This window comes from Kocuria sp. CNJ-770, assembly GCF_001942375.1.
Lineage (GTDB): Bacteria > Actinomycetota > Actinomycetes > Actinomycetales > Micrococcaceae > Kocuria > Kocuria oceani.
The window spans coordinates 142,640-198,088 of record NZ_MKJW01000078.1 but is presented as its reverse complement, the minus strand read 5'-3'; the positions used below and the strand labels follow the sequence as shown (position 1 = coordinate 198,088).

Here is a 55,449-nt window from a genome sequence, read left to right as displayed (position 1 = left end):
CTCGGGCGGGAACAGGCCCGGGAAGAGGGACCCGCCGCCGAGCTGGCGGTACTCCGAGGGGAACCCGGTGATGCGCTGGTTCTCGAGCACGATCTGGGTCAGGCCGCGGAAGACGAGCATGCCCGCGAGGGTGACGATGAAGGCCGGGATGCCGATGTAGGCCACCCAGAACCCCTGCCAGGCCCCCACGAGGGCGCCGACCGCGAGGGACGCCACGAGGGCCACCCACCACGGCAGGCTCCAGTCCCGGATCATGATCCCGGACATGGCACCCACGAACGCGGCCACGGAGCCCACCGAGAGGTCGATGTGGCCGGCCACGATGATCATGACCATCCCGATGGCCAGCAGCAGGATGTAGCTGTTCTGGACGATGATGTTGGAGACGTTGTCCGGCTGGAGCAGGGCTCCGCCCGTGAGCACCTGGAACAGCGTCACGATGACCAGCAGGGCCAGGAAGATGCCGATCTGGCGCAGCCGGCTGGTGAGGAAGCGCCCGGCGTCGGCCACGGTCGAGGGCTTCTTCGGGCCCCTGGTGCTGAGGACCCGGTCCTCGTCGGCGAGGGTGGAAACCATGGTCAGTCCTTCTCCTTGGTCATGTGCTGCATGAGTCGTTCGGGGGTGGCCTCGGCGATGGGGACCTCGGCGGTGATCCGGCCCTCGGCGAGCGTGTAGATGCGGTCGCAGATCCCCAGGAGCTCCGGCAGCTCGGAGGAGATCACGAGGACGGCTTTGCCCTGCGCGGCCAGCTGGTTGATGATCGTGTAGATCTCGTACTTCGCGCCCACGTCGATGCCGCGCGTCGGCTCGTCGAGGATCAGCACGTCCGGGTCGGCAAACATCCACTTGGACAGCACGACCTTCTGCTGGTTGCCGCCGGAGAGCTTGCCGGTGACGGCCGCCACGGACGGCGCCTTGATGTTCATGCTCTTCCGGTAGTCCTGGGCGACCAGCGTCTCGCGGCCGCCGTCCACCCAGCCCGCGGAGGCCAGCTTGGGCAGGGCGGCGGCGGAGATGTTCCGCTTGATGTCGTCGATCAGGTTGAGCCCGTAGCGCTTGCGGTCCTCCGTGGCGTAGGCGATCCCGTGCCGGATGGCCTCCTGGACGGTCCGGCAGGTGATCTCCTGGCCGTTCTTGTACAGGGTCCCGGTGATGCCGGACCCGTAGCTGCGCCCGAAGATGCTCATCGCCAGCTCGGTCCGCCCGGCGCCCATGAGCCCGGCGATCCCGACGATCTCGCCGGCCCGCACGGACAGGTGCGCGTCGTCCACGACCACCCGGGAGTGCTCCTGGGGGTGGTGCACCGTCCAGTGCTCCACGCGCAGCACCTCCTCCCCGATCGCGGGGGTCCGCTCCGGGTACCGGTTGGTGAGCTCGCGGCCGACCATGCCCTTGATGATCCGGTCCTCGGTGACCGAGCCGTCGTGCAGGCTGAGGGTCTCGATGGTCCGGCCGTCGCGCAGGATGGTCACGGAGTCCGCGATCGCCCGGATCTCGTTGAGCTTGTGGCTGATGATGATGCAGGTGATCCCGTCCTCCCGCAGCCCGCGGACGAGGCCGAGCAGGTGCGCGGAGTCCTCGTCGTTGAGCGCGGCGGTGGGCTCGTCGAGGATCAGCAGCTTCACGTCCTTGGACAGCGCCTTGGCGATCTCCACGAGCTGCTGCTTGCCCACCCCGATGTCCCCGGCCCGGGTGACGGGGTTCAGGTCCAGGCCCACGCGCCGGAGCAGCTCGGAGGCCCGGACGTTGGTCTCGTTCCAGTCGATGACCCCGCGGGTGGCGCGCTCGTTGCCCAGGAAGATGTTCTCGGCCACGGACAGGAACGGGGACAGCGCCAGCTCCTGGTGGATGATCACCACGCCGCTGCGCTCGCTGTCCTTGATGTCGCGGAAGGAGACCGTCCGGCCGTCCAGGACGATGTCGCCCTCGTAGGTGCCGTGCGGGTAGACGCCGGAGAGCACCTTCATGAGGGTGGACTTGCCGGCGCCGTTCTCCCCGCAGATCGCATGCACCTCACCGCGGGCGACGGCGAGGTTGACGTCCTGCAGCGCCTTGACGCCGGGGAAGGACTTGCTGATCCGGCGCATCTCGAGCACGTGCTCGCTCATGCGGGTCTCCTTGTCTGGGGCTGGAGTGGTGGCGGGTCGGAGTGGTGGCGGGTCGGGATGGTGGCGGACCCGGCGGGAGAGGAATGCTGCGGCGGGACCGGCCGGGCGGAGGGGCCGCCCGGCCGGTCCGGGTCCCCTACTCGAGCTCGGAGGCCTCGTAGTAGCCGCTGTCCACGAGGACCTCCTGGTAGTTGTCCTTCGTGACGATCTGGGACTCCAGCAGGTAGGCGGGGACGACCTTCACGCCGTTGTCGTAGGTCTCCTCGTCGTTGACCTCCGGCTCCTCGCCCTTCATCAGGGAGTCGACCATCACGACCGCGCGCTCGCCGAGCTCGCGCACGTCCTTGAAGATGGTGGAGTACTGCTCGTCGTTGACGATCGACTTCACGGAGCCCACCTCGGCGTCCTGTCCGGTGACCACCGGAAGCTCGTCCTTGGAGTAGCCGCCGGAGCGCAGCGCGGAGATGATCCCGATCGACAGCCCGTCGTAGGGGGAGAGCACGCCGTCGAGCTGCTCGCCGCCGCCCACGGTGATGAGGTCCTCCATACGGTCCTGGGCGGTGTCCGGCAGCCAGCGCAGGATGGCGGCCTGCTCGAACTCGGTCTGCCCGCTGGGCACGTTGAGGGTGCCGTCGTCCAGGTAGGGCTTGAGGGTGTCCATGGCGCCGTTCCAGAAGAAGGTGGCGTTGTTGTCGTCGGGGCTGCCGGCGAAGAGCTCCACGTTGAACGGGCCCTTCTCCCCGGTCGGCTCGCCGTTCTCGTCGAGGATCCCCAGGCCGGTGAGCAGCGAGGTGCCCTGCTGCACGCCCACCTCGTAGTTGTCGAAGGTCGTGTAGTAGTCCACGGTGTCGGACTCGTTGATGAGCCGGTCGTAGGCGATCACGGGGATGTCCTGGGACTCCGCGGTGTCGAGCACGCTGGTGAGCGTGGTGCCGTCGATCGAGGCGATCACCAGGGCCTTCGCCCCGCCGTTGATCATGTTCTCGATCTGGGAGATCTGGGTGGGGATGTCGTCGTTGGCGTACTGGAGGTCCACCTCGTAGCCGAGCTCCTCGAGCTCCGCCTTGACGTTCTCCCCGTCGGCGATCCAGCGCTCGGACTGCTGGGTGGGCATGGCCACCCCGATCCGGGCGCCTCGTTGGAGCCCTCCTCCGCGCCGGCGCCGCGGCTGCCGCCGCAGGCGCTGAGGCCGAGAACGAGGGTCAGTGCGGTCACCCCGGTGAGGGTCCGCTTCAGGTGGGTCTTCGCGGTCATGGTCGTGCCTTTCGTCGGTCCGGTCCCCGGTGGCCGGAGGTCCGTGCTGGGTCCGTGCTGTGTGCGGTGGTGGAGGTCAGAGCTTCTGCGCCAGGCGATAGTAGGCGGAGTTCCAGCGCACCTCGCGCTGGAACTCGCGCAGGGTGGTGGAGTCGTCGATGAGCAGCAGCTCGGTGCCGGTGATCTCGGCGAAGTCGCGGATCACGTCCGCGCCCACCGCGGTGCTGAGCACCGTGTGGTGGGCGGCCCCGGCGGTGAGCCAGGCCGCGGCCGAGGTCGCGAGGTCCGGCTGCGGGCGCCACACCGCCCGGGCCACCGGCAGGTGCGGCAGCGGGGCGTCCGGGGGCACGACGTCGACGGTGTTGGCCGTGAGCCGGAACCGGTCGCGCATGTCGGACATCGCCACGACCACGCCCGGCCCGGCGTCGGTGTCGAACACCAGGCGCACCGGGTCCTCCTTCCCGCCGATGCCCAGCGGGTGCACCTCGAGGGAGGGCCGGGCCGTGGTGAGGGTCGGGCAGATCTCCAGCATGTGGGCGCCGAGGATCTTCTCCTCGCCGGGGACCAGGTGGTAGGTGTAGTCCTCCATCAGGGAGGCGCCCCCGGGCAGCCCGGCGCCCATCACCTTCGCGGCCCGCACCAGCAGCGCCGTCTTCCAGTCGCCCTCCGCGCCGAAGCCGTAGCCGCGGGCCATGAGCCGCTGCACGGCCAGGCCCGGCAGCTGGCGCAGCCCGCCGAGGTCCTCGAAGTTGGTGGTGAAGGCGCCGAAGCCGCCCTCCTCGAGGAACTGGAACAGCCCGAGCTCCTGCCGGGCCCCGTAGCGCAGGGACTCGTGGCGCTCGCCGCCGCGGCGCAGCTCGGGGGCCACGTCGTAGAGCTCCTCGTACTCGGCGACGAGCTCGTCCACGCGGTCCTCGGCCTGGGCGTCCACCACGGCCACGAGGTCGTTGACCCCCCAGGTGTTCACGGAGACCCCGAACCGCAGCTCGGCCTCCGTCTTGTCGCCCTCGGTGACGGCGACGTTGCGCATGTTGTCCCCGAAGCGGGCGATCCGCAGTCCCTGGACCGCGGCCCGGCCGGCGCAGGCCCGCTGCCAGGCGGCGATCTGACCGGTGACCTCGGAGTTCGAGGCGTGGCCGACCACGGTCTTGCGCGGGACGTCGAGCCGGGTCTGGATGTAGCCGAACTCCCGGTCCCCGTGCGCGGCCTGGTTGAGGTTCATGAAGTCGAAGTCGATCTCGCCCCAGGGCAGCTCGACGTTGATCTGGGTGTGCAGGTGCAGCAGCGGCTTGCGCAGCGTGTCCAGGCCGGTGATCCACATCTTGGCGGGGCTGAAGGTGTGCATCCACGCGATCACGCCGATCACGTTGTCCTCGGCGTTGGCCTCCAGCGCGGTGCGGCGGATCGAGGCGGCGTCCTTGAGGGTGGGCCGCCACACCACGCGCACCGGCAGTCCGGCGTCGTCGAGCATCCCGACGATCGCGCGGGACTGCTCGGCCACCTGGCGGAGCGTCTCCTCGCCGTAGAGGTCCTGGCTGCCGGTGAGGAACCAGACCTCGTAGGGCTCAAGAGTGGTGCTGAGAGGGCTCAAGGGAGTGCGCTCCTGGGGTCGAGGGGGTGGTGGCGGGCTGCTGGCCGTAGACGTTCTGGTACCGGTCGAAGAGGGAGTCCACGTGGCCGGGGTCGATGGGCAGCGGCTCGCCCAGCTGGCGGGACAGGTGCACGGTGCGCGCGACGTCCTCGAGCATGGCGGCGGCCTTGACGGCGTCGCGGGCGTCCTTGCCGATCGTGAAGGGACCGTGGTTGCGCATCAGCACCGCGCGGGAGCGGTGCCCGGAGAGGGTCTCCACGATGCCGCGCCCGATCGAGTCGTCGCCGATGATCGCGAAGGGCCCCACGGGGATCTCCCCGCCGAACTCGTCCGCCATGGCCGTGAGGACGCAGGGGACGGGCTCGCCGCGGGCGGCCCACGCCGTGGCGTAGGGCGAGTGGGTGTGCACCACTCCCCCGACCTCGGGCATGTGCCGGTACACGTAGGCGTGGGCGGCGGTGTCGCTGGAGGGCGAGCGCTCCGCGCCCGGGGTGCCGGGCACGGGCCGGCCGTCGAGGTCGCAGAGGATCTGGTTCTCGGGGCCGAGCTCGTCGTAGCTCACGCCGCTGGGCTTGATGACGAAAAGGTCGGTGCCGGGGACCCGCCCGGACACGTTGCCGGCGGTCCACACCACCAGGCCGTAGCGCACCAGCTCGGCGTGCAGGTCGGCGACCTCCTGCCGGGTGCGGGCCACGCGCTCCTCGAGCTCGGGCGTCAGGGTGTTCATGCGGAGACCTCCTGGGTGGATCGGGCCTGGCGGCGCAGCGCCTTGAGCCGGCGCATGACGTCGTTGCCGCCGCGGCCGAAGTGGTCGTGCAGCGCGGTGTACTCGGCGTACAGCGCGGAGTAGGCCTCGGTGCGGGCCGGGTCCGGGGTGTACGCGCCGTGCTCCAGCCGGCCCATCGCCCCGGCGGCGGTCCGGACGTCGGGATAAGCCCCGGCGGCCACGGCCGCGTGGATCGCGGAGCCGAGGGCGGGGCCCTGGTCGCTGCCGATGACGGAGATCGGCATGCCCAGCACGTCCGCGTAGATCTGCATCAGGAACGCGTTCTTGATCAGGCCGCCGGCCGCCACGAACTCGGTGACGGGGATCCCCGAGGCCGCGAACGTCTCGACGATGGTGCGGGTGCCGAACGCGGTGGCCTCCAGCAGCGCCCGGTAGACCTCGTGGGGGCGGGTGGCGAGGGTGAGCCCCACGAGCAGCCCGGAGAGCTCGTGGTCCACGAGCACCGAGCGGTTGCCGGACTGCCAGTCCAGGGCCACGAGCCCGTGGGCGCCCACCGGCTCCCGGCTCGCCTGCTCGGTGAGCAGCTCGTGCACGCTCAGCCCACGGGCAGCGGCCTCCTCGCGGAGGGTGCCGGGCACGAAGTGGGCGGTGAACCAGCCGAAGATGTCCCCCACCCCGGACTGGCCGGCCTCGTAGCCGTAGAGCCCGTCGATGATCCCGCCGTCCACCACGCCGCACATGCCGGGGACCTCCCGCAGGGTGGCCGAGCTCATGACGTGGCAGGTGGAGGTGCCCATGATCGCGACCATCTGCCCCGGGTCGGTGGCCCGGGCGGCCGGGGCGCAGACGTGGGCGTCGACGTTGCCGACGGCCACCGCGATGCCGGCCGGCAGGCCAGTCCACGCGGCCGCCTCGGCGCTGAGCGTGCCGGCCGCGGCGCCGAGGGCGCCGACGGGGTGGTCGACCTTCTCCTCGGCGAAGCCGGCGAAGTCCGGGTTCAGCGCGGCCAGGAACTCCCGGCCCGGGTACTGCCCGTCCTGCAGGATGCCCTTGTAGCCGGCCGAGCAGGCGTTGCGCACGTAGTTGCCGGTCAGCTGCCACACGATCCAGTCCGCGGCCTCCACCCAGTGGTCCATCCGCTGGTAGAGCTCCGGGTCCTCCTCGAGCAGCTGCAGGCCCTTGGCGAACTCCCACTCGCTGGAGATCAGCCCGCCGTAGCGGGGCAGCCAGCGCTCCCCCCGCCGGGCGGCGAGCTCGTTGATGCGGTCGGCCTGGGGCTGGGCGGCGTGGTGGCGCCACAGCTTCACGTAGGCGTGCGGGCGGTCCGCCAGTCCGGGCAGCTCGTTGAGGGGCGTGCCGTCGGCCACCACGGGGACCATGGTGCACGCGGTGAAGTCGGTGCCGATGCCCACCACGGCGGCGGGGTCCACGCCGGCGGCGCGCACCGCCGCGGGCACCGCCTGCCGCAGCACCTCGACGTAGTCGGCGGGCACCTGCAGGGCCCACTCGGGCGGGAGGGGCGCCCCCGTGGCGGCCAGGACGGTGTCCATCACGCCGTGCCGGTACTCGTGCACGGCGGACCCCAGCTCGGCGCCGTCGTGCACCCGCACGACCACGGCCCGCCCGGAGAGGGTGCCGTAGTCGACGCCGACGACGTACGTGGGGGTGGTGCTGCTCTGGCTCACGGTGGACCTCGTTGTCGCTCGAGCCGTTCCGCCCGGACCCGGCGGTCGGTTGCCGCCGGAGCCGAATGTGAACGGTCACATCTGCATGTCCGGGACAACGTACACCGCCATGGAGTGAGGTGCACCACAGTGTCACATAACGGTTTGGTAACGGACGGATCGGGGGGGGTCAGGCGGGCGGCGGCGCCGTGGAGCGGCGCCGCACGAGCTCGGGCACCACGTCCCCGGCCTGGACAGGGCCGTCGCCGCGCAGCTCCGCCAGGAGCACCGCCACGCAGCGCCGGCCGAGCTCGGGGAAGTCCTGCCGGACGGTCGTCAGCGGCGGCAGAAAGTGCGCCGACTCGGGGACGTCGTCGAAGCCGACCACGCTGATGTCCTCCGGCACGCGCAGCCCGGTCTCCGCAAAGGCGTGCACCAGGCCGAGCGCGATGTGGTCGTTGCCCGAGACCACGCCGGTGAAGTCCCGTCGCTCGCGCAGCACCAGGCCCACGCGGTAGCCGGACTCCGCCGTCCACTCCCCCGCGGTGGCGAGCGCGGGCTCGAGCCCCCAGGCGGCCATCTCCTCGCGGTAGCCCTGGCGCCGGGCGTCGGTCTCGACCCAGCCCTCCGGGCCGGGCACGTGCAGCACCCGCCGGTGGCCCAGCTCGAGCAGGTGCCGGGTGGCCCGCCGGGCGCCGGCCAGCTGGTCCACCGACATCCGGTGGTCCGTGCCGTGCAGGGAGTGCACCGTGACGAAGGGGATCCGGATGGAGAGCTGCTCGATCACCTCCAGGGTGGCCGACTGCGGGGCCAGCAGCACCAGCCCCTCGACCGCGTGGCCCATCAGCCGGTCGAGCGCCGCCTCGATGGAGGCCCGGTCCGCGTGGTCGATGTGCGCGGTGTCCACCACGTAGCCGGCCTCGGTGGCCGCGGTCTGGACCGCCTGCAGGCTCGCCGTGGGCCCGTACTCGGCGCCCGAGGAGACCAGGGCCCCGATGATCCGGGACTCGCTGGTGACCAGGGCCCGCGCGGCCCGGTTGGGCCGGAAGCGCAGCTCCTCCATGGCCTCCAGCACCCGCCGGCGCGTGGAGTCCCGCAGGTTCGGGTGACCGTTGAGCACCCGGGAGACCGTCTGGTGGGAGACCCCGGCCGCCCGTGCCACGTCCCGGATGTTCGGGGCGCGCTGAGGGCGCGCGGCGCGTGCGCCGTCCTCGTCGATCATGGCCGAAACGGTACTCCACGGGTTCGGCCGGGCACATCCGGGACGCCCCCGGCCCCCGGCGGCGGGGCCGGCGCGGCGGGGATGCTTGCGCGCGGAGGCCGCCGCACCGCATGGTTGACCCCGGTGCCACCCGATCGGCGGGGCGCCGTCCCCCGCGGAGGCGGAGGACTCCCACCGAACGCGGAACGGACGACACGACGCATGGAACACCGCACACTGGGCCGAACCGGACGCACCGTCTCCACCGTGGGCCTGGGCACCTGGCAGCTGGGCGCCGACTGGGGCGAGGTCGAGCCGGCCGAGGCCACCGCGGTCCTGGAGGCGGCCGTGGAGTCCGGGGTCGACTTCTTCGACACCGCCGACGTCTACGGCGACGGGCGCAGCGAGCAGACGATCGGGGCGTTCCTGCAGGAGCACCCGGAGCTCGACATCACCGTGGCCACGAAGATGGGCCGGCGCGTGGACCAGGTCCCCGAGAACTACGTCCTGGCCCACTTCCGGCAGTGGGTGGACCGCTCCCGCCGGAACCTGGGCACCGACACCCTCGACCTGGTCCAGCTGCACTGCCCGCCCACCCCGGTCTACAGCGACCAGGAGGTCTACGACGCGCTGGACACCCTCGTGGAGGAGGGGTCGATCCGCCACTACGGCGTCAGCGTGGAGCGCACCGACGAGGCCCTGGCCGCGATCGCGCGCGGGAACACCGCCACGGTGCAGATCATCCTCAACGCCTTCCGGCTCAAGCCACTGGACGCCGTGCTGCCGGCGGCGCGGGAGGCCGGCGTCGGGATCATCGCCCGGGTGCCCCTGGCCTCGGGCCTGCTCTCCGGGAAGTACACGAAGGACACCCGGTTCGCGGAGGACGACCACCGCAACTACAACCGCACCGGCAGCGCCTTCGACGTCGGCGAGACGTTCTCCGGGGTCGACTTCGAGCGCGGCCTCGAGGCGGTCCGGGAGTTCTCCGAGCTGCTGCCGGAGGGCGCCCCCACCGCCCAGGCCGCCCTCGCCTGGGTGATCGCCCAGGAGGGCGTCAGCACGGTGATCCCGGGGGCGCGCAGCGTGGAGCAGGCCCGCGCCAACGCCTCGGCCGCGGACACCGGGTCCCTGGGCCGTGACCTCGACGAGGGGGTCCGCCGGATCTACGACGCCTACTTCCGCGAGAGCGTCCACCCCCGCTGGTGAGCGGGCCCGTCGTCGTGGTGCCCGGCCCCGGGGACGGGCACCACGACGACGCGGCGGGACCGGCTGCGGCCCCGGGATAGCGTGGGCGGATGGGCTGGCACATCGGCACCTCCTCGACGGCGGGTGAGGACGCCGGCGGCGCCGGGGAACGACGGATCGCCGTCCTCCCCTCGGTTCCCGGCCCCGCACGGAGGTCCCGGCGCTATCCCACCGCCTGCGGCTCGGCCGCGAGCTCGGACCGGAGGGCCGCCACGAAGGCGTCGACGTCCCCGGCCGTGGTGTCGAAGCTGCACACCCAGCGCACCTCGCCCGTCGCGGCGTCCCAGTCGTAGAACCGGAAGCGCCGCCGGAGGCGGTCGGCGACGCCGCCGGGCAGGACGGCGAAGACGGCGTTCACCTGGGTCGGCTGGGTGAAGGCGACACCGCGCATCGACCCGTCGGCGATGCCCGCCTCGATGCCGTCGCGCAGGCGCCGGGCCATCGCGTTCGCATGGCCGGCGGTGCGCAGGTACAGGTCCCCGTCCAGGAGCGCCAGCAGCTGGGCCGAGACGAACCGCATCTTCGACGCGAGCTGCATCTGGTGCTTGCGCAGATGGACCAGCCCCTGGGACGCGGCCCGGTTCAGGACCACCACCGCCTCGGCGCCCAGCGCCCCGTTCTTGGTGCCGCCGAGGCTGAGCACGTCGACGCCGGCGTCGGTGGTGAAGGCGCGCAGGGGCAGGCCGAGGGCGGCCGCCGCGTTCGAGAGCCGCGCCCCGTCCAGGTGGACGGACATGCCGTGCGCGTGCGCGTGGTCCGTGACGGCGCGGATCTCGTCCGGCGTGTACAGGGTGCCGAGCTCGGTGGACTGGGTGAGGTGGACCACGAGCGGCTGGGCGCGGTGCTCGTCCCCCCAGCCCCAGGCCTCCGCGGCGATCCGTTCGGGCGTGAGCTTGCCGTCGGCCGCGGGGACGGGCAGCAGCTTGATGCCGGCGGACTTCTCGGGGGCGCCGCCCTCGTCGACGTGGATGTGCGCCGTGTCCACGCAGATCACGGCGCCCCAGCGCGGGAGCATCGACTGGAGGCCGACGACGTTGGCGCCCGTGCCGTTGAACACCGGCCACACCGACGCGCCCTCGCCGAAGTGCCGCACGATCACGTCCTGCAGGCGTGCCGTGTACTCGTCCCCGCCGTAGGCGGCCTGGTGGCCGCCATTGGCCTCGGCCAGGGCGTCGAGCACCTCCGGGTGGACCCCGGAGTAGTTGTCGGAGGCGAATCCCCGCAGCTCCGTGTCGTGCAGCCTCGTCATGGGGTGCGTCGTCCTTCCTGGTCGAGTTCGATCGTGGAGTCGTTCAGTGCCGCGGCCTCGGCGCCCCACAGCCCGGCACAGGCCGTGGCGAGGCGCTCCTCCAGGCCGGCCAGGGCCCGCACCCGGAAGATCACGGCCGCGGCCCGCAGCGGGGTGCCGGCCTCGCGGGCGGACCTCGCGTACCCCTGGGCCACCGCCCGGGTCCACGCCTCGCCGGCGGCCTTGACCGCGGCGTAGTTGGCGCCGCCCGCCAGCGGACGGGCGACCGCGGTCGAGGACACGATCACCAGCCGGCCCGCCGGTGAGGCCCGCAGGTCCTCGTCGAAGGCGCGGCTCAGGTGCCGCAGCGCGGAGAACGAGGCTCGAGCGCCCGGTAGTCGTCCTCCGTCTGCCCGGCGAGCCCGCCGCCGCCGCGCCAGCCGCCGACGAGGTGCAGGAGCCCGTCGATCGGCACACGGTCGTGGCGCAGCCGGCGGGCGAGCGCGAGCACCGCGTACTCGTCCGCGAGGTCCAGCGCGTCCACGCGGGCCCCCAGGGCTGCGAGCGGCGCGAGCTTCTCGGCGCTGCGGCCCGTGGCGACGACGCGGGCCCCGGCGGCGGTCAGGACGCGGGTCGCCGCCAGCCCGGAGGCGCTGGTCGCGCCGGCGATCAGCACGGTGCGGCCGCTCAGGTCTGTCAGGTCGGTCATCGCTCAGCCGTCCGAGGCGCGGATGCCGGTCGTCGAGGCGATGACGGCTCGCATCCTCTTCTCGAGCGCCTCGAAGAACATCGAGAGGGGGAACTCGTCGTCCAGCACCAGGTCCGTGTACCCCTTCGGCGGTCCGGCGAGGACCTCGCGCGGGAGCCCCTGCGCCCACGCCGAGGCGGGGTGCGGGGTGACCACGGAGGCGACGAGCTCGTAGGCCTTCAGCCAGTGCACCGTCTTCGGCCGGTCGATCGACTCCCAGTACAGCCGGTCGATGGCGTCGCCGAGCCCGACCACCGCGTCGGCGACCCGGTCCCAGTCGATGCTGAGCTCGACGTCGCGCCACTGCAGCACGTGCCGGCGGTGGAGCCAGGCGAACAGCAGCTGCCCGCCCAGCCCGTCGTAGTTGCGGACCCGCGACCCGGTGACGGCGAAGCGGAAGATCCTGTCGAAGATCACCGCGTACTGCACGAGCCCGGCGTGCCGGCGGGTCTGCTCCTCGAGCCCGGTGAGCTCCTCGCCGGCCGCCGCGCGCGCCGTGAGCGCGCGCTCGATGGTGAGCGACTCGCGGAACGCCGTGAGGTCGCAGCGCAGCTCCTCCAGGGAGTACAGGAAGAACGGCATCCGCTGCTTGATCATGAAGGGGTCGAACGGCAGGTCGCCGCGCATGTGCGTGCGGTCGTGGATCATGTCCCACATCACGAAGGTCTTCTCGGCCAGGTCCTGGTCGGCGAGCAGCGCCGCGGCCTCGTCGGGCAGGTCCAGCTGGGTGATGCCGGCGGCCGCGGTGACCACACGGCGGTAGCGCGCCGCCTCGCGGTCCTGGAAGATGGCGCCCCAGGTGAACCGCGGGGTCTCCCGCACGGCGACCGTCTCGGGGAACAGCACCGCCGAGTTCGTGTCGTAGCCCGGGGTGAAGTCGATCAGCCGCAGGGACACGAACAGCTCGTTGTCGTAGTCCCCGGCCTCGAGCGCGGCGATGAACTCGGGCCAGATCACCTCGACGATCAGGGCCTCGACGTACCGGTGCGCCGACCCGTTCTGGGTGCACATCGGGAACACGACGAGGTGCCGGAGGCCGTCGACCCGGTGCCGCTGCGGCTGGAACTCGACCAGGGAGTCCAGGAAGTCCGGCGCCCCGAACCCCCCGTCCGCCCAGCGGGCGAAGTCGGCCGGCAGGGCCGTCAGGTACGCCGCGTCGTGCGGGAACAGCGGAGCCAGGTCCGCGACCGACGCCACGATCCGCCCGACGAGCTCGCGCGCCGCCGGGTGGTCGGAGGCCTCCGGAATCGATCCGTCCGCGATCTGCAGCGCCTGCAGGTCCGTGGCCGCCGCTCTGAGCCGCAGCCACGCGGGGTTCGACTCCACGGAGCAGGCGTCCTCCACGACCTCGGGCTCTCCGATGACGGCCGACACGGTCTGCAGTGACGTGGACATGAAAACCCTCCCATCCGGGAAATCGACGGAAATTCTACGGTGACACCGCTCACATGCAGGAAGATTCACACGCACCGGGGGGACTGTCAACCCTCGCGCCCCGAGCAGCTGATACCGTTCGGCCCATGGACGACCCTGTCGACGTACGCCTGGCCACCGAGGTGTCCCACGACCCGCGCGCCACCCTCGCCCAGCTGTCCGAACGGGTCGGCCTCTCCGCCTCGGCCGTGCAGGCTCGCCTGCGCAAGCTCGAGAGCAGCGGTGTGATCGTCGGCTATCAGGCGATCCTCGACCCCGAGGCCGTCGGCAGGCCGCTGTCGGCGTTCATCGAGATCACCCCGCTCGATCCCCGGCAGCCCGACAACGCCCCCGAGCTGCTCCAGCCGCTCACGGCGATCGAGGCCTGCCACTCGGTGGCCGGGGACGCCGCCTACATGCTGTTCGTCCGGGTGGGCTCGCCCAGGGAGCTCGAGGCGCTCGTCAACGAGGTCCGCCACACGGCCTCCGTCAACACCCGCACCACAGTGGTGCTGCAGACCTTCTACGAGCACCGACCGATGCTCCCCGCCGCCGGGGCCTGAGGCCGGCACCGACACCGGCCCCCGCGAGGAGCCCGGACCGACCGGAGGCGCCGCCCGGAACCCGCCCGGACGGCGCCTCGCCCCGCCTCCGCGGCGGGGAGCCCGCACAGATCAGGAGCTCAGGAGATCTGCAGCCCGCCGTTGATGTCGTAGGTCGCCGCGGTGATGTACCCGGCGTCCTCGCCGACGAGGAAGGCGAGCAGTGCGGCCATGTCCCGCACGGTGCCCACGCGGCCCACGAGGATGTCCTCGGCCATGCCCGCCTTCCGCTCCTCGCTCAGCGTGCCGCCCATGATGTCGGTGTCCACGGGGCCGGGGGCGATGCAGTTCACCGTGATCCCGTGCTCGCCCATCTCGCGCGCCACCGCCCGGGTGAAGCCGATGATCGCGGCCTTGGAGGCGCTGTAGGCGGACTTGGAGTAGGTGCCGCCCCCGCGCTGGGCGGAGATCGAGGAAATGCTGACCACGCGGCCCAGCTTCCGCTCGATCATCCCGGCCAGGATCCGCTGGGTCACCAGGAACGTGCCGGTCATGTTGATCGCGAAGACCCGGTCCCAGGTCTCGCGGGTCTCGTCCATGAAGTCGGTGGGCGAGCTGATCCCGGCGCAGTTCACGAGGGCCACGATCGCGGGCAGCTCGGCCTCCACCCGGGCCACGGCCTCGTGCACGGAGGTCTCGTCCGACACGTCGGTGCGCAGCCCGAGCGCCGGCACGCCGTGCCGGTCGGCGATGTCCCGGGCTGCCTCGGCGGCCGCGTCGCCGTCGATGTCCAGGATGGCCACGCTCCAGCCCTGGCTCGCGAGCAGGTCCGCGGTGGCGCGGCCGATGCCCCGCTCGGAGGCGGCGCCGGTGAGCACGGCGGTGCGCTGGGCGGGGAAGGCAGGGGTCTCGGTCATGTCAGTCATCTCCTGTGCTGTGGTGGTCGAGCGGGTCCGGGGTCGGGTGGTCGCGTGCGGGGGCGGCCGGGCGGCCGATGTAGTGCTCGTAGTCCTCGTAGGTCTGGTCCAGGTGCTCCTCCATCGCCGTGCGGGCGGCCGCGGGTTCGCGGGAGGCGATGGCCGCCAGGACCAGCCGGTGGTGCCGGATGGCGTGGCGCTGGACCTCCGGGAAGGCCGAGGTGGCCCGCCGCTCGGTGTAGAGCAGCTGGGAGAGCTGGCCCAGCAGCACGGGCACGAACGGGTTGCCGGAGGCGCGCAGCACGGCGTCGTGGAAGGCCATGTCCGCGGCGGTCACGGCCTCGAGGTCCTGCGCGGCGTGGGCCCGCTCCAGCTCCTGGACGGCGGACTCCATGGCGGCGAGGTCCGCGTCGGTCACGTGCTGGGCGGCCAGCTCCGCCGATCCGGTCTCCACCATGCGCCGGACCTCCAGCAGCCGCAGGGCCACCTGGTTCGAGGCCACGCCGCGGGAGGCCGCCTTCAGGATGGCCTCCAGGCCGGTCCACGCGTCCGGCGGGTTGACGAAGGTCCCGAGCCCGCGACGGACCTGGACGATGTTCTGCGCCTGCAGGGCCTTGAGCGCCTCCCGGACGGTGAGCCGGCTGACCTCCTGCTCCCTCGCGATCTGCGCCTCCGGCGGCAGGGCCTCGTGCGGGGCGATCTCGCCGCGCAGGATGCGCTCGAGCAGCTCCTCCGCGACCGACTCGACCAGCGACTTCCTAGCCATCGGCACGCCACCCCGGCCTGCGAGGGACGGTCCGGCGGCCGGTGGTGCCGTCGCCGAGGACGAACGTTGGAGAAGTCACAGCAGCCCTGCCCCCTTGTCAGATGTCTTATCTGTGATTAGCCTCACATGAACCGTTCCGCCCGTCAATTCCCCGGCACCGGGCACCGCCGCCCGGGCGCCGCGCGTCCTCCACCGTCCGCAAGGAGCTGCATCACCGTGGATCTCCAACTCCTCCTGGCCCTGGTCCTGGGCATCGCCACCATCATCGTCCTGGTGCTGCGCACCCGCCTGGACGCCTTCGTGGCCCTCCTCATCGCCGCGCTCGTCACGGGTCTGGTCGCGGGCCAGCCCGTGCTCGAGATCGTCGACGCCATCACCACCGGATTCGGCAACACCCTGGCCTCCATCGGGATCGTGATCGGCCTCGGGGTGGGCATCGGCAAGATCCTCGAGGTCTCGGGGGCCGCCAACGCCCTGGCGCTGGCCTTCCTGCGCGTCTTCGGCCACGGCCGCGAGCCCTGGGCGATGGGCAGCGTGGGCGCGCTGGTCTCCATCCCGGTGTTCTGCGACTCCGGCTACGTGATCATGAACCCGCTGGCCCGCTCGATCGCCCGGGTGAAGCGCGCCGGCTACGTGACGCTCGCCCTGGCCCTGGGCTGCGGCATGACCCTGACCCACCACCTCGTGCCGCCGACCCCGGGCCCGCTGGCCGTGGCCGGCATCCTCGGGGCGGACCTCGGCACGCTCATCCTGGGCGGCCTGGTCTTCACCGTGCTCCTACTGCCCGTGGTGGTCCTCTACGCGCGCTGGATCGGCCCCCAGCTCGAGCCCCGGGTCGAGGAGCACGTGCGCGAGGCCGTCTACGGCACGGTGGCCACCGCCGGCGTGGGCGGGTCCGCCGCCGCCGGGACGGGCTCCTCGGGCGCCGGCACCTCGGACGCCGGGCTCCGGGACGGGCTGGACGAGGAGGCCCGGCAGCCGGTCACCGCCGATCCCGCCGTCGACCTCGGCGAGCCGCCGGCCGGGGCGAAGCCGCACCGGGTGGGCGCGTTCGTGGCGTCCCTGCCGCTGCTCATCCCCCTGGCCCTGATCATCCTCAACACCGTCACGGGAGCCATCGACCAGAACGCCCAGGGCGTCATCGGCGGCGACGAGTACGAGCCCTCCGCCTGGGCCGTCCCGTTCGCGTTCATCGGCAACCCCGTCGTGGCGCTGATCATCGGCATGGTGCTGGCCCTCTACGTCCTGCTGCCCCGGTGGACGCCGCGCAACAAGGCGCACGGCTGGTTCGCCGAGGCCGCGGCCTCGGCCGGGCTCATCCTGCTCATCACGGGTGCCGGCGGCGCACTGGGCCAGGTGCTGCGCAGCTCCGGGGTGGGCGACGCCCTCGCCGAGGCCATCGCCGCGACCCCGCTGCCGGCCTTCCTGGTGCCGTTCCTGATCGCCACGCTGGTGCGCATCGCCCAGGGGTCCGGGACGGTCGCCATGATCACCGCGGCCTCCGTGTCGGCGCCGCTGGTCGGCACCCTGGGCATCGACCCCGTCGTCGCCGCCCTGGCGTGCACCGCCGGGTCCATGGTCTTCAGCTACTTCAACGACTCCTATTTCTGGGTGGTCACCCGCTTCACAGGTCTGCAGGGCACGGACGCCCTGCGCGGCTGGTCCGGCATCACCACCGCGGTGTGGGCCGGGTCCATCCCGCTGCTGTTCGTGGCGAACCTGATCCTCAGCTGATCCGCACGGACCCCGCAGGGGCGGCGCGCCGGGAGCGCGCCGCCCCGTACGCTGTCCGGAGATCCCCGCCTCCCGTTCCGAAAGGACGCACCGTGCTCACCGACGCTTCACCGGCCACCGCCCGGCGGGCCCGCCGGGGCCTCGGCTTCCTCGGCGTGCTGCTGATCGGGGTGAACCTGCGGGTGGGCTTCGTGACCGTGGGCCCGCTGCTCGAGGAGATCAGCCGCGACCTGGGCATCTCCGCCGGGCAGGCCGGGCTCCTGACCGGCCTGCCGCTGGCCATGTTCGCGCTGTTCTCCCCGGTGGCGCCCGCGGTGGCGGCCCGGACGGGCCTGGACCGGGCGCTGTGGCTGTCCCTGCTGCTGCTCACGGCCGGGATCGTCGGCCGTTCCGCGCCGGTGCCCGGGGCCGTGTGGCTCGGCACCGCCCTGGTGGGCATCGGCATCGCGTTCCTCAACGTGCTGCTGCCCTCGCTGGTGAAGCGGGAGTTCCCGCAGCGGGTGAGCCAGGTGACCGGGCTCTACACCTCGATCCAGGGCGCGGTCGCGGCGGCCGGCTCCGCCCTGGTGGTGCCCATCGCCCACGCCGGGACGGGCGGGTGGCGCCTGGCCCTGGCGGTGTGGGCGGTGCTCGCCGCGCTCGCGCTGCTGCTCCTGCTCCCGTGGCTGCGGCAGCGGCCCGCCGCCGCCGGCCCGCACGGGACGGCAGCGGACCGCTTCCGCTCGCCCTGGCGCTCTGCCCTGGGCTGGCAGGTCACCCTGTTCATGGGCCTGCAGTCGGTGGCATTCTACGTCTACATGGCGTGGCTGCCCAGCATCGAGCGCAGCCACGGCGTCTCGGCGACCACCGCCGGCACGCACATGGCCCTGTTCCTGCTGGTCGGCATGGCGGCCAGCCTCAGCTCCGGGGCGCTGATGCACCGGTTCGGCGACCAGCGGGCCGTGGCGTTCGGCGGGGCCCTGCTGGCGCTGGTCTCCTACGCGGGCCTGGCCGCCGCCCCGGGCCTGGTGCTGCTGTGGGTGGTGCTCGGGGCCGCCGGCTGCGGCAGCCTCATCGTCGTGGCCCTGTCCCTGTTCAGCCTGCGCTCGAGCGGCCATCAGCAGGCCGCGGCGCTGTCCGGGATGGCCCAGTCCGTGGGCTACGGGCTGGCCGCGGTCGGACCCGCCGTCTTCGGCGCCCTGTACGACGCCGGTGGGCGCTGGGAGCCGCCGCTGCTGATCATGGCGGGCCTGATGGTGGTGCTGTGCGGCGTCGCGCTGCTCGTGGGCCGGGACCGCGTCATCGCTCCGCCGGCCTGAGGCGCGGCCGGACAGCGCAGCGCCGCCCGGCCGAGCGGCGGGGCGGCGCTGCGGTCAGGAGCCGGTGCGGCGGATCAGGCCATGTGCGGCCGGGCGAACCACTGCTTGATCGGGGCCTTGAACGCGGTCACGAGCCACAGGACGTTGACCACGACGAAGGCAATCGCAAGGATCAGCGAGACGATGCCGAGGCCTGCGATCGCCATACCGCCGACGAGCAGACCGAGGACAGTCGAGACGACGCTGATGATGCCCAGGACGATGCCCAGAATGCGGGCCCAGTTCTTGCCCTTCTTCAGGAACACGTAGATCAGGGCGTACAGGGCCATCGCGACGACGATCAGCACGATGGAGGTGATGGTCGCGGTGCCCTGGAGCGAGGCGATCTGGTCCGCGGATAGGCCTGACTCCTCGAGCACAGCTGTTTGGTCCCCGGAGAAGCTCGTGAACAGCGAGACGAGCTGGCTGAGCAGGTAGAGCCCCGCCGAGGCGAGGGTCAGGGTCAGCAGCCGGCCGAGCTCGGGCGGGGCCGCGGCGGGCCGGCCGCCGCCGTACTGGTCGCCGCCGGACGCGTTGTAGCTGGGCGGGCCGGAGGGCTGGCCGGGCCGGTCGGGATACGGATTGCTCACAGGGGTCTCCTTCGGTGGTACGGACAGAGCACGCCCTCCCATCCTCCCCGGGAATTCGCGACTGCACCTCCGCCGCGCGGCCGAGGCGTGCCCCCTTTTCTGCGCCGGGCCTCCCCCGGGAGAGGCAGCGCCGCTCAGGCGAGGAGCCGCGCGTAGACCACGTAGTTGTCGTCGAACAGCCCGGTGGCCGGGTCGTAGCCGTCGCAGGTGATCAGCCGCAGTTCCGCCCCCACGGTGTCGCCGTAGACCTCATGGGTGGGAAACGCATTCTTGGCGTACTGCTCCCCGCGCTCGACGGCGAAGACCGCCGTGCTGCCGTCCTCCCGCAGCACCTCGATCCGGTCCCCGGGCACCAGCCCGCGCAGACCGGCGAACACCCCGGGCCCGCCGTCGGTGGCGTTGACGTGGCCCAGCAGCACCGCGGGCCCGCGCTCGCCCGGGGTGGGCGAGCCGGTGTACCAGGACGCGGGTGCGCCGGGATGGGTGGGCGGCACCTCGAGCGAGCCGTCGGCGCGCAGGCCGAGGTGCAGCAGCTCGGAGAAACCGCCCGCCGACGGGATCCGGACCGACACGGGCGCGGAGGCCGCCAGGGCCACCGGACCCGGAGCCGGGACGGGAGCGGCCTCGGCACCGGGCGCCGGCGGTGCCGAGGGTGCGGCGACCGAACTCGGCGACGACCTCACCGGGGGTCCGGCCGGCTCGTCCGCCGGAGCGGCCGGCGAGGAGCGCGGGGAGGAGGTCGCGGACGCCGTCGGCGACGGCGCCGTGGGCTGCGCGGGCGCCTCGGCCGCGCAGCCGCTCAGCAGCAGCAGGAGGAGTGCGGCCGCCGCAGGGGCCAGGCGGCCCCTGCGGCGGCCGGTGGTCGGATCCGTCACGGGGATCGGCTCCCGGTGCGCCGGACGGGCTCGGGCTACGCCCGGGCGGTGCTGCGCCGGCGCACCGCCACCGCGGCTCCGGCGGCCAGTGCGAGGCCGCCGCCGAGGACGAGTCCGCCCGTCCCGGAGCCGTCCTGCACGGCCGCGCCGGTGTCGGCACCGCCCACGGGCACCCCGTCCATCTGGGTGTACGGGTCGATGCCGGGCACCTCGCCGGGCTGGGCGTCGGGGCCGGGACCCGCACCGGGGATCCAGTCGATGATGGTGTGGGTGTACCCGCCCTGGTCGTTCTCCACCGGGATGCGCGTGGGGTCGTAGGTCCAGTCGGCGCTCTCGCACACGACCCCGTCGCCGTCCTCGTCGACGAGGCTCGCGCTGTAGCTGACCGAGCCGACGGGGATGTTGTAGACGCCGTACTGGTTGGCCGTGGCGCAGTCGGTGAAGACCATCGGATCACCCGGCGCGGCCGTCGCCGGTGCCGCCGTCAGCGCCGAGAACCCGAGGGCCATCATCAGGGCCGCACCAGCTGTGTTCTTGTTCATGGAGTCCCCACAATCTCGCAGAGGAAGGGTTTGCAAAGGCATCGTAGGCAGGCGGGGAGTGCGGCGTCACGTGTCAAATCGTGATCCGTTCCCGGGCGCGCCGCGAGCACGCAGATGACGCCGCGGCATCCCCGATGTCCGGCCTGACCGGGCACTGTGTGACGCTCCCCGCGCGTGCATGACGCCCGACCCGCGCCGCCCGCCGCGGCGGCATCCCCCGGCCCGGGGACAGAGGTCCCGGGGCCGGACCCGCTCAGGCCCCGGTGTCGGGACGCTCGTACCCGCCGAGGGTCAGCCGGCTCGCGGCGGCCTCGTCCGCCACGATCGTGGTGCGGCGGTGGAACTGCAGCACCGACGCCGGGCACCGGGCCGCCACCGGCCCCTCCACCGCCGCGGCGACGGCCTGCGCCTTGCGCTCGCCCTGGGCGACCAGGAGCAGCTGCCGGGCCTCCAGGATCGTGCCCAGCCCCTGGGTGAGACAGTGCGTGGGCACGTCGTCGGGAGCGTCGAAGAACCGGGCGTTGTCGGCGCGGGTCTGCGCGGACAGCGCCAGGACCCGGGTGCGGGAGCTCAGCGCCGAGAGGGGTTCGTTGAAGCCGATGTGGCCGTTGGTGCCGATGCCGAGGATCTGCAGGTCGATGCCGCCGGCCGCGGCGATCGTCTGCTCGTAGTCCTGGGCCGCGCCCTCCAGGTCCGCGCGGACGCCGTCCGGCACGTGGATCCGCTCGGCCGGCAGGCCGAAGGGCTCCGCGACCTCCCGCCGCAGGTACGCGGCATAGCTGTGCGGGTCGTGGCCGGGCAGACCGACGTACTCGTCGAGGGCGAAGCACTCGAGGCGGGACAGGTCCAGTCCCTCCTCCCTGCGGCGGCGGGCCAGCTCCCGGTAGATGCCCACGGGCGAGGAGCCCGTGGCCACGCCGAGCACCAGGGCGGGCTGCGCGACGATCCGATCGGCCACGACGCCGGCCGCGTGCGCCGCGACGTCCGCGGGGGTGGGCAGGACGACCACGTCCACTCCGGGCCTCCTTCGCTCGGCGGGACCTCCATTGTCCCCCGGAGGCCGGGCCGTCCGCCGGACGCCCCGCGGGATCAGTCCACGAGCTGGGCGTAGACCACGTAGTTGTCGTCGAACTCGCCGGTGGCGGGGTCGTAGCCGTCGCACGTGATCAGCCGCAGCTCGGGGCCCTCGGTGTTGCCGTAGACGGACAGTGTGGGGAAGGCGTCCTTGGCGTACTGCTCCCCGCGCTCGACGGCGAAGACCGCCGTGCTGCCGTCCTCCCGCAGCACCTCGATCCGGTCCCCGGGCACCAGCCCGCGCAGACCGGCGAACACCCCGGGCCCGCCGTCGGTGGCGTTGACGTGCCCGAGCAGCACGGCAGGCCCCACCTCCCCCGGGGCGGGCGAGCCGGTGTACCAGGCGGCCGGCGCGCCCGGGTCACCCGGGGGGACGTCCAGGGAGCCGTTGTCGCGCAGGCCGAGGTGGAGCAGCTCCGAGTCGGTGCCGGCGGCCGGGATGCGGACCGAGACGGGCGCGGAGACGGCCGTGCCCGCCGGGTCGGCGGCGGGAGTCGGCGTGGCGGACTCCCGCGGCGTCGGGGCTGGGGTCTCCGGGGCCGTCGTGACCGACGGGATCGGTGCGGACGATCGGGCGGCGGACGCGCCGGCGGACGGCGCCTCCTCCGGCTGCGCGGGGCCGGTGCCGGCGCAGCCCGCCAGCAGGAGCACAGCGACCGCCGCGGAGGCCAGGTGGCCCCTGCGGCGGTCGCTGGACGAGCTCTTCACGGACGACAACCTATCCGATCGGCTCGACGTGCCGGGCGGTCTCAGACCCGGGCGGCGCGACGGCGCACCACCACGGCGGCACCGGCGGCCGCGGCCAGGGCCAGGCCGCCGCCGAGGGCGACACCGCCGGCCGGGGACTCGTCCTCGACGACGACACCGGTGTCGGCCGCGCCCGCGGGCACCTGGCCCATCTGGGAGTACTGGTCGGTGGCCCAGGACTCGGGCACCCAGTCGACGATGACCTCGGTCTGAACACCGTCGTCGGTGCCGTCGGCGTCGCAGCCGAAGCCGTCGCGGTCGCGGTCCAGGTGCAGGCCGTAGCGGGGGTCGGAGGCCGGGATGTTGACGGCGCCCACAGCGCGGGCCTCCGTGCAGTTGTCGAACACGCCGTCCGCGACAACCTGCTCTGCCACAGGCGGGACGGGCGTAACAGGAACGTTGGGTGCGCCGGGCGCGAGAAACCCGATGCCCGGACCGTTGGCCTCACATGCCCGACCGTCACCTTCGGAGTCGAGGTCAGGGCTGTACTCGGGCGTGCCCCGAAGGATGATGCCGTAACCGGCGTTCTTGGCCTCGGTGCAGTTCTGGAACACCGGCGCTGCCGTCGCCGGCGCCATGGACAGGCCGGTGAATCCGGCGGCGGCGAGCACGGCCGCTCCTGCTGCGATCTTCTTCATGGGGGTCCCCTTGGATCGTTCCGTTGTTTGCAGACGCATCGTATGAACGACAGGCCACCGTTGTGGGGACACGCCGCCGGCCGTGTCGCGCAACGGCCGAAAAGCCCGGGATTCCGGGCCTCACGCGGTCGCGCCGGCACGAACGCCGGGGTTTCCGACCGGTCGCCGACGCCACAGCGCCTGCCGGATATCCCCCAAGCAGGGGACACGACAACAAAGTCATCTGCCGGGGGACTCGGCCCACGCTCCCCGCATCGGTCCGCCCGGGCCGCGGCGTGGTCCCGGTGGCCGCCCGGGGCGGGCGTCGTTGGGCCTGCGGGCACGAACACGTGCCACAGGGGCTCCGCGCGCGGCGTCCCGGACCGTGCGCGCGATCCGGAGGCCCCCGCGCCCCGGTGGTCACCGTTCCAGGGTCCGCCTCGGCGGCACGCCGTAGACCGCCCGGTAGGCGCCGGCGAACCGCCCCGGGTGGGCGAAGCCCCAGCGCGCGGCGATCTCCCGCACGGTGTCCCCGCGCACGGGGTCGCCGGCGAGCAGGTCGGCGTGGGCGGCGGCCAGCCGGGTGGTGCGCAGATAGGCGGCCGGGGTGAGGCTGCGCGGGTGGTTGGCCCGGAAGGCGCGCACCAGGCTTCGGTGGTGGTGCCGGCGGCGCGGGCGGCGTCCTCGACGGTGACGGGCAGGGAGGCGTGGTCGTCGAAGAAGGCCACCGCGATGCGGTAGACCCGTGTCTGGGCCGCCATGGACAGGGTCCGCTCCTGGCGATCCCCCACCAGGGGGAAGCACTCCAGCATGGCCACGGCCAGGTGGCGGGTCAGCTGCGAGCGCACCAGGGGCTCGGCGAAGGCCGCGGAGTCCACCGTGTCACGGGCCATGCCGGCAAGGTCGGCCCAGTACCGTCCCAGCCGGTCGGTGACCGGCCGTGCGGAGGCGAAGGCCACGGGCGCCTCGGTGCCGTAGACGGTGTCGGCGACTCCCTGCAGCAGCGGACGGGTGAGGTTGATGGTGGTCGCCGCCAGGGCGTCCCCGACGACCAGAATGGGGTGACCGGGACGGAACAGCACCGGGGAGCGGAGGCCGGTGCCGGCCTCCGTACCGGTCGACCACTCGTAGCGGGTCGCGCGGCCGTCGGTGACGCCGAACACCTCGGTGTCTCCCCAGGAGGAGAACGGCCCGTCCAGGCCCAGCCGCACCACCGACAGGTGCTCGTCGCCGTCGTGGCGGTGCCGGTAGCAGAACTCCGGACGGGCAGGGGTGAACGAGAAGGGCACGCGCACCTCGGCGAAAAGGGACGCGACGGCCTCCGGCTCCCTGACCGTGACCTCACGGTGGAACAGTGCGCTCATCGGTGTTCTCCCCGTCGACTCGCTGTGCGCGGATGAGACGTCCGGGCGCTGCCCCCCCCCCCACCGGACCTCCCGCTCCAGTTTACGGCCCCTCCCCCCTGACCGGGACACGACCACGAGAACCCCGAGCCGGTCGCCACGGCCCGCCGCCGCGCTCCGGCCGCGCCCTGGCCCCCTGCGCCCCACGGTGAAGCGGAATAATCTGGACCCATGGGCTCATCAGAGGGATGGTCGGTCCTGACCACCCGTGACCCGGAGGAAGGCCGCGCCGCGCTCCAGCAGGCCTACCGCCGTCTGCGCCTGCCGCGACCGGAGGTGAGCAGATTCGAGCTGTCCCTGGCCGGCACCGCCTACGGGCCGCTGACCGCCCAGCGGCTGCGGCTGATCGGCTGGGACAGCACCGGCGCCAACGACAGCACCGGACTGCTGCGCATCGGCTGCGTGACCCACGGCCGATTCCTGGCCCGTTCCCACCGCACCGAGGTCACCGGGGGGCCCGCTTTCCTCTTCCCCTCCGGCCCCTACGCGGCCCGGTGGAAGGACCTGGGGCTGAACACCCTCACCGTCGAAGCCGCGTTCGTCGAGGACCACGCCCGGGCGCTGATCGGGCGCACCGACTTCCGGCTGGAGTTCACGGGGCACCACCCGCTCACCGAGACCCACCGGAAGTACTGGCAGGCCACGGCCGGGCACGTCGTCGAGCACGTAATGGTCAACCGGGTCGCCGCGGCCAGCCCGCTGCTGCTCGAGCAGAGCCTGCGCGGCCTGGCCACCGCGGTGCTGCAGACCTTTCCCAACAGCTTCCTCGAGCACGGCGAGGACCCGCACCCTTCGGCGCCGGTCCACCCCGCGGCGCTGCGACGGGCGATCGCCTACATCGAGACCCACCTGGCCGAGCCCATCGGCCTGCCCGAGATCGCCGCGGCGGCACGGCCGAGCCCGCGGGGCCTGCAGGCGGCCTTCCGCCGCCACCTCGGCACCACACCCATGGCCTACCTGCGCACGGTCCGGATCGACGCCGCCCGCCGCGATCTGCTCGCCGCCGCCTCGCGCGGGGACACCGTGGCCGCGGTGGCCGCCCGGTGGGGCTTCGCCCACCCGGGCCGCTTCTCCGCCGCCTACCGCGCCCAGTACGGGGAGGCACCCGGGGACACCATGCGCCGCTGACCCGGCCGTCCCGCGCGTGCTCCGACCCGGCGGCCGAGGGCCCGCTTGCCTCGGCGACCCGCGCACCGGCGACCTAGCGAGCCGCGCCGGCGGGACCGAGTTCACGGACCACGTGCGCGACGACGGGGCCGAAGTCCGGTGCAGCCTCCGCCGGGCCGGCCGTCAGCGCGGTCACGTACAGGGCGGCCCAGGCGGCGGCGCGGCGCCACACGTCGGCGTCGTAGTGCCCGGTGCCCTCGGCGACCGCCCGGAACGCGGCGCGCTGCGGAGCGTCGAGGACCAGCCACGCGGCGGCGAGGTCCGAGGCCGGGTCCCCGGCGCAGACGTCGCCGAAGTCGATGAGCCCGGCCAGCCGCCCGGCCCGGTGCACGAGGTTCCAGGGGTGCGGGTCGCCGTGCAGCCAGACCGGCGGCCGGGACCAGGGCGCGGCCCGCACCCCGTCCTCGACGACGCCCCGGAGCCGCTCGGCGGTCCCCCGCCCGAGCGCGGCCGCCGTGGCCGGCCAGGAGACGGGCACGGTGCGGAGCCGCTGGGTGAGGGGGACGCCCCGGTAGGGATTGTGCGGGGCCTCCGGCGGCGCGGGCGCGTGCAGGGCGCTCAGCGCCCGGGCCAGATCGGTGGCGAGCCGGGCGCGGCGGGCCACGGGCAGCAGCGCGACGGCCTCCCCCTCGACCCACCGCGTGAGCAGCCAGGGCCAGGGGTACCCGGCGCCGGGCCGGCCGGCGAACACCGGCACCGGCGCCTCGATCCCGAGGGCGCCCAGCGGAGCGCTCGCGGTGGCCGTCCAGCGCTGCTCGTGCACCAGGCAGGGCACGGCGGCCTGCCGGACGGGCAGGCGCACCGCGTGGGCGGACCCCAGCCGGAACATCGCGTTGTCCCAGCCCTGAGAGGTCGGCACCGGCGGCAGCTCGGCCAGCGCCCGCAGCGCGGCGGGCAGCTGCTCCTGCAGGAGGCGGCGCACCAGCGTCGTCGTCGGACGGAGCTCGGGTGCGGACACGACCTCAGGGTACCGACGGAGGCCCCGGCCCGGGCGGGCCGGGGACGGTCAGGACTGGGCGGGCAGCACGTACCGGCCGGTCTTGTCGGTGGCCAGGGCGAGGGAGGAGATGTACTGCTTCTCCCCGTGCGGGCCGGGCTCGGCGGAGAGCAGCATGTCCGGGCGCTCGAACTCCAGGCCGCTGACGTGGCAGAGGAGCTTGGCGTCGGAGGGGTTGCCGTCGGCGTCGAACATCGGCAGGTCGATGCCGTCGTCGGTGCGCCGCAGGTAGTACTTCCCGCGGGTCGCCACGGCCAGCAGGGGCGGGCAGACCAGCGCCAGGCCGATCGCGAACATGGGCGAGTACGGCTGCACGGCGGCGCCGAACGCCCCGAAGAACACGGCGATCGAGATGCCCGCGGAGAGCAGCATCGAGACGAAGCCGACCGGGTTGACGGCGTAGAGCATGCCGCGGCGGAACTCGGGGGCCTTGGGCGAGAGCTTGAGCAGGTACTTGTTGACGGCGATGTCGGTGGCGACCGTGACCACCCAGGCCATGGCGCAGTTGGCGTAGAAGCCGAGGATCGTGTTGAGGAAGTCGAACATGTTCGCCTCCATCAGCACCAGGGCGATGGCGAGGTTGACCAGGACGAAGACCATGCGGCCCGGGTAGTGCCGGGTGAGGCGGGTGAAGCTGTTGGTCCACGCCAGGGAGCCGGAGTAGGCGTTGGTGACGTTGATCTTCAGCTGCGAGACCACCACGAGGACCAGGGCCAGGGTGAGCGCGAGCCAGGTCGGCATCATCTCCTCGTAGACGCCGAGGAACTGGTGGACGGGCTCGGTGGCGGTGGCGGAGGCGGCCGGGTCGAGCTTGGCCAGCAGCCAGACCGTGATGAACAGGCCGGTGGCCTGCTTGAGGGCGCCGAAGACCACCCAGCCGGGCCCGCCCAGGACCACGGCGGTCCACCACGCGCGGCGGTTGGCGGCGGTCTTGGGCGGCATGAAGCGCAGGTAGTCGATCTGCTCGGCGATCTGCGCCATCAGGGACAGGCACACGCCGGCCGCGAGCATGACCGCGGCCATGCTGACCCCGCCGTCGCCGCTCTCGCCCCGGTAGGCGAAGAAGGTCTCGACCGAGCCGGGGTTGGTGAGCACGAGGAAGGCGAGCGGGAAGACCATGAGCAGCAGCCACAGCGGGGTGGTCCACACCTGGAGCTTGGCCAGGGTGTTCATCCCGTAGATCACCAGGGGGATCACCACGAGCGTGGAGATCGCGTACCCGATCGCCTGCGGGATGCCCAGCACCAGCTCGAGGCCCTGGGCCATGATCGAGCCCTCCAGGGCGAAGAAGATGAAGGTGAACGTCGCGAAGATGATGTTCGTGACCACGGACCCGTAGTAGCCGAAGCCCGAGCCGCGGGTGATCAGGTCCAGGTCGATGTTGTACCGGGCCGCGTAGTAGGCCAGCGGCAGCCCGGTGGTGAAGATGATGACCGCGGCCACGAGGATGCCCAGCAGGGCGTTGGCCGTGCCGTGCGCCATGCCGATGCTGGCGCCGATGGAGAAGTCGGCCAGGTAGGCGATGCCGCCCAGGGCGCTGGTGGCCACCACGCCGGGGCCCCACTTGCGGTAGGAGCGCGGGGCGAAGCGCAGCGTGTAGTCCTCGAGGGACTCCCTGGTCGCCTGGCTGACGTCGCGGTCGGGGGTGCCGGGGGCGTGCGCCCCCGCAGGGGCGGGTGCTCCCGCGGAGGGATCGGCAGGCGGCGGGAGGAGCTTCTCGGACATGGCGGCTTCCTTCGGTCGAGGGGTCTCGCCTGCGAACCTAGGGAGGCCGTGCGGCCGGGCCGTGTCAGCGCTGTTTCACGGCCGTAAATGCGGTGCCCTGCCCGGGCGCCCGGCCCGTCCGCCGCGCGTCGCTGTTGCTCCTGCCCGTTCCCCCGGGCGCATCACATCCCTAGGCTGTGACCATGGCCACACCACGGACCCGCACCCGGCCCACCGTCAACTCCGACATGGGCGAGGGCATCGGCCTGCACCGCTTCGGCAACGACCCGGAGCTGCTGCAGGTGGTGGACCTCGCCAACGTCGCCTGCGGCTTCCACGCCGGGGACCCGGACATCATGTCCGCCACGGTCGCCGCGGCCGTGGCCCACGGCGTGCGGATCGGGGCGCACCCCTCCCTCCCGGACCAGTGGGGCTTCGGCCGCCGCGCCATGGTGCTCACCCCGGAGGAGGTCGAGTCCCTGGTCCGCTACCAGGTGGGCGCCCTCACCGGTTTCCTCCTCCAGCACGGCGCGGAGCTGCACCACCTCAAGCCGCACGGCTCGCTCTACGGCATGGTCGCGAAGGACCCCGCGCTGATGGAGTCCGTGGCCGCGGTCGCCGCCGACTACGGCGTGGCGGTGCTGGGGATGGCCGGCACCGCCCACGAGACGGTGTGCGCCGAGCGCGGCGTGCCGTTCGTGGCCGAGCTCTACGTGGACCTGGACTACAACCCCGAGGGCGGGCTGATCATCCAGCGCACCCCGCACGCCACCGACCCGAACGCCGCCGCCGAGCGGGTGGCGCAGGCCCTGCAGCAGGGCACCGTGCGCGCACAGGACGGCACGGAGCTGCCCATGCGCTTCGAGTCCGTCTGCGTGCACTCCGAGCCCCCGGGGCGCCGGCGGTCGCCCGGGCGGTGCGGGAGGCGATCGACGCCCACGTCCCCGCCGGCTGACCCGGCGGAGGACCCGGAGGACCACCCGTCAGAACCAGCAGCACCGACCGAAAGGACCGACATGGCCGAGATCCAGTCCCCGCTCCCCGGCGTCTTCTACCGCCGCCCCTCCCCCGACAAGGACCCGTTCGTGCAGGACGGCGAGCGGGTCGAGGCCGGTCAGGTCATCGGCCTCATCGAGGTGATGAAGCAGTTCTCGGAGGTCCAGGCCGAGTCCGCCGGCACCCTCGAGGGCTTCCGGATCGACGACGGGGACATGGTCCACCCCGGGGACGTCATCGCCGTCGTCGCGGAGAGCTGAGCCGTGGCGATCTCCACGCTGCTGGTGGCCAACCGGGGCGAGATCGCGGTCCGGATCCTCCGCTCCGCCCGCAGTGCGGGCCTGCGCACGGTCCTGGCCGTCAGCGAGGCCGACCAGGACTCGATGGCGGCCGGCCTCGCCGACGCGGTCGCCGTCGTCGGGCCCGCCCCTGCCCAGAAGTCCTACCTGAACGCGGAGGCCCTCGTGGCCGCGGCCCGGGAGCACGGATGCGACGCGGTGCACCCCGGCTACGGCTTCCTCTCCGAGAACGCCGCGTTCGCCCGCCGCGTCCAGGAGGCAGGACTGACGTGGGTGGGCCCTTCCCCCGAGGTCATCGACCTCATGGGCCACAAGACCCGCGCCCTGGAGGCCGCGATCGCCGCCGGGGTGCCCGTGCTCGCCGGGTCCAACGGGCCCCTGGAGGGCGACGACGACGCCGTCCTGGCGCTGGCCCGGGAGGTCGGGTACCCCTGGTGATCAAGGCCTCGGCCGGCGGCGGCGGGCGCGGCATCCGCCTGGTGCGCGCCGAGGAGGACCTGCTGCGCACCGTCGACACCGCCCGGTCCGAGGCCGGGGCGAGCTTCGGGGACACCACGGTGTACCTGGAGCGCTTCGTGGAGCGGGCCCGGCACGTGGAGGTCCAGGTGCTCGGGGACGGCGAGACGTACCTGCACCTGGGCGACCGCGACTGCTCCCTGCAGCGCCGCTCGCAGAAGATCGTCGAGGAGGCCCCCGCCCCGGACCTGCCGGACGCGGTCCGCGAGCGCATGCGGGACTCCGCCGTGGACCTCGCCCGGCTCTGCCGCTACACCGGGGTGGGGACGGTGGAGTACCTCTACGACCCCGTCCGGCACGAGGCGGCGTTCATCGAGATGAACACCCGCCTGCAGGTGGAGCACCCGGTCACGGAGTTCGTCACCGGCGTGGACCTCGTGGCCGAGCAGCTGCGGATCGCCTCGACCGGGCGGACGCGGCTGCGGCAGGATGACATCACCTTCACCGGTCACGCCGTGGAGTGCCGGATCAACGCCGAGGACCCGGACAGGAACTTCCTGCCGAGCCCCGGGACCATCAGCCGGCTCGACTGGCCCGAGGGCGAGCAGTATCGCGTGGACAGCGGGGTGCGCGCCGGGGACACGGTGGCCCCGTACTACGATTCGCTGCTGGCCAAGCTGATCGTGCACGCGGAGGACCGAGAGACCGCCGTGCAGCGGATGGGCGCGGCCCTGGCCGCCACGCACATCGAGGGGGTCCGGACCACGGTGCCGCTGCTGCAGCGGCTCGTGCTGGACCCGGTGTTCGCGGCCGTGGAGCACCACACCACCTGGATCGAGACCGAGCTGCTCGGCGGACCGCCCCGCCGAGAGCGCAGCGAGACGCCCGGCGAGGGGAGCACACCGTGACCGAGACCCTGCACCTGCCCACCGCCCGCTACACCTGGGGCGGGGACGAGTTCCTGTTCGTGGAGTTCGACGAGGCGATGAACCTCACCGCCAACTACCTGGCCACCACGGTGGCCCAGGGCCTCACCGGGCTCGAGCTGGAGGGCGTGGTGGACGTCTGCCCCGCCAACGCGTCCCTGCTGGTGCGCTTCGACCCCGACGTCCTCCCCCCGGAGGAGCTCAAGCGCCGCACCCAGGAACTGGAGAGCCTGGCCCGCACCTCCACCCAGCACCGGGTGCACACCCGGATCATCGAGGTCCCGGTCTGGTACCAGGACCCCTACACCGCCGAGGTCGTCCAGCGCTTCCGCGAGGGCTACCACCAGGACCCCTCCGGCACCGACCTCGACTACGCCGCCCAGGTCAACGGCCTGGCCGACGCCGCCGAGTTCATCCGCCGCCACCACGGGTCACCGTGGCTGGTGTCCATGGTCGGGTTCGTGGCCGGCCTGCCGTTCATGTACCAGCTCGTCCCCCGGGAGCAGCAGCTGGAGGTCCCCAAGTACCTCAGCCCCCGCACGGACACGCCCCCGCTGACCGTGGGCCACGGCGGGTGCTTCGCCTGCATCTACTCCGTGCGCGGCGCCGGCGGCTACCAGATGTTCGGCATCGCCGCCGCCCCCATCTACGACCCGGCCCAGGAGCTGCCCGACTTCCGGGACTTCCTCATCCTCTTCCGGCCCGGGGACCTCGTGAAGTTCCGGCCGGTCGACGAGGCCGAGTACCGCTCCATCCAGGAGCAGGTCGAGGCCGGCACCTGGCGGTTCAAGCAGGCGCCCGTGACCTTCGACGTCGAAGCCGCGCTCGCCGACCCCGACACCTACAACCGCACTCTCCTGGAGGCCCTCGATGGCGCTGAGAATTGAGCAGCCCGGGCTGCTGACCACCGTCCAGGACCAGGGGCGGTTCGGCTACTACGACGTGGGCATCCCACAGGGCGGGGCCATGGACCAGGAGTCCGCCCAGGCCGCCAACAAGCTCGTGGGCAACTCCGCCGGAGAGGCCGTGCTGGAGTGCACCTACATGGGCCCCTCCTTCACGGTGGATGCCCCGACGACGATCGCGGTGGCCGGCGCCGACGTGCCCCTGCTGGTCAACGGACAGGAGCGCCCGCCCTGGACGCGGATCGAGCTGGCCGAGGGGGACGCCGTGAAGTTCGGGGTGATCCGCGGCGGCGCCCGGTTCTACCTGGCGGTCCGCGGCGGCATCGACGTGCCGGAGGTGCTCGGCTCCCGCTCCACCTACGCGATCGGGCGGCTCGGCGGGCTGCACGGCCGGAAGCTGGAGGCCGGGGACGTGGTGCCCGTGGGCGAGCCGACCGGCCTGCTGCCCTCGATCGAGGAGATCCCGCCGGCCCACCGGCCCGCGCTCGGCGGGCCGCTGGAGCTGCGGATCGTGTGGGGGCTCTACGATCACCTGCTCACCGAGGAGGGCCGGCGCCGGCTGGTCGAGGAGGAGTGGAGGCTCACCCCGGTGGCCGACCGCATGGGCCTGCGCTTCGAGGGCCCCGGCGTGGAGTGGATCGAGCGGGAGCAGCCCTTCGGGGCCGGCTCGGACCCCTCCAACATCGTCGACGCCGGCTACGCCGTGGGCTCGATCCAGATCCCCGGCGGCACCCAGCCGATCGTGCTGCACCGGGACGCGGTCTCCGGCGGCGGCTACGCGATGGTGGGCACCGTGATCTCCGCGGACATGGACCTGCTGGCCCGGGCCACCCCCGGCACGGTCACCCGGTTCCGGGCGGTGGACCTGGAGCAGGCCCATGCGGCCCGGCGGGAGCGTGCGGAGCGGCTCGAGGCCCTCTGGGGGCTGTGACCGCCCGGTCCCGGGTCCCCCGCTGAAGGGGGGGGACGGGCCGGCCGGATCAGGTCGATGTCGGGGCGGCTGTCCGAGGGGAGCCGCCCCGACGTCGTCGTCAGCCGGTGCTCACACGGTGTCGGCGCTGAGGAGCAGCGCCCGCACGAGCCGTCCCGCGTCCAGGGGCGGGGCGCCGTGGTGGTGCCCGCCCTCGAGGACGCGCTCGAAGTCCCCGCCGCCGTCGTCCGGCAGGGCGCTGCGGTCGACGAGGCGCTGGTCGACCAGGGCGTCGGCCAGGGATTCCACGTCGGGGAAGATCTGCTGGCGGCCCATGCGGGAGCCCAGCACCCACTGGTCACCGAGGACGGTGATCCTCGCCCGGCGCCCCACGCACCGCCGCAGCTCCGCGAGGACGGCCGGCTTCATCCTGTGCCGGTTGACGTAGGCGGTCACCGTCGAAACCGCACGCCCTCCGGGGCAGCCTGCGCACATCGGAAACCCCTCCTCCCGGGTGGCTACGGCATCACGTCGCCGCTGTTGGGCCCGAGTGTCTGCCCGGTGTAGAGGTCCCCGCCGGGCGAGGAGGCCAGCAGCAGCGCGGTGGGCGCCACCTCGTGGACCTGGCCGAAGCGGCCGATGGGCAGTTCCGCCTGCTTGGCCGCCTTCCACTCCTCGGAGAGCCCCTCGATCAGCGGGGTGACGACCGGGCCGGGGGCGATCGCGTTGACCAGGATGTGGTGCTCGGCGAGCTCCAGCGCCATGGCCTTCGTCATGCCGATCACCCCGGCCTTGGCCGCGACGTAGTGCGTCAGGCCGGTGCCGCCCTTGATGCCCAGCTGGGAGGCGATGTTGATGATCCGCCCGCCGCCGCGCGCCACCATGTGGGGCGCGGCCCAGCGCGCGGCCAGGAACACGCCCTTCAGGTCCACGGCGAGGACCTTGTCGAACGTCGCCTCGGTCATCTCCAGCAGCGGCGTCTCGTCGAGGATGCCGGCGGCGCTCACCAGGACGTCGATCCCGCCGAGCTCCTCGGCGACCCGGTCCATCGCCGCCCGCACGGCCTCGCCGTCGGTGACGTCCGCCGCGAGCGCCGCGGTCCTCCCCCCGAACGCCCCGATCTCCTCGGCGACCGCCCGGGCGTGCTGCTCGTCGCGGTCCAGGACGGCCACGTCGGCGCCCTCCCGGGCGAAGAGCAGGGCGATCGCCGCGCCGATGCCGCTGCCGCCGCCGGTGACGACGGCGACCTTGCCGGTCAGTTGCTGTTCCATGTCTGCCTTTCCTGGACGGTTCAGCTCGGCCAGCGGACGGTGAGTCCGCCGTCGACGATCAGCTGCTGGCCGGTGACGTAGGCCGAGTCGTCGCTGGTGAGGAAGCGGATGGTGCGCGCCGCCTCGTCGACGTTGCCCACCCGGCCCCAGGGGATGATCGAACCCGCGGCGTCGAGCCCCTCCCGGCCCAGGGAGTTGACCGGGTCCAGGGACTGCGGGCTCTCGATCAGCCCCGGGATCACCGTGTTGACCCGGATCTTGCGCGGCGCCAGCTCCACGGCCAGGGACCGGCACAGGCCCAGCAGCCCGGCCTTCGCCGCGGCGTAGTGGGAGTGCTCCTCCCAGCCGTAGACCCCGCCCGCGATCGAGGACGTCGCGACCATGGCCCCGCCGCTCGTCATCCGGGCGCTGCAGGAGCGGAAGACCCGCAGGACGCCGGAGAGGTCGACGGCCATCATGTCGTCCCACGCCTCGTCGGTCATCTCCGCCAGGGAGGCCCGGCGGAGGATCCCAGCGGCGGCCACCGCGACGTCCAGCCGGCCGAACTCGTCGAGCGCCGTCTCGGCGAGCGCCTCGGTGTCCTCGAAGCGGCGCACGTCCATGGGCACGGCCGTGCACCGGCCGCCGGCGGCCTCCACGGCGCGCACGGTGTCCGTGGCGTCGTGGGGGTCCGCGGGCAGGTACCCGATGACGCTGTGCGCCCCGGCCCAGGCATAGGCCACCGCCAGGGCCCGGCCGATCCCGCTGCCGCCCCCGGAGATGACGGCGACCTTTCCCTCGAGCCCGTCGTCGCGGATCATGCGATCACCGTCGTCTTCAGGTGGGCGTCCTTGAGGGTGCGGGTCCCGGCCATGCACAGCGCCGAGGCGATCAGGCCCCCGGTGCCGGTGATGATCGCGGCCCAGACCGGGTCCACCCCGGCGGTGAGCAGGATGGTGAGCAGCCCGGAGCCGGCGATGCCGCCGAGCGGGGCCATCACGTGGGCCACGTTCGCGCCCATGCCGCGCACCTGGGGCGGGAAGGACTCGCCCATGTAGAACAGCAGGGCCGCGTAGGGACCGGTGAGGAAGAACAGCGTCATGGCGTACAGCGGGATGATGTAGGCGGAGGTGCCCGGGCCCAGCAGCATGGCGAGGCTGACGAGGCCGCCGGCGATCCAGCCGAGGACCACGGTGGGCTTGCGGCCGATCTTGTCGCCCAGCCAGCCGTGGAAGACGTAGCCCACGAAACCCACCGCGTTCGAGAGGACGAGGATGATCAGGGCGTTGTCGAAGGAGATGCCCTTGGCCTCGACCAGGATCGTGGTGCCCAGGACGGAGAACACCTGGATCGCGAACCAGTTGAAGAACCACGCCAGCGACAGGCAGGTCGTGTGCCGGCGCAGCTCCGGGGTGAAGACGTCCTTCACGCCGGTGGCGTGGTGGGCCCCCTCCTCGAGGTCGTGCTCCGCCGCGAGCGCGTGGGCGCCGGCCGTGTCACCGGCGGCCCGGCGGCGCCGGACCTCCTTCATGGCGGCGAAGGTCGGGGACTCGGGAAGGCGGGACGCCAGGACCACGACGATCAGCGACAGCACGGCTGCCACGACGAAGCTCCACCGCCAGCCGATGAGCGGCAGGGTCAGAGCCGACAGTCCCGCGGAGACCAGCGCGCCCACCGGCCAGCCGCCCTGCACGAGGGAGTACATGAGGCCGCGGCTCTTGGCCTCCTTGTAGATCTCGTTGAGGTAGACCGCGTTGACGACCTCCTCGGACATGGAGAAGCCGGAGAAGGAGCGGATGATCACCAGGCTGGCGGCACCGATGGCGGCACCGGTCAGACCGGAGGCCACGGCCCCGCCGATCATGAGCACCATGAGGGCCTTCTTGCGGCCCATCCTGTCGATGATGGTGCCCACGGCCAGGGCGACGAGGAAGACGCCGATCGTGGCGTAGGTGTTGATCGCGGTGGACTCGGCGGTGGTCCACCCGAAGTCCGCGGCGATGACCGGCAGAAGGGTGCCGAAGAGGGTGAAGTCGTAGACGGACGCCACCCAGGCGATGAAGCAGACCACCGAGACCTGCTTCACCACCTTCGGCGTGATGAGCACGTTCCAGGGCTCGACGCCGGAGGGCGTCGGGTTCGAGCGCAGAGAGGACATGGCGGTGTTCCTTCGTCCGTGCCGGATCAGCCGGCGTTGCGGGGACTGCGGGAGGCGAAGTCGCGGGCGACGTCCTCCATGAAGGCGAACTCCACCCCGTCGTGGCCGGCGATGTGGTCGAAGAGCCGCTCGAGCATGAGCAGGTTCTGCGGCCGGCCGGAGACGTCCGGGTGGATGGTGATCGGGAACACGGCGTAGTCCATCTCCCGGTAGACCCAGTCGAACTGGTCCTTCCACAGCTGCTCGATGTCCCGCGGGGACACGAAGCCGTGGCTGTTGGGGCTGGACTTGATGAACATCATCGGCGGCAGGTCGTCGAGGTACCACGAGGCCGGGATCTCGATGAGGTCCGTCTCCTCGCCCCGCACCAGCGGCTTCATCCACTCCCGGGCCGAGGCCGCGTCGTAGTCGATCTTGGTCCAGGTGTCGCCGACGCGGACGTAGTACGGGGTGTGGTCGTCGTGCATCAGGGAGTGGTCGTAGAGGAAGCCGCGCTCGAGCAGGATCTCGTTGGTCACCGAGGAGAACTCCCACCACGGGGCCACGTAGCCCACCGGCTTCTTCCCGGCGCGCCGGGTGATCAGGTCGGTGCAGTAGTCGAGGATCTCGGTCTCCTGCTCCCGGGTCATCGCGATCGGGTTCTCGTGGGAGTACCCGTGCACGCCGATCTCGTGGCCGGCGGCGACGGTCGCGTCGAACTGCTCGGGGAAGGTCTCGATGGAGTGGCCCGGCCAGAACCAGGTCACCGGCATCTCCCGGCGCTGGGCGAGCTGGAGCAGCCGCGGGACGCCGACCTCGCCGGCGAACAGGCCGCGGGAGATGTCCCCCGGGGAGTCCTCCCCGCCGTAGGAGCCGAGCCAGCCGCCGACGGCGTCCACGTCGATGCCGACGGACACGTAGATCTTCTTGGACATGTTGTCTCCTCTGGTGATGGGTGGGTGTTCTAGCGGTGGGCGGTGAACGCCTCGGGGAACTCGGTGCTCGAGGTCCCGAGGGAGATCAGGAGGGCGGCGAGCAGGCGGGCCTGCAGGGGGTTGAGGTCCCCCGAGGGGACCGCGCCCGCGGCCACGAGGTCGGTGCCGCCGCCGTTGCCGTAGATCGACAGCACGGGCCCCCAGGGGGCCCGGGTGCTGAGCACGACGGCGCACCCCGCCGCCACCGCCCGTTCGACCGCCTCGGCGAAGCCGGGGCCCGCGTTGCCGACGCCCGAGCCGGCCAGCACCACGGCGTGGGCGCCGGAGCGCACGGCGAAGTCGAACAGGTCCGGGGTGGCCCCGGTGTGGGCCGTGATGATCTCGACCCGCGTGGCGTCGAAGGAGGCCGGAGGCAGGGGAAGGGCCGGGCGGCGGACCGGCCTGGCCGTCACCACGAGCTCGTGCCCGGCCATGTGCGCCACCTCCGTCCCGCCGCAGAAGGGGCTGCTCGCGGTGGTGTGCGCCTTCCGGGCTCCGCGCGCCGCACGGACCGTCCCGTCGAAGGAGATCAGCACGCCGCTGTCGCGCAGGCTCGGGGACGCGGCGGCCAGCACCGCCTCCTCGACGTTGCGCGGCCCGTCCGGGGCGGCGCTGTCGGCCGGCTGCTGGGCGCCGGTGAGCACCGCGCTCTTGGCCGAGCCGTGCACCAGCTCCAGCAGGAACGCGGTCTCCTCGAGGGTGTCGGTCCCGTGGGTGACCACCACCCCGTCCGTACCCGGATCGGCCAGCGCCTCCTGCACGGCCTCGGCGATCAGCCGCAGGTCGGCCAGGCTCAGCCGGTAGCTGCCGGTGGTCAGGACGTCCCGGGACGAGACGGTCAGCTCCCCGTACCGGGCCCGGGCCAGCTCGGCCGCCGTGTCGGTGGCCACCGAGCCCCGGTCGCCGTGACCACGCGACGCGATGGTCCCGCCGGTGCCGAGCAGATGGACGTGAGCCACTGCCTGCCTCCCCTCCAGAACGGTCCGCCCGGGAGGACGGACACTGTATGCAAACGAATGCCGCAATCGATTGCGTAAGGTGTTGCCACCGACCCTAGAGTGGGCTTCACGTGATGCGCAACACATTCACGAGAATTTAACGTCCGTTACTGTGTGGAAACAGACGCGAGGAGATGGACATGGGCGCGCGACCGGCGGTCACCCTGAAGGCCCTGGCGGCCGAACTGGGTCTCAACCCCTCCACGGTCTCCCGGGTGCTCAACGACCCCAGGGGACTGGGCTCGAGGTGGGCCTCCCCGGACACCACCGAGCGCATCTTCGCGCTCGCCGAGGAGCGCGGCTACCGCAAGAACCCCTACGCCGCCTCGCTCCGCACGGCCAAGTCGCACATGATCGGGGTCGTCGTGCCCCGCCTGCAGGACTACGTCCTGGCCACGATGTACGAGGGCATCGACGAGGCCGCCTCCGAGCACGGGTACTTCACCGTGGTCTCCAACTCCCTGGACGACCCGGCGGCCCACCGCGCCAAGGCGGAGAAGCTGCTGGACCGCCGTGCCGACGGGCTGATCTTCGGCGACGCCCTGTTCGAGGACCCCTTCCTGGACGAGCTCGCCGACCGCGGCGTGGCCTTCACCCTGGTGAGCCGGCGCTCCCCCGGTCACCGGTCCGTGACCTGCGACGACTACACCGGGGGGAGACTGGTCGCCGAGCACCTCGTGGCCTCCGGGCGGAGGAGCTTCGGCCTCATCGCGGGCGATCCGCGGGCCTCGACCTCGATCGACCGCTGCGCCGGCTTCCTCGACGCGCTCGCCGAGCACGGTCTCGGCGTGGACCCGTCCCGGGTGGCCCCCGGGGGCTTCGACGCATCGGCGGGCAGCGCGGCCGCCGCCCGGATCCTCGCCGCCGGTCCGCTGCCCGAGGCGGTGTTCGCGGTCAACGACTTCGCGGCCATCGGCGCGCTCGGCGTGCTCACCCGGGAGGGGATCAGCGTCCCGGAGGACACGGCCCTCGTCGGCTTCAACGACACGCCGCTGGCCGGCAGCGTGGGGCTCACCACCGTGCGCTCCCCCATGCACCGCATCGGCCGGCAGGGCTTCGAGCTGCTCATGGACGTCCTGGACGGCAAGGACGTCGAGAGCGTGCGCCTGCCCCCCGAGCTGGTCGTGCGCACGAGCACTTGACCGGCACTGCTGGAGCCGAAATCCCGCCGGTGGCGGGCAGCGGCCCGTGCGGCTGCCCTCGCCGCGGAGACCGTCAGACGGGCATCCGGCGCAGCGTGAGGTAGGAGCCGGCCGCGAGCAGCGCGCCCAGCAGGACGGCCCACAGCGTCAGGCCCAGCGAGCCGGCGTCCTGGATCCACCGCCAGACGTCCGGCCAGGCCTGCTGCCAGGTCACCAGGGCGACGAGCCCCACGACGGCGAGGCCGAGCGCGAGCATGACGAGCACGAGCGTCGCCGTGCCGAAGCGCTTGAAGATCGTCGCGAACCAGAAGCCGACGACGAAGAACAGCATGGTCGCCACGAAGTACGCCAGGCCCGCCGCGAGCGGCCCCTCCGCCCACACCCATTCGAGGTAGGCGAAGTACCCGTTCATGCCGTACCCGTCCGTGGCCTGCTCGATCAGCCCGAGCAGCACGAACGCCAGCGACATCCCGAGCCCGCTCACCGCCGCGGCGGCCAGGGAGCCGAGATAGAACTCCCGGCGCGTGAGACTCATCGCCTGGGAGAACGGGAAGCTCAGCGTCATGGCCTGGACCCCGACGACGAGGAAGTACCACAGCGGGGCCTGCGAGCCCCCGCCGATCTTGGCGTCGGTGCCGCCGGCGCTCTGGATGATCCAGTAGATGAGCATCGTGATCACCCACGCGCCGCCGAGCACGAGAGCCGGCACCCAGACGAAGGTCTGCGTGTTGACGAACTGCAGGCGCACCACGTTGAGCGTGCGGTGGCGCGCGGCGGCAGGGCGCGCGGCGGCGCCGGCATCGAGGGCGGTCATCGAAGGGCTCCTTCCTGGGTGGCCGCGTCGAGCGCGTCGCGGCCGGGCGAACGGTGCTGCGTGAGGCGCACGATGAGCTGCTGCAGGGAGACGGGCGCCAGCTCGAGTCCCGCCGCGGTGAGGGCCGCGCGCTCGGTCTCGTCGAGACGGCCGAGGAACGTCACGGAGGCGACCCGGCCGAGGCTCTCGCGGTGGATGACCTCCCGGCCGTTCGCGGCCCGTTCGACCGCGGCGGCGTCACCGACGACGTTCGTGGCCTGGGCGCGGGCGTCCTCGGTGGACTCGTCCATGATGATGCGACCCGCGTCGATCACGAGCACCCGCTCGAGCAGGTTGGACACCTCGTCGATGAGATGGCTGGAGAGCAGCACCGTGCGGGGGTGCTCGGCGTAGTCCGTCAGGAGGCGGTCGTAGAAGATCTGCCGCGCGACGGCGTCGAGGCCGAGGTACGGCTCGTCGAAGAAGGTGATCTCCGCGCGGGAGGCGAGGCCGATGATGACTCCGACGGCCGAGAGCTGGCCGCGCGAGAGCTTCTTGATCGTGCGCTTGACCGGCAGCTGGAAGTCCTCGACGAGCGCGTCGGCGAGCTGCTGGTCCCACCGCGGGAAGAACAGCCGCGCCGAGGCGAAGGCGTGCCGCGGGGTGGCGTCGTCGGGGTACTTCTGGCTCTCGCGCACGAAGCACATGCGGCTGAGGACCCGGGCGTTCTCGTAGGGGTCCTGCCCGAACACGCGCACCTGGCCGCTGGTGGGCAGGTTCTGTGCGGTGAGGATCGACATCGCGGTCGTCTTCCCCGCGCCGTTGCGCCCCAGGAGGCCGTAGATCGTGTCCTGCTGGACCTCGAAGCTGACGTCGTCGAGGGCGAGCTTGTCCTTGTAGCGCTTCGTGAGATTCCGGACCTCGATCACGGGGTTCATGCTGTCTTCCAATCCGGCGGAGTTGACGGTTCCGTGCGGGCGGCACCGGCACGGACGAGCTCTGCGACGTCGTCGGGTCCGAGCCCGATCTTGCGCGCCTCGGCGAGCAGAGGCTGCACGTAGCGCAGGGCGAAGGCCTCGCGCCGCTCCTGGAGCAGGAGTGCGCGGGCGCCCGGGGAGACGAACATCCCGATCCCACGGCGCTTGTACAGCACTCCCTTGGTGACGAGCATGTTCACCCCCTTGGCGGCGGTGGCCGGGTTGATCCGGTAGAAGGCGGCGAGTTCGTTCGTCGACGGCGCCTGCGCCTCCTCGGCGAGGGTGCCGTCCACGACCGAGTCCTCGACCTGCTCGGCGATCTGCACGAACAGGGGCTTGCCTTCCTCGATCAAGGCGACCTCCGAGTTCATGGGTTCATTACTCCACTAATGAACCATGACACTGAGCCGTCAAGGGGTTGCCCGCCGCCGGGAACGAGCAGGTTCGCCGGGCCGGGGGGTGAACGTCCGGCGCGAGCACGCCCGGATCGGCCGGCCCGGCCCCGGTCATCCGGGGCCGGTGACGACTACACTGGGTGCTCAGGACTCGTGGTTCTCGGGGGGACCCACCATGAAGAACACTCAGGGCAGCAGCAGCGCGACCGGCTGGATCGTCCTGCTCGCCGTGATCGTCTTCCTCGGCCTGTTCCGCTTCCTGATCCTCGGCGGAGTGGTCGTCATCGTCCTCGCCCTGCTCGGACTGCTCGTCTGGCTGAGCGCGGGCTTCATCCGGAGCCAGCTCCGGGCGGCCCAGGGAATCGGGGTCCCGGACACCGGAGCCGGCCCGCCGCCCGCGGTGAACCGGCGGACCGGGCAGCGGGCGGTGGAGGAGGCCCGGGCGACCGGGGCGTCCAACATGCGCACGGCGTGGATCTCCTGGCACCTGCGCTCCCTGCCGCCGCAGGACGGCAACCGCGATCCCCGGCTCCTCGCCGGGACGCTGGCCGTGGTCCCGCAGGCGGACTGGAACGCGGACCGGCTGCGGCAGCACGGGCGGGCCCTGTGGTCGCTGCGCACCACCGCCCGGGTGCACCACCTGCTCGATCAGGTGGACGCCTGCCTGGACCGCACCGTCGCCATGATCTCCGACCGCGCCGACGACGAGTTCGACACCAGCCTCGGCCAGGTCAACGACCAGTACCTCTACCACCCGGACCGGCAGGTCCGCACCGCCTATCTGGAGGGCGGTGCCCTGGGCGTGGAGGCCATCATGGACGCCGTGACCGCCGCCCGGGCCCAGGCCCGCGAGGACGCCGCGACCAAGGCCGCCGCGGAGTCCCTGGCCCAGCAGCGCAACGCCGCGCTGCGGGCACTGCGGGAGACCTACTCCCCCATCGAGAACCGGGACGCCCACGCCGCCTGGGACGAACAGGCGCGGAAGATCGAGGAGTGACCGCTCGGCGCCACGGCAGCGGGATCGGCAGGCATCCCTCCTCCTCGAGCCACCGGCACCGGGTCCCCAGCGCGGCGCGGTGGTTCTCCGGAACCTCGACGCCCCGGTTGGTCCTCAGCGGGCGGAGACGACGAGCAAGCCGATGCGCCGGCGCCCCCGCACGGACAGGAGGCACGGAGTCGGCGAGGAGGCCCCGGAGCGGCGGACCGGGTGTGCGAGGCCTAGGCGCGGCCCTGGCGCAGGTGCTCCCGGAGGCCGGGGATGGCGAAGCGGACCAGCCCGTAGCCGGCCGGCTCGATCAGCCCGGCGTCGATCAGCCGGGTCCGGTAGTTGCCCACGGTGTTCGGCCGGGCCCCGATCCGGGCGCCGATGTCCCCGGCCGTGGACGGCCCCTCGTCCTCGGCCATGGCCCGCAGGACGTCCAGGTCCCTCGGGGAGGCCGTGGAGAGCGCCGTCTCGATGACCACGCGCTCGTTCCGGCGACGGGCGGCGGCGACCGCCTGGTCCACCATCGCGTCGGTGAGCACGGACGAGACCTTCTCGGCCTCCTGCCACAGGAAGTACCCGACCAGCTGGATCAGGAACGGGTAGCCGCCGGTGGCCTCGGCGGCCCGGCGCGCCTGGTCCTCCGTCAGGGTGAAGCCGCCCGCCGCGAAGGTGTCCGTGTAGGACTGCCGGACCTCGTCGACGGCGGCGGCGTGCAGGTCGATCCGGTCGGCGCGGCGCAGGAACGTGGCCACCCCCTCGTTCAGCAGGTCCGAGACCGCCGCCGGCAGACCGGCGAAGAGCAGCGCGATGGGCAGGTCCGCACGGATGAAGTGCTGCACGTCCGCGGCCAGCTGGGCGATCTCCTGGCGGTCGGCGGCGTGGATCTCGTCCACGGTGATGACCAGGCCGGTCCGCTGCTCCTCCAGCAGGTGCAGCAGGCGCAGGCCCTCCTCGCGCCACTCCAGCTGCTGCTGGGGCGGCAGCTGGGTGGTGAAGCCGAAGCCCGCCGCGGAGACGGCGGTGAGCCGCCGGCCCTGGGGGCCGCTGCCGAGCTCCTCGGCCAGCCGGCGCATGGCGTGGCCGATCCGGCCCAGGAAGCCCTTCGTGGCCGTCTCGGAGACCACGGCCCAGCCCTGCGTGCGGGCCAGGTCCTCGGCCGCGCCCAGCATCACGGTCTTGCCCACGCCCCGGGCGCCCGTGAAGATGGTGAGCAGTCCGGGCGCCCCGGAGCGCAGGCGCAGCCCGTAGGCGAACTCGTCCAGAACCCCGGCCCGGCCGATGAGTTCCGGAGGAGAGGCCCCGGCGGTGGGCCGGAAGGGATTGTCCACGGTGCCACCTGTGTATGTCGATGAATCTTGTGAATCTTGTGTATCCAGGGTACCGGCCCGGGACGGCACCGGTTCCCGGGATCACTCGGGCCAGGCGTTCTCCCGGATGATGCGCACGAAGTCCTCCCGGTGGAAGTCGGGGTCGAAGTGGGCGAGCACGTCGTCGTTCATGGTGCCGAAGGTGGTCTCCGGCCGGTCGGCCATGCCGTCGTAGAACGCACGGAGGATCCGGTTCTTGAAGTCCGGCCGGGGGTGCGCGGCGACGACCTCGGCGCGGTGCTCCTCGGAGATCTGGTCCAGGTCGAGGCCCAGCACGTCGGTCTCGACGCCGAGGGTGACCACGGCGACCTCCGGCTCGAGGTGCAGCGGGATCTCCGGGGTGGTGTGCAGGGCGATCGCCAGCCACACGCGGCGGGCCTCCTCGGCGGAGCGGCCGTGGTCGCGCAGAAAGGCCTGTGCCGCTGCGGCGCCGTCGATCTCGAAGCGCTGGTCCCGGGTGCGGTACTCGTCGGTGAGGCCGAGGTCGTGGAACATCGCCCCGACGTAGGCGAGCTCCGGGTCCACCTCGAGCCCGCGGGCGGCGGACTTGAGCATGCCGAAGAGGAAGACCCGGCGGGAGTGGTGGAACAGGCTCTCGTCGGCGGCCGCGCGGACCAGCTCGGTGGTCTCGCGGGCGAGGGGCGAATCGGGAACGGTGATGCCGGCGATGGTCTCGGGCACGGTGTCTCCTCTGCTCGGGTGGGGTGGTGGCGTGCGGGAGCGGCCCGTGGCCGCTCCTCCCCCACTCTCTCAGGCAGAGGTGCAGCGGGACCGCAGGATGGGGACGCCCTCACCCGTCAGGTCGTCGCAGTACGCCGAGCGGCCGGCCATCGCCAGGGTGAGCGCCAGCGTGGTCCCGCGGACTCCCGGGCCGGAGCCGGTCTCGAACGGGCCGTCGGTCGCCACCAGGTGCAGGCCCTCGGCCGCGCTGCGGCTGGCCACCGCGAAGTCCCGGCTCGCGAAGAACCGCGCCACCTCGGTCACCGTGCCGACCGGCGGGGTGCGGGGCAGCCCGAGCGGGCGGCGGATGTCCTGGGCGTGCACGACGACCTCGCCCAGCCACGCCGCGGTGTCCTTGGAGGGTGCTGTGGTGCTCCCGATCACGGCCTCGAACCGGCGCAGCGTCCCGGCGGGCGTGGCGCCCCGGTGCTCGGCCAGCCGGCGCCGGTTGTGCAGGTCGGCGTCGAACCGGGCGCCCAGCATGCTCCGGAGCCAGCGGAACCGGCCGAGGCTCGCGGCGGCGGTCAGGTGGGCGACGACCTCCTCGACCGACCAGCGCCCGCACAGGGACTGCTGCGCCCACCGGTCCTCGTCCAGGCCGGCCAGGTCCTCGGCCAGGGCCGTCCGCTCGGCGTGGACGGCGGACCACAGGTCACTCGCACTGGTGCGCAGCATGGCCCCACTCAAGCACATGCCGGGGTGCCGCGCCTGCGGTGTCCGCCGGTCCCGCTAGCGTGGGAGAGGACCCGCACCCCGGGGCAGCACACCGGCCACCCACCGAGGAGCTTCGATGACGAGCACCCGCTTCCTCCACACGAGCGACTGGCAGCTGGGCATGACCCGGCACTACCTCGAGGGCGAGGCCCAGTCCCGGTACACGGGAGACCGCGTGGAGACGATCCGCCGGATCGGGGAGCTGGCCCGCGAGCGGGGATGCGCGTTCGTGGTGGTGGCCGGGGACGTCTTCGAGCACGCCAACCTCAGCCGCCGGGACGTCGGCCGCGCCCTGGACGCCATGGGGGCCGTGCAGCTGCCGGTGTACCTGCTGCCCGGCAACCACGACCCGCTGGGACCGGGGTCGATCTACGCCCAGGACGCCTTCCGGGAGCTCGCGCCGGACAACGTCGTGCTCCTGGACGACGTCGGCCCCTGGCCCGCCGCCGAGGGCGTGGAGCTGGTGGCCGCCCCCTGGCGCAGCAAGCGGCCCGACACGGACCCGGTCGCCCCGGCCCTGGAGGGCCTGGCGGCGGACGGCACCCTGCGGATCGTGGTGGGCCACGGCATGCTCGACGAGCTGGACCCGGACCAGGACTCGCTCACCACCGTGCGCCGGGCGCCCCTGGACGAGGCGCTGGCGCGCCGGGCGATCCACTACGTGGCCCTGGGCGACCGGCACATCCGCTGGCCCGAGGACGGCCGCGGCGCCGTCCACTACTCCGGGACCCACGAGTCCACGAGCTTCCGCGAGCACGGCCGCGGGCAGGTCCTGGAGGTCGCCCTCGAGGACGCCGACGCCCGGGTCACCGCGCACGAGGTGGGCCGGTGGGAGCACCGGCGCCTCCAGCGCCGGCTCGACGGCCCCGAGGACGTCGACGCCCTGCGCGCCGAGCTCGCCGCACTCACGCCCAAGGAACGGATCATCCTGCAGACCGTGTTCACCGGCACCCTGAGCCTGTCCGCCTCCGCGGCACTGGAGGACCTGCTCGCGCAGCAGGCGGAGGTCTTCGCGAGCCTCAACGCGTGGGAGCGGCACACCGACCTGGTGGTCGTCCCGGACGAGCACGAGTTCGAGGACCTCGACGTCGGCGGCTACGCCGCGGACGCCGTCGTCGAGCTGCGCGGGAAGGCCGCCTCCGACGCCGAGGACGCCCCCGCCGCCGGTGACGCGCTGCGGCTCCTGTACCGCCTCGTGGGAGGAGCGACCCGATGAAGCTGCACCGCCTCAAGCTGGAGAACTTCCGCGGCGTGACCGCCCGCGAGATCGAGTTCCCCGACGCCGGGGTCGTGGTGGTCACCGGCCGCAACGAGATCGGCAAGACCTCCATGATCGACGCCCTGGACGCGCTGATCGCCCTGCCGGACAGCAGCAGGAAGCGCACGATCCTCGACGCGAAGCCCGCCGGCCGGGACGTGCCCGTGCTGGTGGAGGCGGAGTTCTCGATCGGGCCGACCCGGGTGGTCTACACCAAGCAGTGGCTCAAGAAGCCGACCACGATCCTGCGCCACGTCACGGGCACCTCGGCCGGGCGCACGGTCACCGGCCGCGAGGCCCACGACGCCGCCGAGCAGCTGTGGGCCACCGCCGACACCACCCTGTGGCAGGCGCTGCGCTATCTCCAGGCCAGCGGCCTGGACCAGAACGCCCTGACCGACAGCGCCGCGCTGCGCCGGGCCCTGGAGTCCCGCGCCGGCGAGGCCCAGGGCGACGACCGGGAGGTCGCCACCCTGCTGGAGCGCGTGGGCGCGGAGTGCGACAGGTACTGGACCTCCACGCGGAAGAGGAACGCCAAGTTCGTCCAGGCCGAGACGGACTGCCGGGAGGCCGAGACCGCCGCCGCCGCGGCCGCCGAGGAGCTGCGCGGCATCGCCGGAGTCGAGGACGAGCTGGCGGAGCTCACCGAGGAGATCACCGACTCCGGGCGCAAGCTCGCCGCGGCCCGGGCCGAGCGGGAGGAGCTCGACCGGGCCGCCGAGCAGATCGAGGCCGTCCAGCGGCAGCAGCAGGAGGCCCAGCGTCGCCGGGACGCCGCCCAGGGCCAGCTCGACCGCGCCCGTGAGCGCGCGACCCGCCGCACGGAGCTCGTCGCCGCCCTCGCCGCCGACGAGGAGCGCAGCTCCGCCCTCGCCGACGACCTGAGCGCGTGCGAGGAGGACCTCGCGCCGGTGCGGGAGCACGCCGAGGAGGCCGAGCAGCGCCGCGCCGCGGCACAGGCCGCGGTGCAGGAGGCCCGGGCCGCGCACCGGTCCGCGCGGGAGGACCAGAAGCACCTCGACGACGTCGAGCGCCACCGCCGCGCGAGCACGGTCCTGGACTCGCTCGAGACGGTCCGGGCGCGGCTGGCGGAGCTGCGGTCCCGTCCCGCCACGGAGATCGACGAGGACGTCCTGGACGAGCTCGACCGGGCCCAGCGCACCGCGGAGCGGGCCGAGGCCGAGCTGGCCGCCGGCAGCGCCCGGGTGGAGCTGACCGCGCTCGGGCACGCGCGGTCCATCGAGCGCTGCGGCGCCACGGAGGAGGTCAACCCGGAGGAGCCGTGGTCGGTACCGGTGACCGACGAGGTGGAGATCGAGATCCCCGGCGAGTGGCGGGTGCGGATCTCCCCGGAGCAGGGCATCGAGACCCGCCGGGACGCCGCGCACCAGGCCGCCGAGGCGTTCGCCGTGCTGCTGGCACGGCACGGGGTCGAATCGGTCGCCGGGGCGCGGGCCGCCTGGCGCGACGCCCAGGAGCTGGACCGGCAGGTGCGCGAGGCCGAGACCGACCGGGACCGGCTCCTCGACGGCGAGGACGAGAGCCGGCTGCGCGACGAGCGGGACCGGCTCGCGGCGGCGATCGAGCAGTACGGCGAGCGGCGCAGCGGCGAGGTGCCGCTGCCGGCGTCGTCCGGCGCGGCGCAGGATACGGTCGAGGCCGCCGAGACCGCCCTCATCGAGGCCGAGGACGCCGCGCGCCGCACGGAGGCCGCCGCCCAGGCGGCACGCGCGAACCTGGAGAAGGCGCAGACTCGGCTGCACTCCCTGCAGGGTGCGGCCCTGGAACAGGAACGGGCCCTCAACACCGCCCGGACCCGGCTCGAGGAGGCCCGCCTCGAGGTGCCGGACGAGGACCTCGACCACGCCGTCACGGCGGCCGGTGCGGCGCTGGCCGCCGTCCAGGAGGAGATCGACGCGCACGAGGCGAACCTGACCGGCCTGGACGCCGACCGGGTGCTCGCGGACCGGCAGCTCGTGGCCGACCAGGTCGCCGGGCTCGAGCGGCTGCTCACCGACCGGCAGGGCCGCCGCAGCTCCCTGCTGGGCAAGCTCGAGGGCATGGGCCGCGACCGGGTGCAGCTGGTCCACGACCAGGCGGAGACCCGGCTCGAGGCGGCCCGGCGCCACCTCGCCGGGATCGAGCGGCGGGCCGAGGCCGCCCTGCTGCTGGAGCGCACCCTGCTGGCCCACCGCGAGCGCGCCCACGCCCAGTACGTCCAGCCCTTCCGCAGCGCGGTGGAGCAGCTGGGCCGGGCGGTCTACGGCCCGGAGTTCGAGGTCCTGGTGAGCGGCACCCTGGAGGTGGAGCAGCGCAAGCTCGACGGCGACTGGCTGCCGTTCCATGCCCTGTCCACGGGCGCCAAGGAGCAGCTGGTGATCCTCATCCGGCTCGCCACCGCGCTGCTGGTAGACCCGGAGGACGGGGTGCCGGTGCTGCTCGACGACGCCCTGGGCCACTCCGACCCGCAGCGGCTGCGCCGGCTGGCCTCGGCCATCACCACCGCCGGGGAGCGCACCCAGGTGATCGTGCTGACCTCCAACCCCGAGCGCTTCGCGAACCTGCGGGAGGCGCGGCGGATCGAGATGTGAGCGGCCCTGGGGTTCAGGAGGTCGGCCCTCCACCCACGGGTGGCATCGGGCCCACCACGTCGTAGGTCGCGCAGACGAACGCGCGGTTGCGGGCCACGTCCTTCAGCTCCAGGTCGAACCTGCGGGGGAACAGCGGCCGGCCCGCCCCGAGGGTGACCGGCGCGATGGAGACCATCAGCCGGTCCAGCAGCCCGGCCTCGGCGAACTGGGCGGCCAGGTCACCGCCGCCGACCACCCAGATGTCCTTTCCGCCGGCGGCGTCCGCGAGGTCGGCGTGGATCGGTGCCACCTGCCCCTGGGCGAAGCGGATGTCCGCCCCGGGAATGCCCGGCAGCTCCGCGTGGGAGACCACCCAGGCGGGCATGTCGTAGGGCCACTCCTCACCGGAGGCGTGCAGGTGCGCGCGGACCCACTCGTAGGTGGTGCGTCCCATCACGACCGCCCCGATCCCGGCGATGAACTCGTCGTAGCGGTGCGGACCCTCGGGGTCGGAGTCCTGCCGGAACAGCCACTCCAGGGAGTCCTGCTCGTCGGCGAGGTAGCCGTCCAGGGTGGCGGCGGTGTAGAAGACGGTGCGGGTCATCGGAGGCCTCCGGTACGTCGTTGCAACCATTCGATCGGGTCCCCGGCATCGGGGGTGACTCCGGCGCGGCGCAGCATCAGCCGGCCCAGCTGGCGCCGGTGCGCGGAGAACGTGAGCACGTGGGCGATCACGCTGCTGACGACGAAGCTCTCCGGCGGGTCGCACAGCGCGTCGATGATCCGGTCGCCCCACGCGGCTCTGCGGTCGATGTCCCGGACCATGGCCAGCCACCTGGGGGCGATCTCCCGGTGGCGATCCGCCAGTGCCACCGGATCGTCGTCCCCGGTGTCCGGGGCCTCGTGCCCCTCGATGGCCGCCAGCCAGATCTCCTTGGCCGTGACGAGGTGGCGCAGCACGTGGGCCAGCGACTCGTCGGGGCCGTCCCAGCCCAGGGGCGCGCTGTCCGGCACGTGCACCCTGCGGTACTCCTCCTCGGACACCGCTTGTGCCCGCGTCAGCAGGTCGCTGACGTCCTCGACGTCGTGGTGCAGCATCAGCTCCGTCACGTCGGCCGCCGCAGGCCGGGCCGTTGCGGCTTCGTGGGTGTCGACCCACAGCGAGGTCGGAGGGTGGAAGTGGATGCCGTTGGGAGCCGGCAGCCAGTGGCTCGTGCCACGCTCAGCGGTGGTGCTGGGGGGATGGCCGAACGCCTGGTGAAGGCGCGGGCGAAACCGTCGACGGACTCGTACCCCGCAGCCCACGCCGTCTCGGTCACCGACCGGCCTGACCCCAGTTCCCACGCCGCCCGCTCCAGCAGAACCCGGCGCCGCATCGTCACCGGCGGCTCCCCGGTGCCGCGGGTCAGCCGGCGGCTGAAGTGGTAGGGCGAGGACCAGGCCCCACCGGCCATGTCCTCGAGAGTGCGGTTGTTCTCGTCGAGCACCGCGTCGAGCAGCTCGCGTAGTCGGTCACGGTCTTGATCCTGCATGTCCCCAGTCTGGCCGGACCGAGCCGGTCAGCGCCCGACCGTCCTTGCTCTGTGCAGCGCCGCGTTGCGGGCGGCACGCCCTTCCGGACGTCAGAGGTCCGTGCTGCAGGCGGGCGTACGGGTGCTCGTCCTCCGTCGTCGATGGCCGATGACACACAAGCACGGCTGGCGGTCCGCCCTTGCCCCGGCTTCCTCGGGGGCGCACTGTGAGTGGCACACCCCAGGGCCGGCAGCGGCGAGTCAGATGCTGGAGCCAGGCCGGAGGAGATCAGCCCATGGGCCGCCGTTCCGATCCACCCCGTCGGCCGCCCGGCGCCGCGTGGGAACCCGATGCGGGAGCCGGTGCCGTGCACGGCCTGATGTCGGTGCTGGTCTTCGGCGCGCTGATGGTCGTCGTTCGCGCCCGGGGACGGCTGGGCCTGCCGTCCCCGGGCACGGACGACCTGCACCGGTCGGGAGGAACTCCATGACCCCGTCGACCCCGGCCCCCCGGGACACCGGCCGCCGCTCCCGGGACGGTTCCCCGGCCCGGCGCCGGCCCGTGACGGTCTTCCTCCTCCTGGCCCTGGGCCTGGGGTGGGCGGCGCTGACGGTCCCCGTGGTCATCGGGGCTCCGGTGGAGCCCTTCCTGCTGGCCATGACCTTCGTCGCACTGCTGGGCTCGGCCCTGCTGGTGACCCGCCTGGCGGACGGTCCGGGCGCGGTCCGGCGGTTGCTGGGCCGGGCCTTCGCCTGGCGCTTCGGCGCGGCACGCTGGGGGGTGGTCCTGCTGGGCATCCCGGTGCTCACCCTGGCGCTGGCCGCGGTCACCGGTACCCTGCGCAGTCCGCCGAGCGGCTGGGCGGCCGAGGCGGGGTGGTACCTGTTCAGCACCCTCGTCTACGGGGCCCTGGTGCTCAACCTGTGGGAGGAGACCGCGTGGGGCGGGTTCCTCCAGTCCCGGCTCACCGCCCGCCACGGACTGGTGGTCGCCGCGCTGCTCACCGGCCTGCCCTTCGCGGGGATCCATCTGCCGCTGTACCTGGCCGAGGGCTGGAGCGGGGAGACCGCCCGGGACCTCGTGCTGCTCTTCCTGCTCGTGCCTGTCTACCGGTACCTGCTGGGCATGCACCTGCTGGACACGGGCGGCAGCGTGCTGGCCATCGGTGTCCAGCACGCCTCCTGGAACGCCGCCGGGAGCCTCGGCGCGGTCGAGGGCGAGTGGCAGGTGATGGTGGCCGTGGTCCTGCTCACCCTCCTGATGGCGCTGGAGCGGCACGTCAGGGGCCGGGACGCCCGGCCCCTCGGCCGTGCCGCCGAGCGACGGGCCGCCGCCGGGTGGATCAGCCGGCGCGGGCCCGCCCCGGGGACCGCGGACGACGGTCGAGGATGACCGGGCAGTGCGGCGTCAGGCGGGCCCCGCCGCGTCGCCGGGCCGCCGGGCCTCCAGCAGGCCGACGAACATGGTCCGGTGCAGCCGGTCCACGTGCTGGTGGGAGACGTCCACGGCCGTCCGGCAGTCGCGGGCGGCCAGGGCACGGACCAGCCCGATGTGGTCGTGGTTGGACAGGTGCAGCTGGTCGATCGGGTACGGGATGAAGTAGCCGTAGAGCTGCTCGAGCACCCTGAGGTACTCCTCCGCGGCGTTCCCGACGGCGGCGGCCTCGGCGACCGCCCGGTGGAACTCGTCGTCGGCCTGGTGGTAGACGGACCAGCTCCGGGCCTCCGCCATTCGGCGGGTCAGTTCCTCGAGGTGCCGGAGGTGCTCGTCCGTGGCGCGGAGGGCGGCGAAGTGCGCCAGCGCGCACTCCATGAGCAGGCGGCGGTCGATCAGGCCGTGCACCTCCACGGTCTCCGCCGCCGGGACGACGAGCCGGCGCAGCGCCTCGGCGGAGGGCTGGTCGGCGACGAACGTGCCGCCGCTGCGCCCGCGCCGCCGGACCAGCACACCGTCGTCGGCGAGGCTCATGAGCGCCCGCCGGGCGGTCATCGGACTGACGGAGAGCCCGCGGGCGACCTCCTCCTGGTCCGGCAGCCGCTCGCCGGGCTGGAGCATGCCCAGCGAGATGGCCATGCCGATCCGCAGGCGCACCGCGTCGATGGCGTTGCGCCGCCCGAGGCCGCCGAGCACCCCGGCGCCGAGGGCGTCTGTGGGTGCGTCGTCGTGGGCCACGCCGTCCACTGTACGGCTCGGCATCGCGCCCCTTCCTTTATTGGATCAATTGGATCTAATATAGCTCGCGTATCCCGGACCAGCAGATCGGACCCCACATGCACCGCACGCTTTCCCTGGTCGCCGCGCAGGCCGCTCCGCGCCTGATCGGCGAACCGGTGTCCGCCTTCGCCGACGAGGTCGGCGAGATCCTCCGGACCCGCCCGGACACCCGGCTGGTCGTCTTCCCGGAGCTGCACCTGTTCGGGGACGGGGACCCCGACCGGCAGCGCACCGAGGCCCTGCAGGACAGCGCCCAGCCGCTGGACGGCCCCCGCACCCAGGAGCTCCGGCAGCTGGCCGGGGACCTCGGGATCTGGCTGGTGCCCGGCAGCGTCTGCGAGCGGGGCCCGGAGGGCCAGCTGTTCAACACCCAGCTGGTGCTCTCCCCCGAGGGCGAGCTCGCCGGCCACTACCGCAAGGTCTTCCCGTGGCGCCCGCACGAGCCCTACGACCCGGGCGACCGGTTCACCACCGTCGACGTCGACGGCGTCGGGCGGCTGGGACTGAACATCTGCTACGACGCGTGGTTCCCGGAGGTCACCCGCCAGCTGGCCTGGATGGGCGCCGAGGTGGTGCTCAACGTCGTGAAGACCACCACCCCGGACCGCCGCCAGGAGGTCGTCCTGGCACAGGCCAACGCCATCACCAACCAGGTGTTCGTGGTCAGCGTGAACTGCGCCGGCCCCGTGGGCGCCGGGCAGAGCCTCATCGTCGACCCGGAGGGACGGATCCTGGCGTCCTCCGCCGACGACCGGCCGGAGCTGCTCGCCGCGGACCTTGACCTCACCCACGTCGAGCGCGTGCGCGCCGAGGGCACGGAGGGGATCAACCGCATGTGGTCCCAGTTCCGCGCCGGCGAGAGCCCCATCGACCTCCCCGTCTACGGGGGCCGGATGGACCCGGCCACCTGGACCCCGCGACCCTTCACACCCTGAGGACCTCAGCATGGAAACGACGACCCTGACCCGCACGCTGCGGCTGCCCTCGCTGGTCCTCTTCGGACTGGCCTACCTCACGCCGATCATCGTCCTGGGCATCTTCGGCGTCATCGCCGAGACCTCCGGCGGCGCCGCACCGGCGTCCTACCTCGTGGCGCTGGCCGCGATGCTGCTGACCGCGCACAGCTACGGCCGGATGGCCGCGGCCCACCCCGTGGCCGGCTCCGCCTACACCTACGTCCGCCGCTCCATCGACTCCCGCGCCGGGTTCCTGGTCGGCTGGGCGGTGCTGCTGGACTACCTGTTCCTGCCCATGGTGATCTGGCTGATCGGCGCCTCCTACCTGAACGCCCAGTTCCCCGGTGTGCCCTTCGCCGCATGGATCCTCGGGTTCGTCGTGATCACCACGGTGCTCAACGTGCTCGGGATCAAGGTCGCGGACAAGGCCAACTACCTGCTGATGGCCTTCCAGCTCCTCGTCCTGGGGTTCTTCGTCGTCCTGTCGGTCGGCGCCGTGGTCTCCGCGGCCGGGCCGGGCGGGCTGGTGAGCGCCGAGCCGTTCCTCAGCAGCACCTCCGACCTCGGGATGGTCACGGCCGGCGCCGCCATCGCCGCGTACTCCTTCCTGGGCTTCGACGCCGTCACCACGCTCACCGAGGAGGCGGTCGAGCCGCGCAAGAACATGCCGCGGGCGATCATGCTCATCGCCCTGATCGGCGGCGGCATCTTCGTGGTCGTCTCCTACTTGACGCAGCTGGTCCACCCCGGCGGCCGGTTCGAGGACACCGCCTCCGCCGCGTCCCAGATCGCCCTGCAGATCGGCGGTCAGCTGTTCGGGGCGGTGTTCCTCGCCGGTCTCGTCGTCGCGCAGTTCGCCTCCGGTCTGGCCGCACAGGCCAGCGCCTCCCGGCTGCTGTACGCCATGGGCCGGGACGCCGTGCTGCCCAAGGCCGTGTTCGGCCGGCTGGACCCGCGCTTCCGCACTCCGGTGCTGAACCTGGTCATCACCGGCGCCGTGGGCCTGATCGCGATCTTCCTGGACGTGGCGACGTCCACCTCGTTCATCAACTTCGGGGCGTTCACCGCCTTCACCCTGGTGAACCTCGCGGTGATCTTCCACTTCGTGCGCGAACGCCGCGCCGGGCACCGGCTCAACGTCCTGAGCTACGTGGTGGTGCCCGCCGGAGGCGCCCTGGTGTGCGCCTTCCTGCTGTCCCAGCTCGACGCGAACGCCCTGACGCTGGGCTCCCTCTGGCTGGTGTGTGGGATCATCGCCCTGGCCGTGGTCACCCGCGGCTTCCGCGCCGCGCCGCCGGAGATGGCCGCCACGGAGCAGCAGGTGACCCACGAGGTCGCCTGACTCCCCTGCTGCGGAAGGAACGACGGAATGCGGATCGCCGTGGGCCAGCTCCGGTCCGGCACGGACGTGGGCGCGAACCTGGCCGCGATCGCGGCCCTCGTCGAGGACGCCGCCGGCCGCGGCGCCCGGATGGTGGTGCTGCCGGAGTACGCCGCCTACCTGAAGAAGGCCGTCGACGAGACCTTCCCGCAGGTCGCCGAGCCGCTCGACGGCCCGGTGGGCACCGAGCTGGCCCGCCTCGCCTCCCGCCACCGCGTGACCGTGGTGGCGGGCGTGGTCGAGGCCTCCGAGGTCCCCGGGCGTGCGCACAACACCCTGGTGGTCCACGGCCCCGACGGGCAGCGGATGGCGCGCTACCGCAAGATCCACCTCTTCGACGCCCAGGGTTACGCGGAGTCCCGCTTCATCGAGGCGGCACCCGCCCCGGAGCCGGTGGTCTTCGACGTCGACGGGCTGCGCTTC

At 72.9% G+C, this 55,449-nt stretch carries 55 protein-coding genes and 1 pseudogene (2 of these 56 only partly in view); 19 read left to right on the top strand and 37 right to left on the bottom strand.

All coding sequences use genetic code 11. The features are described 5' to 3' along the window. The 7 genes from mmsB to BJF77_RS05260 all read right to left on the bottom strand — a co-directional run. Positions 1 to 576: the beginning of a multiple monosaccharide ABC transporter permease gene (gene mmsB / locus BJF77_RS05290; RefSeq protein ID WP_047803580.1), read on the bottom strand. It extends 678 nt beyond the left edge of the window; the window shows 576 of its 1,254 coding nt (coding positions 1-576); it begins with the start codon at positions 574 to 576; its stop codon lies off the left edge, out of view. A gap of 2 nt (positions 577 to 578) precedes the next feature. Further along, positions 579 to 2,108, bottom strand: a complete 1,530-nt coding sequence (gene mmsA / locus BJF77_RS05285) for a multiple monosaccharide ABC transporter ATP-binding protein (RefSeq protein WP_047803581.1) — start codon at positions 2,106 to 2,108, stop codon at positions 579 to 581. Positions 2,109 to 2,244: 136 nt separating this feature from the next. Continuing rightward, positions 2,245 to 3,222, bottom strand: coding sequence for a multiple monosaccharide ABC transporter substrate-binding protein (gene chvE / locus BJF77_RS05280; protein ID WP_369821363.1), 978 nt, complete (start codon positions 3,220 to 3,222; stop codon positions 2,245 to 2,247). A gap of 216 nt (positions 3,223 to 3,438) precedes the next feature. Then, positions 3,439 to 4,953, bottom strand: a complete 1,515-nt coding sequence (gene araA / locus BJF77_RS05275; RefSeq protein WP_075871497.1) for an L-arabinose isomerase — start codon at positions 4,951 to 4,953, stop codon at positions 3,439 to 3,441. Next, positions 4,928 to 5,680: an L-ribulose-5-phosphate 4-epimerase gene (locus BJF77_RS05270; RefSeq protein WP_047803584.1), complete on the bottom strand. Its 753-nt coding sequence runs from the start codon at positions 5,678 to 5,680 to the stop codon at positions 4,928 to 4,930. The genes araA and BJF77_RS05270 overlap by 26 nt, the downstream gene beginning before the upstream one ends. Further along, positions 5,677 to 7,365: a ribulokinase gene (gene araB / locus BJF77_RS05265; RefSeq protein ID WP_075871496.1), complete on the bottom strand. Its 1,689-nt coding sequence runs from the start codon at positions 7,363 to 7,365 to the stop codon at positions 5,677 to 5,679. Before araB ends, BJF77_RS05270 begins: the two co-directional genes overlap by 4 nt. A gap of 169 nt (positions 7,366 to 7,534) precedes the next feature. Then, positions 7,535 to 8,566: a LacI family DNA-binding transcriptional regulator gene (locus BJF77_RS05260; protein ID WP_047803586.1), complete on the bottom strand. Its 1,032-nt coding sequence runs from the start codon at positions 8,564 to 8,566 to the stop codon at positions 7,535 to 7,537. A 201-nt stretch (positions 8,567 to 8,767) separates the two neighbouring features. On the opposite strand from BJF77_RS05260, the gene BJF77_RS05255 reads away from it, so the two are divergent. Next, the gene (locus tag BJF77_RS05255) at positions 8,768 to 9,751 is read left to right on the top strand and encodes an aldo/keto reductase (RefSeq protein ID WP_075871495.1); all 984 of its coding nucleotides are present in this window, start codon (positions 8,768 to 8,770) and stop codon (positions 9,749 to 9,751) included. Between the two features lie 202 nt (positions 9,752 to 9,953). Here BJF77_RS05255 and BJF77_RS05250 read toward each other — a convergent pair whose 3' ends face one another. From BJF77_RS05250 to BJF77_RS05240, 3 genes and pseudogenes are all read right to left on the bottom strand, one after another. Then, the gene (locus tag BJF77_RS05250; protein WP_075871494.1) at positions 9,954 to 11,039 is read right to left on the bottom strand and encodes a low specificity L-threonine aldolase; all 1,086 of its coding nucleotides are present in this window, start codon (positions 11,037 to 11,039) and stop codon (positions 9,954 to 9,956) included. Then, positions 11,036 to 11,727: pseudogene (locus BJF77_RS05245) on the bottom strand (SDR family NAD(P)-dependent oxidoreductase). The gene BJF77_RS05250 and the pseudogene BJF77_RS05245 overlap by 4 nt, the downstream one beginning before the upstream one ends. A 3-nt stretch (positions 11,728 to 11,730) precedes the next feature. After that, a complete protein-coding gene (locus BJF77_RS05240; RefSeq protein WP_075871493.1) occupies positions 11,731 to 13,161 on the bottom strand; it encodes a DUF6421 family protein in 1,431 nt (476 codons plus the stop codon). Between the two features lie 125 nt (positions 13,162 to 13,286). Between BJF77_RS05240 and BJF77_RS05235 the strand changes: the two genes are divergently transcribed. Next, the gene (locus BJF77_RS05235; RefSeq protein ID WP_075871492.1) at positions 13,287 to 13,742 is read left to right on the top strand and encodes an Lrp/AsnC family transcriptional regulator; all 456 of its coding nucleotides are present in this window, start codon (positions 13,287 to 13,289) and stop codon (positions 13,740 to 13,742) included. A 119-nt stretch (positions 13,743 to 13,861) separates the two neighbouring features. On the opposite strand, the gene BJF77_RS05230 is transcribed toward BJF77_RS05235, so the two are convergent. Continuing rightward, positions 13,862 to 14,638, bottom strand: coding sequence for an SDR family NAD(P)-dependent oxidoreductase (locus BJF77_RS05230; protein WP_047803592.1), 777 nt, complete (start codon positions 14,636 to 14,638; stop codon positions 13,862 to 13,864). A 1-nt stretch (position 14,639) separates the two neighbouring features. Continuing rightward, positions 14,640 to 15,404, bottom strand: coding sequence for a FadR/GntR family transcriptional regulator (locus BJF77_RS05225; RefSeq protein WP_075871491.1), 765 nt, complete (start codon positions 15,402 to 15,404; stop codon positions 14,640 to 14,642). Between the two features lie 216 nt (positions 15,405 to 15,620). Between BJF77_RS05225 and BJF77_RS05220 the strand changes: the two genes are divergently transcribed. Both BJF77_RS05220 and BJF77_RS05215 read left to right on the top strand, forming a co-directional pair. Beyond that, positions 15,621 to 17,138 carry a GntP family permease gene (locus BJF77_RS05220; protein ID WP_075871490.1) on the top strand — a complete coding sequence of 506 codons (1,518 nt, stop codon included), beginning with the start codon at positions 15,621 to 15,623 and terminating at the stop codon, positions 17,136 to 17,138. Positions 17,139 to 17,230: 92 nt separating this feature from the next. After that, positions 17,231 to 18,436, top strand: a complete 1,206-nt coding sequence (locus tag BJF77_RS05215; protein WP_047803595.1) for an MFS transporter — start codon at positions 17,231 to 17,233, stop codon at positions 18,434 to 18,436. A gap of 74 nt (positions 18,437 to 18,510) precedes the next feature. Here the strand turns inward: BJF77_RS05215 and BJF77_RS05210 are convergent, their stop codons facing one another. The 7 genes from BJF77_RS05210 to BJF77_RS21430 form a co-directional block, all read right to left on the bottom strand. Beyond that, positions 18,511 to 19,065, bottom strand: coding sequence for a hypothetical protein (locus BJF77_RS05210; protein ID WP_053004925.1), 555 nt, complete (start codon positions 19,063 to 19,065; stop codon positions 18,511 to 18,513). Positions 19,066 to 19,199: 134 nt separating this feature from the next. Next, positions 19,200 to 19,940, bottom strand: coding sequence for a class F sortase (locus BJF77_RS05205; RefSeq protein ID WP_075871489.1), 741 nt, complete (start codon positions 19,938 to 19,940; stop codon positions 19,200 to 19,202). Between the two features lie 35 nt (positions 19,941 to 19,975). Beyond that, a complete protein-coding gene (locus BJF77_RS05200; protein WP_139318445.1) occupies positions 19,976 to 20,482 on the bottom strand; it encodes an excalibur calcium-binding domain-containing protein in 507 nt (168 codons plus the stop codon). A 253-nt stretch (positions 20,483 to 20,735) separates the two neighbouring features. Continuing rightward, entirely contained in the window at positions 20,736 to 21,497 is a 762-nt protein-coding gene (gene nagB, locus BJF77_RS05195) for a glucosamine-6-phosphate deaminase (protein ID WP_047803598.1), read from the bottom strand. Positions 21,498 to 21,571: 74 nt separating this feature from the next. Beyond that, positions 21,572 to 22,264 carry a class F sortase gene (locus BJF77_RS05190; protein ID WP_075871487.1) on the bottom strand — a complete coding sequence of 231 codons (693 nt, stop codon included), beginning with the start codon at positions 22,262 to 22,264 and terminating at the stop codon, positions 21,572 to 21,574. 41 nt (positions 22,265 to 22,305) lie between these two features. Next, positions 22,306 to 22,941 (bottom strand): excalibur calcium-binding domain-containing protein, encoded by a 636-nt coding sequence (locus BJF77_RS05185; RefSeq protein ID WP_158041187.1) that lies wholly within the window; start codon positions 22,939 to 22,941, stop codon positions 22,306 to 22,308. Positions 22,942 to 23,340: 399 nt separating this feature from the next. After that, the gene (locus BJF77_RS21430) at positions 23,341 to 23,565 is read right to left on the bottom strand and encodes a helix-turn-helix domain-containing protein (protein ID WP_255396141.1); all 225 of its coding nucleotides are present in this window, start codon (positions 23,563 to 23,565) and stop codon (positions 23,341 to 23,343) included. A gap of 929 nt (positions 23,566 to 24,494) precedes the next feature. Between BJF77_RS21430 and BJF77_RS21005 the strand changes: the two genes are divergently transcribed. Then, positions 24,495 to 25,451 (top strand): AraC family transcriptional regulator, encoded by a 957-nt coding sequence (locus BJF77_RS21005; RefSeq protein WP_075871484.1) that lies wholly within the window; start codon positions 24,495 to 24,497, stop codon positions 25,449 to 25,451. A 73-nt stretch (positions 25,452 to 25,524) separates the two neighbouring features. Here BJF77_RS21005 and BJF77_RS05170 read toward each other — a convergent pair whose 3' ends face one another. Then, entirely contained in the window at positions 25,525 to 26,448 is a 924-nt protein-coding gene (locus BJF77_RS05170) for an aminoglycoside phosphotransferase family protein (protein WP_075871483.1), read from the bottom strand. 48 nt (positions 26,449 to 26,496) lie between these two features. Beyond that, complete coding sequence (locus BJF77_RS05165; protein WP_075871482.1) at positions 26,497 to 28,212, bottom strand: cytosine permease; 1,716 nt, start codon at positions 28,210 to 28,212, stop codon at positions 26,497 to 26,499. A 182-nt stretch (positions 28,213 to 28,394) separates the two neighbouring features. Between BJF77_RS05165 and BJF77_RS05160 the strand changes: the two genes are divergently transcribed. The 5 genes from BJF77_RS05160 to BJF77_RS05140 are packed head-to-tail and all read left to right on the top strand — an operon-like array spanning position 28,395 to position 32,704. Continuing rightward, positions 28,395 to 29,447, top strand: a complete 1,053-nt coding sequence (locus BJF77_RS05160; RefSeq protein WP_255396140.1) for an acetyl-CoA carboxylase — start codon at positions 28,395 to 28,397, stop codon at positions 29,445 to 29,447. Positions 29,448 to 29,450: 3 nt separating this feature from the next. Then, positions 29,451 to 29,924 (top strand): biotin carboxylase N-terminal domain-containing protein, encoded by a 474-nt coding sequence (locus tag BJF77_RS21425; RefSeq protein WP_255396139.1) that lies wholly within the window; start codon positions 29,451 to 29,453, stop codon positions 29,922 to 29,924. Continuing rightward, positions 29,921 to 30,850, top strand: a complete 930-nt coding sequence (locus BJF77_RS05150; protein WP_255396138.1) for a hypothetical protein — start codon at positions 29,921 to 29,923, stop codon at positions 30,848 to 30,850. Before BJF77_RS21425 ends, BJF77_RS05150 begins: the two co-directional genes overlap by 4 nt. Continuing rightward, a complete protein-coding gene (locus BJF77_RS05145; RefSeq protein WP_083664975.1) occupies positions 30,847 to 31,755 on the top strand; it encodes an allophanate hydrolase subunit 1 in 909 nt (302 codons plus the stop codon). The genes BJF77_RS05150 and BJF77_RS05145 overlap by 4 nt, the downstream gene beginning before the upstream one ends. Next, positions 31,739 to 32,704: a biotin-dependent carboxyltransferase family protein gene (locus BJF77_RS05140; protein WP_075871481.1), complete on the top strand. Its 966-nt coding sequence runs from the start codon at positions 31,739 to 31,741 to the stop codon at positions 32,702 to 32,704. Before BJF77_RS05145 ends, BJF77_RS05140 begins: the two co-directional genes overlap by 17 nt. A gap of 111 nt (positions 32,705 to 32,815) precedes the next feature. Here BJF77_RS05140 and BJF77_RS05135 read toward each other — a convergent pair whose 3' ends face one another. The 6 genes from BJF77_RS05135 to BJF77_RS05110 all read right to left on the bottom strand — a co-directional run bounded on the left by BJF77_RS05135 (position 32,816) and on the right by BJF77_RS05110 (position 38,003). Next, a complete protein-coding gene (locus BJF77_RS05135; RefSeq protein ID WP_075871480.1) occupies positions 32,816 to 33,139 on the bottom strand; it encodes a hypothetical protein in 324 nt (107 codons plus the stop codon). 62 nt (positions 33,140 to 33,201) lie between these two features. Continuing rightward, the gene (locus BJF77_RS05130; protein ID WP_047803607.1) at positions 33,202 to 33,954 is read right to left on the bottom strand and encodes an SDR family NAD(P)-dependent oxidoreductase; all 753 of its coding nucleotides are present in this window, start codon (positions 33,952 to 33,954) and stop codon (positions 33,202 to 33,204) included. A 20-nt stretch (positions 33,955 to 33,974) separates the two neighbouring features. After that, on the bottom strand, positions 33,975 to 34,754 hold the full coding sequence (locus BJF77_RS05125; protein ID WP_075871479.1) for an SDR family NAD(P)-dependent oxidoreductase: 780 nt from the start codon (positions 34,752 to 34,754) through the stop codon (positions 33,975 to 33,977). Beyond that, complete coding sequence (locus BJF77_RS05120) at positions 34,751 to 36,091, bottom strand: MFS transporter (protein WP_075871478.1); 1,341 nt, start codon at positions 36,089 to 36,091, stop codon at positions 34,751 to 34,753. The genes BJF77_RS05125 and BJF77_RS05120 overlap by 4 nt, the downstream gene beginning before the upstream one ends. A gap of 26 nt (positions 36,092 to 36,117) precedes the next feature. Next, complete coding sequence (locus BJF77_RS05115) at positions 36,118 to 37,005, bottom strand: polysaccharide deacetylase (RefSeq protein WP_047803610.1); 888 nt, start codon at positions 37,003 to 37,005, stop codon at positions 36,118 to 36,120. 29 nt (positions 37,006 to 37,034) lie between these two features. Beyond that, positions 37,035 to 38,003, bottom strand: a complete 969-nt coding sequence (locus tag BJF77_RS05110; protein ID WP_075871477.1) for an asparaginase — start codon at positions 38,001 to 38,003, stop codon at positions 37,035 to 37,037. Between the two features lie 179 nt (positions 38,004 to 38,182). Here BJF77_RS05110 and BJF77_RS05105 point away from each other — a divergent pair, with 179 nt between their 5' ends. Next, positions 38,183 to 39,184, top strand: a complete 1,002-nt coding sequence (locus tag BJF77_RS05105; protein ID WP_047803612.1) for a LacI family DNA-binding transcriptional regulator — start codon at positions 38,183 to 38,185, stop codon at positions 39,182 to 39,184. Positions 39,185 to 39,257: 73 nt separating this feature from the next. Here BJF77_RS05105 and BJF77_RS05100 read toward each other — a convergent pair whose 3' ends face one another. The 3 genes from BJF77_RS05100 to BJF77_RS05090 are packed head-to-tail and all read right to left on the bottom strand — an operon-like array spanning position 39,258 to position 41,307. Next, a complete protein-coding gene (locus tag BJF77_RS05100) occupies positions 39,258 to 39,998 on the bottom strand; it encodes a hypothetical protein (RefSeq protein WP_075871476.1) in 741 nt (246 codons plus the stop codon). Further along, positions 39,995 to 40,915 (bottom strand): ABC transporter ATP-binding protein, encoded by a 921-nt coding sequence (locus BJF77_RS05095; protein WP_047803614.1) that lies wholly within the window; start codon positions 40,913 to 40,915, stop codon positions 39,995 to 39,997. Before BJF77_RS05095 ends, BJF77_RS05100 begins: the two co-directional genes overlap by 4 nt. Then, on the bottom strand, positions 40,912 to 41,307 hold the full coding sequence (locus BJF77_RS05090) for a GntR family transcriptional regulator (RefSeq protein ID WP_075871519.1): 396 nt from the start codon (positions 41,305 to 41,307) through the stop codon (positions 40,912 to 40,914). Before BJF77_RS05090 ends, BJF77_RS05095 begins: the two co-directional genes overlap by 4 nt. A 217-nt stretch (positions 41,308 to 41,524) precedes the next feature. Here BJF77_RS05090 and BJF77_RS05085 point away from each other — a divergent pair, with 217 nt between their 5' ends. Continuing rightward, positions 41,525 to 42,346 (top strand): hypothetical protein, encoded by an 822-nt coding sequence (locus BJF77_RS05085; protein ID WP_075871475.1) that lies wholly within the window; start codon positions 41,525 to 41,527, stop codon positions 42,344 to 42,346. Positions 42,347 to 42,567: 221 nt separating this feature from the next. Here BJF77_RS05085 and BJF77_RS05080 read toward each other — a convergent pair whose 3' ends face one another. The 3 genes from BJF77_RS05080 to BJF77_RS05070 all read right to left on the bottom strand — a co-directional run bounded on the left by BJF77_RS05080 (position 42,568) and on the right by BJF77_RS05070 (position 45,096). Continuing rightward, a complete protein-coding gene (locus BJF77_RS05080) occupies positions 42,568 to 43,662 on the bottom strand; it encodes an AAA family ATPase (RefSeq protein ID WP_075871474.1) in 1,095 nt (364 codons plus the stop codon). Positions 43,663 to 43,743: 81 nt separating this feature from the next. Continuing rightward, positions 43,744 to 44,382, bottom strand: coding sequence for an HD domain-containing protein (locus BJF77_RS05075; RefSeq protein ID WP_075871473.1), 639 nt, complete (start codon positions 44,380 to 44,382; stop codon positions 43,744 to 43,746). Positions 44,383 to 44,451: 69 nt separating this feature from the next. After that, a complete protein-coding gene (locus tag BJF77_RS05070; RefSeq protein ID WP_139318444.1) occupies positions 44,452 to 45,096 on the bottom strand; it encodes a maleylpyruvate isomerase family mycothiol-dependent enzyme in 645 nt (214 codons plus the stop codon). A gap of 115 nt (positions 45,097 to 45,211) precedes the next feature. Here BJF77_RS05070 and BJF77_RS22300 point away from each other — a divergent pair, with 115 nt between their 5' ends. Continuing rightward, positions 45,212 to 46,351, top strand: coding sequence for a metallophosphoesterase (locus tag BJF77_RS22300; RefSeq protein ID WP_075871472.1), 1,140 nt, complete (start codon positions 45,212 to 45,214; stop codon positions 46,349 to 46,351). Next, positions 46,348 to 48,984: an ATP-binding protein gene (locus BJF77_RS05060; RefSeq protein WP_075871471.1), complete on the top strand. Its 2,637-nt coding sequence runs from the start codon at positions 46,348 to 46,350 to the stop codon at positions 48,982 to 48,984. The genes BJF77_RS22300 and BJF77_RS05060 overlap by 4 nt, the downstream gene beginning before the upstream one ends. 13 nt (positions 48,985 to 48,997) lie before the next feature. On the opposite strand, the gene BJF77_RS05055 is transcribed toward BJF77_RS05060, so the two are convergent. From BJF77_RS05055 to BJF77_RS22520, 3 genes are read right to left on the bottom strand one after another with little or no spacing between them, the layout of a single operon-like run. Then, positions 48,998 to 49,567 (bottom strand): dihydrofolate reductase family protein, encoded by a 570-nt coding sequence (locus BJF77_RS05055; protein ID WP_047803622.1) that lies wholly within the window; start codon positions 49,565 to 49,567, stop codon positions 48,998 to 49,000. After that, positions 49,564 to 50,061 (bottom strand): DinB family protein, encoded by a 498-nt coding sequence (locus BJF77_RS21000; RefSeq protein WP_222844966.1) that lies wholly within the window; start codon positions 50,059 to 50,061, stop codon positions 49,564 to 49,566. The genes BJF77_RS05055 and BJF77_RS21000 overlap by 4 nt, the downstream gene beginning before the upstream one ends. Before the next feature lie 8 nt (positions 50,062 to 50,069). Then, on the bottom strand, positions 50,070 to 50,339 hold the full coding sequence (locus BJF77_RS22520; protein WP_369821364.1) for a helix-turn-helix domain-containing protein: 270 nt from the start codon (positions 50,337 to 50,339) through the stop codon (positions 50,070 to 50,072). A 503-nt stretch (positions 50,340 to 50,842) separates the two neighbouring features. On the opposite strand from BJF77_RS22520, the gene BJF77_RS21410 reads away from it, so the two are divergent. Together BJF77_RS21410 and BJF77_RS05045 are read left to right on the top strand one after the other, a co-directional pair. Beyond that, complete coding sequence (locus BJF77_RS21410) at positions 50,843 to 50,965, top strand: hypothetical protein (RefSeq protein ID WP_255396137.1); 123 nt, start codon at positions 50,843 to 50,845, stop codon at positions 50,963 to 50,965. Beyond that, complete coding sequence (locus tag BJF77_RS05045; RefSeq protein WP_075871470.1) at positions 50,962 to 51,867, top strand: CPBP family intramembrane glutamic endopeptidase; 906 nt, start codon at positions 50,962 to 50,964, stop codon at positions 51,865 to 51,867. Before BJF77_RS21410 ends, BJF77_RS05045 begins: the two co-directional genes overlap by 4 nt. Positions 51,868 to 51,882: 15 nt before the next feature. Here the strand turns inward: BJF77_RS05045 and BJF77_RS05040 are convergent, their stop codons facing one another. Further along, positions 51,883 to 52,671 (bottom strand): FadR/GntR family transcriptional regulator, encoded by a 789-nt coding sequence (locus tag BJF77_RS05040; RefSeq protein ID WP_075871469.1) that lies wholly within the window; start codon positions 52,669 to 52,671, stop codon positions 51,883 to 51,885. Between the two features lie 74 nt (positions 52,672 to 52,745). Between BJF77_RS05040 and BJF77_RS05035 the strand changes: the two genes are divergently transcribed. The 3 genes in view from BJF77_RS05035 to BJF77_RS05025 are tightly spaced (at most 27 nt apart) and all read left to right on the top strand, a layout consistent with a single transcriptional unit that may run on beyond the window. Beyond that, complete coding sequence (locus tag BJF77_RS05035; RefSeq protein ID WP_083664974.1) at positions 52,746 to 53,624, top strand: carbon-nitrogen hydrolase family protein; 879 nt, start codon at positions 52,746 to 52,748, stop codon at positions 53,622 to 53,624. A 10-nt stretch (positions 53,625 to 53,634) separates the two neighbouring features. Further along, entirely contained in the window at positions 53,635 to 54,987 is a 1,353-nt protein-coding gene (locus tag BJF77_RS05030; RefSeq protein ID WP_075871468.1) for an APC family permease, read from the top strand. Positions 54,988 to 55,014: 27 nt separating this feature from the next. Continuing rightward, a protein-coding gene (locus BJF77_RS05025) for a carbon-nitrogen hydrolase family protein (protein WP_075871467.1) crosses the window boundary here: on the top strand, positions 55,015 to 55,449 show its 5' portion. 357 nt of this gene lie beyond the right edge of the window; only the first 435 of its 792 coding nucleotides appear in the window; it begins with the start codon at positions 55,015 to 55,017; its stop codon lies off the right edge, out of view.

Bases quoted from the DNA above. Each gene is read 5' to 3' on its own strand.
- mmsA (WP_047803581.1), bottom strand. From the start codon at position 2,108: ATGAGCGAGCACGTGCTCGAGATGCGCCGGATCAGCAAGTCCTTCCCC.
- chvE (WP_369821363.1), bottom strand. From the start codon at position 3,222: ATGCCCACCCAGCAGTCCGAGCGCTGGATCGCCGACGGGGAGAACGTC.
- BJF77_RS05270 (WP_047803584.1), bottom strand. From the start codon at position 5,680: ATGAACACCCTGACGCCCGAGCTCGAGGAGCGCGTGGCCCGCACCCGG.
- BJF77_RS05260 (WP_047803586.1), bottom strand. From the start codon at position 8,566: ATGATCGACGAGGACGGCGCACGCGCCGCGCGCCCTCAGCGCGCCCCG.
- BJF77_RS05255 (WP_075871495.1), top strand. From the start codon at position 8,768: ATGGAACACCGCACACTGGGCCGAACCGGACGCACCGTCTCCACCGTG.
- BJF77_RS05250 (WP_075871494.1), bottom strand. From the start codon at position 11,039: ATGACGAGGCTGCACGACACGGAGCTGCGGGGATTCGCCTCCGACAAC.
- BJF77_RS05240 (WP_075871493.1), bottom strand. From the start codon at position 13,161: ATGTCCACGTCACTGCAGACCGTGTCGGCCGTCATCGGAGAGCCCGAG.
- BJF77_RS05235 (WP_075871492.1), top strand. From the start codon at position 13,287: ATGGACGACCCTGTCGACGTACGCCTGGCCACCGAGGTGTCCCACGAC.
- BJF77_RS05230 (WP_047803592.1), bottom strand. From the start codon at position 14,638: ATGACCGAGACCCCTGCCTTCCCCGCCCAGCGCACCGCCGTGCTCACC.
- BJF77_RS05225 (WP_075871491.1), bottom strand. From the start codon at position 15,404: ATGGCTAGGAAGTCGCTGGTCGAGTCGGTCGCGGAGGAGCTGCTCGAG.
- BJF77_RS05200 (WP_139318445.1), bottom strand. From the start codon at position 20,482: ATGAACAAGAACACAGCTGGTGCGGCCCTGATGATGGCCCTCGGGTTC.
- BJF77_RS05185 (WP_158041187.1), bottom strand. From the start codon at position 22,941: ATGAAGAAGATCGCAGCAGGAGCGGCCGTGCTCGCCGCCGCCGGATTC.
- BJF77_RS21005 (WP_075871484.1), top strand. From the start codon at position 24,495: ATGGGCTCATCAGAGGGATGGTCGGTCCTGACCACCCGTGACCCGGAG.
- BJF77_RS05165 (WP_075871482.1), bottom strand. From the start codon at position 28,212: ATGTCCGAGAAGCTCCTCCCGCCGCCTGCCGATCCCTCCGCGGGAGCA.
- BJF77_RS05160 (WP_255396140.1), top strand. From the start codon at position 28,395: ATGGCCACACCACGGACCCGCACCCGGCCCACCGTCAACTCCGACATG.
- BJF77_RS05140 (WP_075871481.1), top strand. From the start codon at position 31,739: ATGGCGCTGAGAATTGAGCAGCCCGGGCTGCTGACCACCGTCCAGGAC.
- BJF77_RS05130 (WP_047803607.1), bottom strand. From the start codon at position 33,954: ATGGAACAGCAACTGACCGGCAAGGTCGCCGTCGTCACCGGCGGCGGC.
- BJF77_RS05125 (WP_075871479.1), bottom strand. From the start codon at position 34,754: ATGATCCGCGACGACGGGCTCGAGGGAAAGGTCGCCGTCATCTCCGGG.
- BJF77_RS05120 (WP_075871478.1), bottom strand. From the start codon at position 36,091: ATGTCCTCTCTGCGCTCGAACCCGACGCCCTCCGGCGTCGAGCCCTGG.
- BJF77_RS05115 (WP_047803610.1), bottom strand. From the start codon at position 37,005: ATGTCCAAGAAGATCTACGTGTCCGTCGGCATCGACGTGGACGCCGTC.
- BJF77_RS05105 (WP_047803612.1), top strand. From the start codon at position 38,183: ATGGGCGCGCGACCGGCGGTCACCCTGAAGGCCCTGGCGGCCGAACTG.
- BJF77_RS05100 (WP_075871476.1), bottom strand. From the start codon at position 39,998: ATGACCGCCCTCGATGCCGGCGCCGCCGCGCGCCCTGCCGCCGCGCGC.
- BJF77_RS05095 (WP_047803614.1), bottom strand. From the start codon at position 40,915: ATGAACCCCGTGATCGAGGTCCGGAATCTCACGAAGCGCTACAAGGAC.
- BJF77_RS05085 (WP_075871475.1), top strand. From the start codon at position 41,525: ATGAAGAACACTCAGGGCAGCAGCAGCGCGACCGGCTGGATCGTCCTG.
- BJF77_RS05070 (WP_139318444.1), bottom strand. From the start codon at position 45,096: ATGCTGCGCACCAGTGCGAGTGACCTGTGGTCCGCCGTCCACGCCGAG.
- BJF77_RS22300 (WP_075871472.1), top strand. From the start codon at position 45,212: ATGACGAGCACCCGCTTCCTCCACACGAGCGACTGGCAGCTGGGCATG.
- BJF77_RS05060 (WP_075871471.1), top strand. From the start codon at position 46,348: ATGAAGCTGCACCGCCTCAAGCTGGAGAACTTCCGCGGCGTGACCGCC.
- BJF77_RS05055 (WP_047803622.1), bottom strand. From the start codon at position 49,567: ATGACCCGCACCGTCTTCTACACCGCCGCCACCCTGGACGGCTACCTC.
- BJF77_RS21000 (WP_222844966.1), bottom strand. From the start codon at position 50,061: ATGCTGCACCACGACGTCGAGGACGTCAGCGACCTGCTGACGCGGGCA.
- BJF77_RS22520 (WP_369821364.1), bottom strand. From the start codon at position 50,339: ATGCGGCGCCGGGTTCTGCTGGAGCGGGCGGCGTGGGAACTGGGGTCA.
- BJF77_RS05045 (WP_075871470.1), top strand. From the start codon at position 50,962: ATGACCCCGTCGACCCCGGCCCCCCGGGACACCGGCCGCCGCTCCCGG.
- BJF77_RS05040 (WP_075871469.1), bottom strand. From the start codon at position 52,671: ATGCCGAGCCGTACAGTGGACGGCGTGGCCCACGACGACGCACCCACA.
- BJF77_RS05035 (WP_083664974.1), top strand. From the start codon at position 52,746: ATGCACCGCACGCTTTCCCTGGTCGCCGCGCAGGCCGCTCCGCGCCTG.
- BJF77_RS05030 (WP_075871468.1), top strand. From the start codon at position 53,635: ATGGAAACGACGACCCTGACCCGCACGCTGCGGCTGCCCTCGCTGGTC.